Source organism: Nocardia sp. NPDC049526 (assembly GCF_044465765.1).
Lineage (GTDB): Bacteria > Actinomycetota > Actinomycetes > Mycobacteriales > Mycobacteriaceae > Nocardia.
Map to the genome: position 1 here is coordinate 1 of NZ_JBITMA010000026.1, position 57252 is coordinate 57252.

At 65.1% G+C, this 57252-nt stretch carries 53 protein-coding genes, 1 tRNA gene, 1 rRNA gene and 1 pseudogene (1 of these 56 only partly in view); 39 read left to right on the forward strand and 17 right to left on the reverse strand.

Annotated elements, in window-relative coordinates; translation table 11 throughout:
* The 7 genes and pseudogenes from rrf to recN all read left to right on the forward strand — a co-directional run.
* Nucleotides 1-88 (forward strand): 5S ribosomal RNA (rrf, locus tag ACIBW7_RS41190); the annotation flags it as partial.
* Nucleotides 89-907: 819 nt separating this feature from the next.
* Nucleotides 908-1993 (forward strand): annotated as a pseudogene (locus ACIBW7_RS41195) (tetratricopeptide repeat protein); the annotation flags it as partial.
* Between the two features lie 469 nt (nt 1994-2462).
* Nucleotides 2463-3359 carry an HAD-IIA family hydrolase gene (locus ACIBW7_RS41200; RefSeq protein WP_397056257.1) on the forward strand — a complete coding sequence of 299 codons (897 nt, stop codon included), beginning with the start codon at nt 2463-2465 and terminating at the stop codon, nt 3357-3359.
* A gap of 13 nt (nt 3360-3372) precedes the next feature.
* Complete coding sequence (locus ACIBW7_RS41205) at nt 3373-3675, forward strand: hypothetical protein (RefSeq protein ID WP_387298433.1); 303 nt, start codon at nt 3373-3375, stop codon at nt 3673-3675.
* A gap of 1 nt (nt 3676) precedes the next feature.
* Complete coding sequence (locus tag ACIBW7_RS41210; RefSeq protein ID WP_397056259.1) at nt 3677-4498, forward strand: TlyA family RNA methyltransferase; 822 nt, start codon at nt 3677-3679, stop codon at nt 4496-4498.
* The gene (locus tag ACIBW7_RS41215) at nt 4495-5487 is read left to right on the forward strand and encodes an NAD kinase (RefSeq protein WP_397056261.1); all 993 of its coding nucleotides are present in this window, start codon (nt 4495-4497) and stop codon (nt 5485-5487) included. The genes ACIBW7_RS41210 and ACIBW7_RS41215 overlap by 4 nt, the downstream gene beginning before the upstream one ends.
* Entirely contained in the window at nt 5465-7234 is a 1770-nt protein-coding gene (gene recN / locus ACIBW7_RS41220; RefSeq protein ID WP_397056263.1) for a DNA repair protein RecN, read from the forward strand. Before ACIBW7_RS41215 ends, recN begins: the two co-directional genes overlap by 23 nt.
* A 4-nt stretch (nt 7235-7238) precedes the next feature.
* Here the strand turns inward: recN and ACIBW7_RS41225 are convergent, their stop codons facing one another.
* On the reverse strand, nt 7239-7658 hold the full coding sequence (locus ACIBW7_RS41225) for an SRPBCC family protein (protein WP_329406622.1): 420 nt from the start codon (nt 7656-7658) through the stop codon (nt 7239-7241).
* A 159-nt stretch (nt 7659-7817) separates the two neighbouring features.
* Here ACIBW7_RS41225 and steA point away from each other — a divergent pair, with 159 nt between their 5' ends.
* The 12 genes from steA to der all read left to right on the forward strand — a co-directional run bounded on the left by steA (nt 7818) and on the right by der (nt 21415).
* Nucleotides 7818-9032, forward strand: coding sequence for a putative cytokinetic ring protein SteA (steA, locus tag ACIBW7_RS41230; RefSeq protein WP_397056266.1), 1215 nt, complete (start codon nt 7818-7820; stop codon nt 9030-9032).
* A complete protein-coding gene (locus tag ACIBW7_RS41235; RefSeq protein WP_397056268.1) occupies nt 9029-9976 on the forward strand; it encodes a copper transporter in 948 nt (315 codons plus the stop codon). The genes steA and ACIBW7_RS41235 overlap by 4 nt, the downstream gene beginning before the upstream one ends.
* A 118-nt stretch (nt 9977-10094) precedes the next feature.
* Nucleotides 10095-11816, forward strand: coding sequence for a CTP synthase (locus ACIBW7_RS41240; RefSeq protein WP_397056270.1), 1722 nt, complete (start codon nt 10095-10097; stop codon nt 11814-11816).
* Nucleotides 11817-12476: an NUDIX domain-containing protein gene (locus tag ACIBW7_RS41245; protein ID WP_397056272.1), complete on the forward strand. Its 660-nt coding sequence runs from the start codon at nt 11817-11819 to the stop codon at nt 12474-12476. It abuts the gene before it with no gap.
* Between the two features lie 12 nt (nt 12477-12488).
* Entirely contained in the window at nt 12489-13439 is a 951-nt protein-coding gene (xerD, locus tag ACIBW7_RS41250; RefSeq protein WP_397056274.1) for a site-specific tyrosine recombinase XerD, read from the forward strand.
* 105 nt (nt 13440-13544) lie between these two features.
* Nucleotides 13545-14009, forward strand: a complete 465-nt coding sequence (locus ACIBW7_RS41255) for a cupin domain-containing protein (RefSeq protein WP_397056276.1) — start codon at nt 13545-13547, stop codon at nt 14007-14009.
* Nucleotides 14010-14235: 226 nt separating this feature from the next.
* Entirely contained in the window at nt 14236-15180 is a 945-nt protein-coding gene (locus ACIBW7_RS41260) for a ParA family protein (protein ID WP_397056378.1), read from the forward strand.
* Nucleotides 15181-15365: 185 nt separating this feature from the next.
* Complete coding sequence (locus tag ACIBW7_RS41265) at nt 15366-16169, forward strand: segregation and condensation protein A (RefSeq protein ID WP_397056380.1); 804 nt, start codon at nt 15366-15368, stop codon at nt 16167-16169.
* 809 nt (nt 16170-16978) lie between these two features.
* Nucleotides 16979-17626 carry an SMC-Scp complex subunit ScpB gene (gene scpB, locus ACIBW7_RS41270; protein ID WP_397056382.1) on the forward strand — a complete coding sequence of 216 codons (648 nt, stop codon included), beginning with the start codon at nt 16979-16981 and terminating at the stop codon, nt 17624-17626.
* A gap of 687 nt (nt 17627-18313) precedes the next feature.
* Complete coding sequence (locus tag ACIBW7_RS41275; RefSeq protein ID WP_397056278.1) at nt 18314-19192, forward strand: pseudouridine synthase; 879 nt, start codon at nt 18314-18316, stop codon at nt 19190-19192.
* A gap of 32 nt (nt 19193-19224) precedes the next feature.
* The gene (gene cmk, locus ACIBW7_RS41280) at nt 19225-19935 is read left to right on the forward strand and encodes a (d)CMP kinase (protein WP_397056280.1); all 711 of its coding nucleotides are present in this window, start codon (nt 19225-19227) and stop codon (nt 19933-19935) included.
* Nucleotides 19936-19999: 64 nt separating this feature from the next.
* Nucleotides 20000-21415, forward strand: a complete 1416-nt coding sequence (der, locus tag ACIBW7_RS41285) for a ribosome biogenesis GTPase Der (protein ID WP_397056282.1) — start codon at nt 20000-20002, stop codon at nt 21413-21415.
* A gap of 54 nt (nt 21416-21469) precedes the next feature.
* Here the strand turns inward: der and ACIBW7_RS41290 are convergent, their stop codons facing one another.
* A complete protein-coding gene (locus ACIBW7_RS41290; RefSeq protein WP_397056284.1) occupies nt 21470-22294 on the reverse strand; it encodes an SDR family oxidoreductase in 825 nt (274 codons plus the stop codon).
* A gap of 84 nt (nt 22295-22378) precedes the next feature.
* Here ACIBW7_RS41290 and ACIBW7_RS41295 point away from each other — a divergent pair, with 84 nt between their 5' ends.
* The 3 genes from ACIBW7_RS41295 to ACIBW7_RS41305 all read left to right on the forward strand — a co-directional run bounded on the left by ACIBW7_RS41295 (nt 22379) and on the right by ACIBW7_RS41305 (nt 24719).
* A complete protein-coding gene (locus tag ACIBW7_RS41295) occupies nt 22379-23329 on the forward strand; it encodes an Lrp/AsnC family transcriptional regulator (protein ID WP_397056286.1) in 951 nt (316 codons plus the stop codon).
* Nucleotides 23330-23406: 77 nt separating this feature from the next.
* Nucleotides 23407-23700, forward strand: a complete 294-nt coding sequence (locus ACIBW7_RS41300) for an ArsR/SmtB family transcription factor (protein ID WP_397056288.1) — start codon at nt 23407-23409, stop codon at nt 23698-23700.
* 17 nt (nt 23701-23717) lie between these two features.
* Complete coding sequence (locus tag ACIBW7_RS41305) at nt 23718-24719, forward strand: LLM class flavin-dependent oxidoreductase (protein WP_397056290.1); 1002 nt, start codon at nt 23718-23720, stop codon at nt 24717-24719.
* Here the strand turns inward: ACIBW7_RS41305 and ACIBW7_RS41310 are convergent.
* On the reverse strand, nt 24716-25243 hold the full coding sequence (locus ACIBW7_RS41310) for a hypothetical protein (protein ID WP_397056295.1): 528 nt from the start codon (nt 25241-25243) through the stop codon (nt 24716-24718). The two genes, ACIBW7_RS41305 and ACIBW7_RS41310, sit on opposite strands and share 4 nt — an antisense overlap.
* Nucleotides 25244-25365: 122 nt before the next feature.
* Here ACIBW7_RS41310 and ACIBW7_RS41315 point away from each other — a divergent pair, with 122 nt between their 5' ends.
* Nucleotides 25366-26118, forward strand: a complete 753-nt coding sequence (locus ACIBW7_RS41315) for an acyl-[acyl-carrier-protein] thioesterase (protein ID WP_397056297.1) — start codon at nt 25366-25368, stop codon at nt 26116-26118.
* A 92-nt stretch (nt 26119-26210) separates the two neighbouring features.
* Nucleotides 26211-26284: transfer RNA gene (locus ACIBW7_RS41320), tRNA-Pro, on the forward strand.
* Here ACIBW7_RS41320 and ACIBW7_RS41325 read toward each other — a convergent pair.
* The 4 genes from ACIBW7_RS41325 to ACIBW7_RS41340 all read right to left on the reverse strand — a co-directional run bounded on the left by ACIBW7_RS41325 (nt 26266) and on the right by ACIBW7_RS41340 (nt 32051).
* Nucleotides 26266-27375, reverse strand: coding sequence for a tyrosine-type recombinase/integrase (locus tag ACIBW7_RS41325; protein WP_397056299.1), 1110 nt, complete (start codon nt 27373-27375; stop codon nt 26266-26268). The genes ACIBW7_RS41320 and ACIBW7_RS41325 overlap by 19 nt on opposite strands.
* A 176-nt stretch (nt 27376-27551) precedes the next feature.
* The gene (locus ACIBW7_RS41330) at nt 27552-30539 is read right to left on the reverse strand and encodes a tetratricopeptide repeat protein (RefSeq protein WP_397056301.1); all 2988 of its coding nucleotides are present in this window, start codon (nt 30537-30539) and stop codon (nt 27552-27554) included.
* A 167-nt stretch (nt 30540-30706) separates the two neighbouring features.
* Nucleotides 30707-31180, reverse strand: a complete 474-nt coding sequence (locus ACIBW7_RS41335) for a hypothetical protein (RefSeq protein WP_397056303.1) — start codon at nt 31178-31180, stop codon at nt 30707-30709.
* 208 nt (nt 31181-31388) lie between these two features.
* A complete protein-coding gene (locus ACIBW7_RS41340; protein WP_397056305.1) occupies nt 31389-32051 on the reverse strand; it encodes an HAD family hydrolase in 663 nt (220 codons plus the stop codon).
* An 876-nt stretch (nt 32052-32927) separates the two neighbouring features.
* On the opposite strand from ACIBW7_RS41340, the gene ACIBW7_RS41345 reads away from it, so the two are divergent.
* The 4 genes from ACIBW7_RS41345 to ACIBW7_RS41360 all read left to right on the forward strand — a co-directional run bounded on the left by ACIBW7_RS41345 (nt 32928) and on the right by ACIBW7_RS41360 (nt 37095).
* Nucleotides 32928-34334: a PIN-like domain-containing protein gene (locus ACIBW7_RS41345; protein WP_397056307.1), complete on the forward strand. Its 1407-nt coding sequence runs from the start codon at nt 32928-32930 to the stop codon at nt 34332-34334.
* A 352-nt stretch (nt 34335-34686) separates the two neighbouring features.
* On the forward strand, nt 34687-35727 hold the full coding sequence (locus ACIBW7_RS41350; protein WP_397056309.1) for a hypothetical protein: 1041 nt from the start codon (nt 34687-34689) through the stop codon (nt 35725-35727).
* Between the two features lie 64 nt (nt 35728-35791).
* A complete protein-coding gene (locus ACIBW7_RS41355; RefSeq protein ID WP_397056311.1) occupies nt 35792-36304 on the forward strand; it encodes a transposase in 513 nt (170 codons plus the stop codon).
* A 110-nt stretch (nt 36305-36414) separates the two neighbouring features.
* Nucleotides 36415-37095 carry a GNAT family N-acetyltransferase gene (locus ACIBW7_RS41360; protein WP_397056313.1) on the forward strand — a complete coding sequence of 227 codons (681 nt, stop codon included), beginning with the start codon at nt 36415-36417 and terminating at the stop codon, nt 37093-37095.
* A gap of 90 nt (nt 37096-37185) precedes the next feature.
* Here the strand turns inward: ACIBW7_RS41360 and ACIBW7_RS41365 are convergent, their stop codons facing one another.
* Both ACIBW7_RS41365 and ACIBW7_RS41370 read right to left on the reverse strand, forming a co-directional pair.
* Complete coding sequence (locus ACIBW7_RS41365; RefSeq protein WP_397056384.1) at nt 37186-38406, reverse strand: acyl-CoA dehydrogenase family protein; 1221 nt, start codon at nt 38404-38406, stop codon at nt 37186-37188.
* A gap of 19 nt (nt 38407-38425) precedes the next feature.
* Nucleotides 38426-38608 (reverse strand): hypothetical protein, encoded by a 183-nt coding sequence (locus tag ACIBW7_RS41370; RefSeq protein ID WP_397056315.1) that lies wholly within the window; start codon nt 38606-38608, stop codon nt 38426-38428.
* A gap of 414 nt (nt 38609-39022) precedes the next feature.
* Here ACIBW7_RS41370 and ACIBW7_RS41375 point away from each other — a divergent pair, with 414 nt between their 5' ends.
* From ACIBW7_RS41375 to ACIBW7_RS41390, 4 genes are all read left to right on the forward strand, one after another.
* Nucleotides 39023-39211, forward strand: coding sequence for a ferredoxin (locus ACIBW7_RS41375; protein ID WP_397056317.1), 189 nt, complete (start codon nt 39023-39025; stop codon nt 39209-39211).
* A 46-nt stretch (nt 39212-39257) separates the two neighbouring features.
* Complete coding sequence (locus tag ACIBW7_RS41380) at nt 39258-39689, forward strand: nuclear transport factor 2 family protein (RefSeq protein ID WP_397056319.1); 432 nt, start codon at nt 39258-39260, stop codon at nt 39687-39689.
* A gap of 173 nt (nt 39690-39862) precedes the next feature.
* A complete protein-coding gene (locus ACIBW7_RS41385; RefSeq protein WP_397056321.1) occupies nt 39863-40471 on the forward strand; it encodes a TetR family transcriptional regulator in 609 nt (202 codons plus the stop codon).
* A 43-nt stretch (nt 40472-40514) separates the two neighbouring features.
* Nucleotides 40515-41159, forward strand: coding sequence for a TetR family transcriptional regulator (locus tag ACIBW7_RS41390; protein WP_397056323.1), 645 nt, complete (start codon nt 40515-40517; stop codon nt 41157-41159).
* Here the strand turns inward: ACIBW7_RS41390 and ACIBW7_RS41395 are convergent.
* Nucleotides 41123-42199 carry an XdhC family protein gene (locus ACIBW7_RS41395; RefSeq protein WP_397056325.1) on the reverse strand — a complete coding sequence of 359 codons (1077 nt, stop codon included), beginning with the start codon at nt 42197-42199 and terminating at the stop codon, nt 41123-41125. The two genes, ACIBW7_RS41390 and ACIBW7_RS41395, sit on opposite strands and share 37 nt — an antisense overlap.
* 352 nt (nt 42200-42551) lie before the next feature.
* Between ACIBW7_RS41395 and ACIBW7_RS41400 the strand changes: the two genes are divergently transcribed.
* From ACIBW7_RS41400 to ACIBW7_RS41425, 6 genes are read left to right on the forward strand one after another with little or no spacing between them, the layout of a single operon-like run.
* Nucleotides 42552-44897 carry a xanthine dehydrogenase family protein molybdopterin-binding subunit gene (locus ACIBW7_RS41400; protein WP_397056327.1) on the forward strand — a complete coding sequence of 782 codons (2346 nt, stop codon included), beginning with the start codon at nt 42552-42554 and terminating at the stop codon, nt 44895-44897.
* A complete protein-coding gene (locus tag ACIBW7_RS41405) occupies nt 44894-45769 on the forward strand; it encodes an FAD binding domain-containing protein (protein ID WP_397056329.1) in 876 nt (291 codons plus the stop codon). Before ACIBW7_RS41400 ends, ACIBW7_RS41405 begins: the two co-directional genes overlap by 4 nt.
* On the forward strand, nt 45762-46253 hold the full coding sequence (locus ACIBW7_RS41410; protein WP_397056331.1) for a (2Fe-2S)-binding protein: 492 nt from the start codon (nt 45762-45764) through the stop codon (nt 46251-46253). The genes ACIBW7_RS41405 and ACIBW7_RS41410 overlap by 8 nt, the downstream gene beginning before the upstream one ends.
* On the forward strand, nt 46250-46930 hold the full coding sequence (locus tag ACIBW7_RS41415; protein ID WP_397056333.1) for an SRPBCC family protein: 681 nt from the start codon (nt 46250-46252) through the stop codon (nt 46928-46930). The genes ACIBW7_RS41410 and ACIBW7_RS41415 overlap by 4 nt, the downstream gene beginning before the upstream one ends.
* Before the next feature lie 5 nt (nt 46931-46935).
* Nucleotides 46936-47772, forward strand: a complete 837-nt coding sequence (locus ACIBW7_RS41420) for a mycofactocin-coupled SDR family oxidoreductase (protein ID WP_397056335.1) — start codon at nt 46936-46938, stop codon at nt 47770-47772.
* Nucleotides 47773-47827: 55 nt separating this feature from the next.
* The gene (locus tag ACIBW7_RS41425; RefSeq protein ID WP_397056337.1) at nt 47828-48646 is read left to right on the forward strand and encodes an NAD(P)-dependent oxidoreductase; all 819 of its coding nucleotides are present in this window, start codon (nt 47828-47830) and stop codon (nt 48644-48646) included.
* 66 nt (nt 48647-48712) lie between these two features.
* Here ACIBW7_RS41425 and ACIBW7_RS41430 read toward each other — a convergent pair whose 3' ends face one another.
* Together ACIBW7_RS41430 and ACIBW7_RS41435 are read right to left on the reverse strand one after the other, a co-directional pair.
* Nucleotides 48713-49195, reverse strand: a complete 483-nt coding sequence (locus ACIBW7_RS41430; protein ID WP_397056386.1) for a hypothetical protein — start codon at nt 49193-49195, stop codon at nt 48713-48715.
* Nucleotides 49196-49813: 618 nt separating this feature from the next.
* On the reverse strand, nt 49814-51706 hold the full coding sequence (locus ACIBW7_RS41435) for a hypothetical protein (protein ID WP_397056339.1): 1893 nt from the start codon (nt 51704-51706) through the stop codon (nt 49814-49816).
* Nucleotides 51707-51874: 168 nt separating this feature from the next.
* Here ACIBW7_RS41435 and ACIBW7_RS41440 point away from each other — a divergent pair, with 168 nt between their 5' ends.
* Nucleotides 51875-52294, forward strand: coding sequence for a MarR family transcriptional regulator (locus ACIBW7_RS41440; RefSeq protein ID WP_397056341.1), 420 nt, complete (start codon nt 51875-51877; stop codon nt 52292-52294).
* Between the two features lie 60 nt (nt 52295-52354).
* Here ACIBW7_RS41440 and ACIBW7_RS41445 read toward each other — a convergent pair whose 3' ends face one another.
* From ACIBW7_RS41445 to ACIBW7_RS41465, 5 genes are all read right to left on the reverse strand, one after another.
* On the reverse strand, nt 52355-53167 hold the full coding sequence (locus ACIBW7_RS41445; RefSeq protein ID WP_397056343.1) for an SDR family NAD(P)-dependent oxidoreductase: 813 nt from the start codon (nt 53165-53167) through the stop codon (nt 52355-52357).
* Between the two features lie 260 nt (nt 53168-53427).
* Nucleotides 53428-54906 carry an aldehyde dehydrogenase family protein gene (locus ACIBW7_RS41450; protein WP_397056345.1) on the reverse strand — a complete coding sequence of 493 codons (1479 nt, stop codon included), beginning with the start codon at nt 54904-54906 and terminating at the stop codon, nt 53428-53430.
* A gap of 2 nt (nt 54907-54908) precedes the next feature.
* Complete coding sequence (locus ACIBW7_RS41455; RefSeq protein WP_397056347.1) at nt 54909-55745, reverse strand: carboxymuconolactone decarboxylase family protein; 837 nt, start codon at nt 55743-55745, stop codon at nt 54909-54911.
* A 69-nt stretch (nt 55746-55814) separates the two neighbouring features.
* Nucleotides 55815-56636, reverse strand: a complete 822-nt coding sequence (locus ACIBW7_RS41460; RefSeq protein ID WP_397056349.1) for a mycofactocin-coupled SDR family oxidoreductase — start codon at nt 56634-56636, stop codon at nt 55815-55817.
* 11 nt (nt 56637-56647) lie between these two features.
* Nucleotides 56648-57252 carry the 3' portion of a mycofactocin-coupled SDR family oxidoreductase gene (locus ACIBW7_RS41465; protein ID WP_327099078.1) on the reverse strand. It continues 229 nt past the right edge of the window, so only the last 605 of its 834 coding nucleotides appear in the window; its start codon lies beyond the right edge, outside the window; its stop codon occupies nt 56648-56650.

A 57252-nucleotide genomic window follows, 5' to 3' on the forward strand; every position in this document is an offset into this window, starting at 1 on the left:
CGGTCCCATTCCGAACCCGGAAGCTAAGGCCACCAGCGCCGATGGTACTGCACTCGACAGGGTGTGGGAGAGTAGGACACCGCCGGAACATCCTTCACGATAGGGGACCCAGAACTGGGTCCCCTATCGTCGTTTTTGCACCTATATCTATGCCGTGTTCGGGCCCGACCGCCGACACGTGATTGAATTCAGGGGTTCGACAACCTCTGGCGGAACCTAGAAAGGGGCCACCGTGTCGGAACAGAACGACGGCCGGAAGTCTTTCCGGCAGGACGGTCCCGACCGCGAGCGAGACGGCGACTCTCGCGGCTCTTCCGACCGAGGTGATTCCGGTGAACGGCGCGGCTTCAAACGCAGCGACTCGACCCGGGGTGGCTCGAACGATCGCGGCGACTTCAACCGCCGCAACGATTCCAATGATCGCAGCTCCGGCGACCGCGGTGGTTTCAAGCGCAGCGGATCCGGCGAGCGTGGCGACTCCGGTAACCGTGGCGGCTACAACCGCGGTGCCGATGATCGCGGAGGTTTCAATCGCGGCGGCGGCCGTGGCGGTTTCGAGCGCGGCGACTCCGGCCAGCGCGGTGATTCCGGTGAGCGCGGTGATTCCGGTGAGCGCGGTTTCAACCGAGGTGGTTCGGGTGAGCGTGGCGGATTCAAGCGCTCCGGTGATTCTGCCGACCGCGGTGGTTTCAACCGAGGCGGCTCGGGCGAACGTGGCGGTTTCAACCGCAGTGGCGATTCGGGCCGACGTGGCGATGCAGGCGAGCGTGGCGGTTTCAGCCGAGGTGGCTCCGGCGATCGCGGCCGTTTCGATCGGGGCGATTCCGGCGATCGCGGCGGTTTCAACCGTGGTGGTGACTCCGGTGAGCGCCGTGGCTTCAAACGCGGCGGCGATTCCGGACAGCGCAGTGATTCCGGCGATCGAAGTGGCTTCGGCCGCAGTGGTTCTGGTGACCGTGGCGGTTCCAGCCGTGGTTCTGGCGATCGTGGTGGTTTCAGCCGCGGCGGTTCGAGCGATCGCGGTGGTTTCAACCGTGGTGACTCGGGGGATCGCCGTGGTGGCAGCGGTGAGCGCGGTGGTTTCAAGCGTGGTGGCGACTCGAGACAGCGCGGCGACGTGAACGAAGGCACCGGGTACAAGCGGCGCGATGACGCCGAACAGCGTGGTGGTTTCAACCGTGGCGGTGACTCCGGTGGTCGCGGTGACTCCGGTCAGCGCGGCGGCTGGACCCGTGGCGACGACACACAGGATCGCCGTCGTGGTGGCGAGGGTGCACGTGCCGGGGGCGGTTCGGCTGATCGACGCGCGGCGCGTCCTGAAGAGCCGGATCTGCCCGATGACGTCCAGGCCGCCGACCTCGAAACCGAGGTGCGTCGCGACCTGTTGAGCCTGGACAAGAGCAATGCCGAAACGGTCGCCCGGCATCTCGTGATGGCCGCCAGACTCATCGACGACGATCCGCGTCTCGCTTTGGCTCATGCACGGGCCGCCCGCCAACGCGCCGGCCGCATTGCCGTGGTCCGCGAAACCGCGGGCGTCACCGCGTATCACGCGGGCGAGTGGGCCGAGGCCCTCTCCGAATTGCGCACGGCCCGCCGGATGTCCGGCGGTTCCGGTCTGCTCGCGGTCATGGCCGACTGCGAACGCGGCCTCGGCCGCCCCGAACGCGCCATCGAACTGGGCCGCAGCGACGAGGCCCGCGCCCTGCGCGGTGACGAGGCCACCGAACTCCGCATTGTGGTCGCCGGCGCCCGCATGGACCTCGGCCAGTACGACCAGGCCGTGGTCACGCTGCAAACCTCGGAACTCGACCCCTCCCGCACCGGCTCCGCCGCCGCCCGCCTCTTCTACGCTTATGCCGACGCCCTGGTCGCGGCGGGCCGCACGGCCGAGGGACTCACCTGGTTCCTCAACGCCGCCTCCGCCGACCTCGATGGTGAAACCGACGCCGAGGAACGCGCCGAGGAACTAACCGGCGACGCCGAGCTCTAGCGGCTCGGACCCGACACCGAAGAGTCCGTCGACTCAGGCCACACGTGCAGGGGCGGTCCGCCAGCCTGTCAACAGGGCACGGGATGCGGGCGCAGGGCCCCGGGGCATGTCGGAAACGGCGGCACAGTCTCGCGTGGGCCTATCCAGCGAAGGCGTGGGTTCTGAGATTGTGCACGGGGCCCGCCCAGTGTCTGCCGGTTCTGGTCTGCTCGTCGTAGCGGCTGACCACGAACGCGGTCTCGGTCGCCCCGAACGTCGTCAATCGAAGTCGGCTGCGAGTCGCGGGAAACACGGTGGGCGGTGTCGCGCAACGCGCTGGCCGTGCGAGGTTGCACGTCGCGCTGGCAAATTCGAGGGTGCGCTCGAAATGGGCTTGCGGCATACCGTCGGTCGACGCCGTCATTTTCCTGTCGGCGGACTGGCGTAGGGTTCGGGAAGGTGTCGGTCGGTTACATGGAGTGAGAGTGGTGTGAAGCGGCTACGAGAGCGGTATCAAGCCCTGCTGCTGGATCTGGACGGCACGCTGTATCGCGGGCCGGAGGTGATCGAGGGCGCGCCGGAGGCGTTGGCGGATTCCGTTGCGGCACAGCGGCTTGTGTATGTCACGAATAATGCGAGTCGCGGTCCGGATGTGGTCGCGCGGCATTTGGCCGAACTCGGGTTCGCGGCGAAAACCGATGACGTCGTAACCAGTGCGCAGGCGGCGGCGCGGTTGTTGGCCGAGCGGCTCGATTCCGGGGCAACGGTGTTGATCGTTGGCACCGATGACCTGGCCAAGGCGGTCGAGGCGGTCGGGCTGCGTTCGATCCGGCGCTTCAACGGCGCGGCGCCGGATGCTGTCGTACAAGGACATTCACCCGAAACCGCATGGCCGGATCTGGCCGAGGCAGCCTATGCGCTGAGCGCCGACGCACTGTGGGTTGCCGCCAATACCGATAAGACGCTGCCGAACGAGCGTGGCCTCGCGCCCGGCAACGGCGCCATGGTCGCCGCATTGCGTGCCGCCTCCGGAAGAGAGCCGGTTGTAGCGGGCAAACCCTATGCGCCACTACTGGAGGACGCCCTGGTGCGCGCCGGAACGCGCAGCGCGCTGGTCGTGGGCGACCGCCTGGACACCGACATCGAGGGCGCCAACCGCGTCGGCCTCGAATCGCTGTTGGTCCTGACCGGCGTGAGCACGCTCGAGGAATTACGCGACGCCCCGGCGGACCTGATCCCGACCTACGTCTCGGAGTCATTGGATGCACTGAATCATCCGCCGGTCGAGGACGAGGCGACCGACCTCGCCGACGACTTGGCGGAACGCTTGCGCAGTAACCCGGGACGAGCCGTAAGGGTGCGGGCGTCCGGTTCGGAAATCCGATAGCGTTGACCCCACGATGACTACTCCGATGCCACGCCCCAACGGACCCGGCTCGAACGGACCGCGCCCCGGGCCACCGCTGCCCGGCCAGCATCTGCCGGGTGCACAGGGACGCCCGGAGCCTGCTGACCCCGAGCGGATCCGCGCCGAGATCGACGGTCTGCTCGCCGAACTCGACGCGCGTCCGGCCTGGGCCGGACTGGCGGCGCCCCCGCCGACGGCCTCCGATTCCGGCGCCGATATCACCCGGCGCGCCCGCATCCTGGAACAGGCACATGAGGTGCTCGTACAGGCACTGGCCACGGTGGACAAGATCTGAGGTGGCCAGGCGCGCGCGGGTGGACGCCGAACTGGTTCGCCGCGGATTGGCGCGATCGCGTGAACATGCGGTCGAGCTGATCGGTGCGGGCCGCGTCCTGATTGCTGGAACGGTCGCTGTGAAGCCGGCGACTGCCGTGGAGACCGGCACGCCGTTGGTCGTGCGCGAGGAGCCCGACGAGGTGTCGTGGGCGTCGCGCGGTGCGCACAAGCTGCTCGGCGCGCTCGAAGCATTCGAACCCCTGGGCTTGACCGTCGGCGGGAAGCGCTGCCTGGATGCCGGTGCGTCGACCGGTGGCTTCACCGACGTACTGCTCTCCAGGCAGGCGCGTGAGGTCGTCGCCGTCGATGTCGGCTACGGCCAGCTGATCTGGCGGCTGCAGAACGACGATCGGGTGCGAGTCTTCGATCGCACCAATGTTCGCGCCATCACCCCCGAATCCATCGGCGGCACCGTCGAACTGGTTGTCGGCGATCTGTCGTTCATCTCACTGAATCTGGTGCTGCCCGCCCTCGCGGCCTGCTCCGCGCCGGGTGCCGATCTGTTGCCTATGGTCAAACCCCAGTTCGAGGTGGGCAAGGAGCGAGTAGGCTCCGGCGGTGTGGTGCGTGATCCCGCATTGCGCGCGGAAGTGGTGCGCGATGTCGCGGCGGCGGCCGCCGAATTGGGCTTGCGCACCGTCGGGGTGGTGGCCAGCCCGCTGCCCGGCCCATCGGGCAATGTCGAATACTTTGTGTGGCTGCGTAAAGACGGGCAGTTCGAGTACGACGGCGAGCAGGTCGCGGCCCTCGTCGAACGTGCGGTTGAGGAGGGTCCACAGTGAACGCGCTGACGCCGGCCGAATCCAGAGAGATTTTGCTGGTTTCGCATCCGGGCCGGGCGGAGATCATCGAAACCGCTCATCGTGTCGCGAAGATTTTCGCGGACGCGGGTATCGGGCTGCGCGTGCTGGCGGACGAGGCGGACAGCACCCGATTCGACTGTGAACCCGACACCCTGGGCGGGACGGCCGTCGCGGAACCGGGCGGATATCCGGCGCGCGTGGTCGAGCATTGCCCGGACGCGGCGGTCGGCTGCGAGATGGTGCTTTCGCTCGGTGGTGACGGCACCTTCCTGCGCGCGGCCGAACTGGCCAGGCCAGCTGGGGTGCCGGTGCTCGGAATCAACCTGGGCCGCATCGGTTTTCTCACCGAGGCCGAGGCTGAACACCTCGATGAGGCATTGGCGAGCGTGGTCCGCGGTGATTACCGACTCGAGCATCGGATGACCATCGATGTGAACGTCCGGGTGGACGACGAGATCGTCGAAACCGGTTGGGCGCTCAATGAAGCCAGCATCGAGAACGCCTCGCGCATGGGTGTGCTGGAGGTGGTCCTGGAGGTCGACGGGCGGCCGGTTTCGCAATTCGGCTGCGATGGCATCCTCATCTCCACACCGACCGGATCGACCGCCTACGCGTTCTCCGCGGGCGGCCCGGTGGTGTGGCCGGAACTCGAAGCGCTGCTGGTGATTCCGAGCAATGCGCACGCCCTGTTCGCGCGGCCGCTGGTGACCAGTCCGGAGTCCAGGATCGCGGTCGAATCCGTTGCGGCGGGCCATGATGCGATAGTTTTCCTGGATGGCAGGCGCACCCTGGCATTGCCGAAGGGCGGCCGGCTCGAGGCGGTCCGCGGCGCAGAACCGGTGCGGTGGGTGCGGTTGGATTCCGCACCGTTCGCGGACCGGATGGTGCGCAAATTCCAATTGCCCGTGACAGGCTGGCGTGGCCGACGGCGAACGGAGATCACACGTGCTGACAGAGATCAGGATTGACGGGCTTGGCGTCATATCCACGGCCACCGCGCAATTCCATGAGGGTCTGACGGTTCTGACCGGTGAGACCGGCGCCGGTAAGACCATGGTGGTGACCAGCCTGCACCTGCTCAGCGGGGCGCGGGCCGATGCGGGCCGGGTCCGGTTGGGTGCGGACCGGGCCGTGGTCGAGGGCCGGTTCACCGTCGACGAGGTGAATACCACCGCGCAGAAGCAAGTGCAGGAAGTCCTGGAATCGGCTGCGGCCGAACGCGATGACGACGGCAGCATCATCGCGATCCGCACCGTCGGCAGTGACGGGCGCTCCCGCGCGCACCTGGGTGGGCGCGGCGTACCCGCCTCTGTCCTTGCCGATTTCACCGCGCCGTTGCTGACCGTGCACGGTCAGAACGACCAACTGCGCCTGCAGCGTCCGGATCAGCAGCTGTCCGCACTGGATCAGTTCGCCGCCGATACGGTCGGTTCGCTGCTGCGCAAGTACCAGGTGCAGCGGCGATCCTGGCTCGATGCCCGCAACGAGCTGCTCGAACGTACCGCCCGCAGTAGGGAACTCGCGCTGGAGGCCGACCGGCTGAAGCATTCGCTGTCCGAAATCGATGCCATCGCACCGGAACCCGGTGAGGACGAGCGCATCGTGGACGAGGTGCGCAGGCTCAGCGATCTGGATTCGCTGCGTGAGGCCGCCGCCATCGCGCACGATGCCTTGGCTGGTCCCGCCGATTCGCCCGAGGACGGTTCGGGCGCACTGGAATTGCTCGGTGCCGCGCGGGCCCGCATCGAATCGGCCCACGATCCGGCGCTGACCGCGCTCGGGCCGCGGCTCGGTGAGGCCATCGCGGTGGTCGTCGATCTCACCACCGAGCTCAGTGGCTATCTGTCGGATTTGCCTTCGGACCCGGGCGCTTTGGATTCGCTGCTCACTCGGCAGGCCGAATTGAAATCGCTGACGCGCAAGTACGCACCGGATGTCGACGGGGTCATCGCGTGGGCGGATGAGGCGCGCACGCGTCTGGGCTCGCTCGATGTCTCCGAAGATGCGTTGGCCGCGCTGGCGGCGGAGGTGGATATCGCCGCGGACCGCGTTCGGGAAGCGGCACGCAAATTGACTGCGGCGCGCACCAAGTCGGCGGGCAAGCTCGCCTCGGCGGTGAGCGCAGAACTCGGTGGGCTTGCGATGGGCAAGGCGAAGCTCGAGGTCGTGGTGCGGCCGGTGCCGGCAAGCCCGCAGGATTCCGCGCCGCTGGCGGTGGACGGACAGGAATTGCATGCGGGTTCGACCGGTGTCGACGAGGTGGAATTCCGGCTGTCCGCGCATTCCGGCGCGCAGTCGTTGCCGTTGAGCAAGAGCGCATCGGGTGGTGAGCTGTCGCGCGTGATGCTGGCTCTCGAAGTGGTGCTCGCCAGTTCGGATCACGGCGCGACCATGGTGTTCGACGAGGTCGATGCCGGTGTCGGCGGCCGGGCCGCGGTCGAGATCGGCCGCCGACTGGCTCGGCTCGCGCGCACCCATCAGGTGATTGTGGTGACCCACTTGCCGCAGGTCGCGGCATTCGCCGACACCCATCTGGTGGTGGACAAGTCCGATGACGGCAAGGGCAAGGTGAACAGCGGCGTCCGGGCACTGACCAAGGATGAGCGCGTCATCGAATTGGCTCGCATGCTGGCCGGTCTCGATGACACCGAAACCGGCCGAGCCCACGCCGAAGAATTGCTCGCAACCGCCCGCGCCGAACGCGCCCTCGCCTGACGATTCAGCGCAGGGCTTTTTGGGCGCCCTTGATGAACTGGTTGATGAGGTTCTTCAGGCCGAATTCCAGGACCTTCGCCGGGACGGGAAGGCTGGGCTCGGACTCCATCGTGTAGGAGACCAGGGTGCCGTTATCGGCGTCGGTAAAGGTGATGGTGCCGACGTGCCGCTTCACCGGCGCACCCTTGATGATCTTGTATTCCATGAGCTCGCCGGGGACCAGCTTGGTGGTCTCCTCCACGATGCCGACGCCGGCCTTGCCGATGAAGTACTGCGCGCCGACGCCCGTCGGGGTGGGCGAGCCGGGGGTCTTCAGGGTGAAGTCGACCGGGATGTACGGGTTGATGCCATCCCGCTCGGTGAAGAACTTGTAGACGACATCGCGCGGTGCCGCGATCACGGCGTCGACGGTACTGCTGACCATGGTGACTCCTATTCGGGATATCTGTGACCCGCAGCATACGGGTACTTGTTGGCGCGCTATCGGCGCGGCGTGGTGTTCGTGTTATCACAGTGACGAATGTGACAGGTGATTCGGCGCGCCTCCACCAATGGTTGAGGGTTTGCGGCCAGGATCGGCCCCATGAAGATGTTGGCGTTGTTGTCGAAGAGCACCGAAGCGCTGCCCGGGCTGACCGGGACAGCTCGGGTTGACCGCAACACCAGGCGTCTGCTGAAGCGGGTCGGGCCCGGTGATGTCGTAATACTCGATGAGATGGATCTGGATCGGCTCACCGCCGATCGGTTGGTCGAGGCGGGTGTGGTCGCGGTGGTGAACACTTCGCCATCGATCTCGGGCCGCTACCCCAATCTGGGGCCGGAAGTGCTGGCCGCCAACGGGATTCTGCTGCTGGACACCGTGAGTTCGGATGCCTTCCGGATCAAGGACGGCACCAAGGTCCGCATCGATGAGGGCGTCGTCTACTCCGACAAACTGGTCAAGAAGGAGCCCGAGGTCCTGGTCACGGGTATCGAGCTGACCGAATCCGATATCGCCGAGCGAATGATCGAGGCGCGCAACGGTCTCGCCGATCATCTGGAGGCCTTCGCGGGCAACACCATCGAATTCATTCGCACGGAGAGTGCGCTGCTCATCGACGGTATCGGGGTGCCGGAGCTCGAGCTGAACATGAAGAATCGGCATGTGGTCGTGGTGGCAGACGGCCCGGAGCACGCCGACGATCTCAAGCGACTGAAGCCCTTCATCAAGGAGTACGCGCCGATCATGGTCGGCGTCGGCCGCGGTGCGGACACCTTGATGAAGCAGGGCTACCGCCCCGATCTGATCGTCGGCGACCCGGACGAAATCACCACCGCCACCTTGAAATCCGGTGCCGAGATGATCCTGCCCGCCGATACCGACGGCCACGCCAAGGGACTGGAACGCATCCAGGATCTCGGCATCGGCGCGACGACCTTCCCGTCGTCCGGCGCGGCTTCCGACCTGGCCCTGCTACTGGCTCACCACCACGGTGCGTCGCTCATCGTGACCGCCGGCGCCGCCGCCTCGCTGGACGATTTCTTCGACCGCGGCCGCCGCGACAGCAATCCGGCGACCTTCCTCACCCGCCTGAAAATCGGCACCAAACTCGTGGATGCCAAAGCGGTCGGCACGCTCTACCGCAACCGGGCGTCCGGTACGGCCATCGCGATGGTCGTACTCGCCGCCCTGGTCGCGGTGATCGTGGCCATGCTCGCCTCGAATATGGGGACCGAGGCGCTGGATTGGGCCGCTGATATCTGGAACCGCTTCACGCTGTGGGCCGAGGGCCTAGCCGGTGCGGGAGGGAATCGATGATTTCGATTCGGCAGCACGCGGTTTCGATCGTCGCGATCTTCCTGGCCCTCGCCGTCGGCGTGGTGCTCGGGTCGCAGACAGTGGCGGCGGACCTGCTGTCCGGATTGCGCGCGGATAAAACCGATCTGCGCAAACAGCTCGACGTGGCCACCGATCAGAACCGGCGGTTCGGCGACGAAATGAATGCCGCGGACCGGTTCATCGCCGGATCGGCGGGGCGGATCCTCGGCGGCACGCTCACCGACCGCAGCGTCGTGGTGTTCACGACCCCCGATGCCGAACCCGCCGATGTCGAGGCCGTCGCGAAGGATCTGGAAACCTCGGGCGCCACCGTGACCGGCCGCATCGCACTCAACGACGCCTTCCTCGACGCCGCCGAGGGCGACCGGATGCGCACCGCGGTCACCAATGTCATCCCGGCGGGCGCGCAGCTGCGCACCGGCCAGGTGGATCAGGGCAGTATGGCGGGCGATCTGCTCGGCCTGGTGCTGCTGCTCGATCCCGCGAGCGCGCAACCGCGCAGCACCCCGCAGGAGTTGAGCCTGGTGCTGGAGACGTTGCGCGGCGGCGGTTTTCTCGCCTACGGCGACACCCCGACGCAGGCCGCGAACCTCGCCGTCGTCGTCACCGGCGATGGCACGAAGTCCAGTGAGAACAGTCAGGGCAGCAATCTCGCCCGATTCGCCGGTGCCCTGCGTGGCCGGGGTGCCGGGGCGGTGCTGGCGGGGCGATCCGGCGCCGCCGACAATCCGGGCCCGATCGCGATCATTCGTTCCGACGCCGCGCTCGCCACCGCCGTCACCACCGTCGACAATCTCGACCGTGATATCGGCCGCGTCACCACCGTGCTCGGCCTGAGCGAGCAGCTCAACGGCGGCGCAGGCCGATACGGAACCGGCACCAAGGCGACCTCCCTCACACTCGTCGCACTGCCCGCGAGCTGATCCATCCGCCCCTCGATGCCTCGTGCTGCGAACATGGCGTCGATCGATCGCAGCGACTCGGTGGCAAACGTGCGCGGCGTGTGATCAGACCAGCAATTTCGTGTTACCGTGAAGACCCGTGGGTCATACACGGAATCAGGCGCGAACGGCCACGAAGCACATCTTCGTCAGCGGTGGTGTCGCCTCCTCATTGGGTAAGGGTCTTACCGCCTCCAGCCTCGGTCAGCTGCTGACCGCGCGCGGACTGCGGGTGACCATGCAGAAACTCGACCCGTACTTGAACGTCGATCCGGGCACCATGAATCCGTTCCAGCACGGAGAAGTGTTCGTCACCGAGGACGGCGCGGAGACCGATCTCGACGTCGGCCACTACGAGCGGTTCCTCGATCGGGACCTGTCCCGGGACGCGAATGTGACTACCGGGCAAATCTATTCGTCGGTGATCGCCAAGGAGCGTCGCGGCGAATACCTCGGTGACACGGTGCAGGTTATCCCGCACATCACCGACGAGATCAAGAGCCGCATTCTGGCGATGCAGGGGCCGGATCTGCAGGGGCAGGTGCCCGATGTGGTGATCACCGAAATCGGTGGCACCGTCGGCGATATCGAATCGCAGCCCTTCCTCGAGGCCGCGCGCCAGATCCGCCACGATGTGGGCCGGGACAATGTTTTCTTCCTGCACGTATCGCTGGTGCCCTACCTCGCGCCATCGGGTGAGCTCAAGACCAAGCCGACCCAGCATTCGGTGGCCGCGCTGCGCAATATCGGTATCCAGCCCGACGCGCTGATCCTGCGTTGCGATCGCGAGGTGCCGCAGGCGCTCAAGAGCAAGATCGCGCTGATGTGCGACGTCGATGTGGATGCGTGCATCTCCACGCCGGACGCGCCGTCGATCTACGACATTCCCAAGGTGCTGCACCGTGAAGGCCTTGACGCCTATGTGGTGCGCAGGCTCGGGCTGCCGTTCCGGGATGTGGACTGGACGGTGTGGGGCGATCTGCTGGATCGGGTGCACCAGCCGCGGGAGACCGTCGAGGTCGCACTTGTCGGCAAGTATGTCGATCTGCCCGATGCGTATCTGTCGGTGACCGAGGCGTTGCGCGCGGGCGGATTCGCTTCGCGGGCCAAGGTGAATATCCGCTGGGTGCAGTCGGATGAGTGCGAGACCCCGGCGGGTGCGCAGGCCGCGCTGCGCGATGTGGACGCGGTGCTGATTCCGGGCGGGTTCGGTATCCGTGGCATCGAGGGTAAAGTCGGCGCCATCAAATACGCGCGGACCCGGGGGCTTCCGCTGCTCGGTCTGTGTCTGGGCCTGCAGTGTGTGGTCATCGAGGCCGCGCGTTCGGTCGGATTGGCCGAAGCCAATTCGGCCGAATTCGAGCCGGACACACCGCATCCGGTGATTTCGACCATGGCCGATCAGAAGGAGATCGTGGCCGGTGAGGCCGATCTCGGCGGCACCATGCGCCTCGGCGCTTACCCGGCGACGCTGCAGAAGGGTTCGGTGGTCGCACAGGCCTACGGCACCGACCAGGTCTCCGAGCGGCACCGGCATCGCTACGAGGTGAACAACGCCTACCGGGACAAGATCGCCACCAGCGGTTTGAAATTCAGCGGTACCTCCCCCGACGGGCATCTGGTCGAATTCGTCGAGCTGCCCGCGGATAAGCATCCGTTCTTCGTGGCCACCCAGGCGCATCCGGAGCTCAAGAGCCGCCCGACTCGCCCGCATCCACTGTTCGCGGCGCTGATCGCGGCGGCGCTGAAATATAAACTGGCCGAGCGGCTTCCGGTCGATATCCCGGACGAAGAGTTCGCGAACGCAGATCAGGCATCGTAGATGAGTGAGCACGGGGGAGCCCAGCCGGGCAGCCACGACTTCGAGACCGTGGCGAGCAAGACCATGTACAGCGGTGCCATCCTCGCCTTGCGGCTCGACCAGGTGGCGATGCCGGGCGGACGCGTCGTCGAGCGCGAGGTGATCGAACATCATGCGGCGGTTGCGGTTGCGGCCATCGATGATGCCGACAATGTGGTGCTGATAAGGCAGTATCGGCATCCGATCGGTCGGCGGCTGCTCGAGCTGCCCGCCGGATTGCTCGATGTGCCCGGCGAGGATCCGCTGGCAGCGGCCAAGCGCGAATTGGCCGAGGAGACCGGACTGGCCGCCAGGGAATGGTCGGTTTTGGTCGATGTCGCGCTGTCGCCCGGATTCACCGATGAGGCGCTGCGGGTGTATGCCGCGCGGGGTCTGTACGAAACCGATCGGCCGGAGCCGGAATTGGAGGAGGCGGACCTGGAATTGGTCCGCCTGCCGGTGGAGGAGGCCGTGCGGGACGCATTGGCCGGTGAGATCGTCAATGCCACGGCCGTCGCCGGTCTGCTCGCGCTCGCGGCCGCCAGGGCGGGTGGGGTGCAGTTGCGTCCGGCCGACGCGCCGTGGCCGGGGCAGCCCACCGCATTCCTGCGCCGCAAGGCGCAGCGGCAGTCCGAAGACTGACGGGTCCGGGCGGTGCTCGCGCGGGAGGTCGACGCCTACCTCGATCATCTTGCGGTCGAGCGCGGCGCCGCCCGCAACACGCTCGGTGCGTACCGTCGCGATCTCGACCGGTATCGGGATTTCCTGATCGGGCGCGGGATTACGGCGCTCGAGCAGGTTTCCGAATCCGATGTCGCGGAGTTCACGATGGTGCTGCGAGCGGGCGGGGAGACGCACCCGCCGCTGGCCGCGAGTTCGGTCGCTCGTGCGCTGATCGCGGTGCGCGGGCTGCATCGCTTCGCCGCGTCGGAGGGTATGACGAGTACCGATGTCGCACATGCGGTCAAGCCGCCGACCCCGGGGCGGCGGTTGCCGAAAGCGCTGCCTTACGAACAGGTGCTGCGGCTGCTGGAGGCGGCTGGCGGCGGGCCGATCGATGATGCGAATGGATCCGGAAACGATGGCGGGCCGCGCGGATTGCGCGATCGGGCGCTGCTCGAGCTGCTGTATTCGACCGGGGCGCGGATTTCGGAGATGGTCGGGCTCGATGTGGACGATCTCGATACCGAAGAACGCGCTGTTATGTTGCACGGCAAGGGCGGCAAGCAGCGCATGGTTCCGATCGGCAGGCCCGCGCTGGCGGCTGTCGACGCCTATCTGGTGCTGGGACGGCCGGTGCTCGCCGCGAATGGGAAAGGCATTGCGGGCGCGCTGTTTCTGAATGCCCGCGGTGGTCGGTTGTCGCGGCAGAGTGCCTGGCAGGTTTTGCAGACCGCCGCCGAGCGGGCGGGCATCGGGGCTACCGTTTCGCCGCATACGCTGCGCCATTCCTTCGCAACGCATTTGCTCGACGGGGGTGCGGATGTGCGTGTGGTCCAGGAACTTCTGGGGCATGCGTCGGTGACGACCACTCAGATCTACACCTTGGTCACTGTGAACACGCTTCGTGAGGTTTGGGCAACCGCTCACCCCCGCGCACGCTGACCCACTGGACTCCGGCGACCGCTGCGGAAGAATTGGGACCGCGGTCCGGTTGTGTCGGTATGTTGGGATCGAGTGGTCTCGGCATACCGACGTGAGGTGAGTTGGATGGCAAAGGCTTTCATCGTTCAGGAGCACGATGTCGAGGCGGTGGCGCTGCCCGGTGGCGGATCGTTCCGGTTACTCGAGGATAGCGAGAATACCGATGGGCTGTTCGGAGCGAACCGGCTCGTCCTGCAGGCGGGCGCGGATGGGACCAGACCGCACCATCACACGAAGTCCACGGAAATCTTCTACATCCTGGACGGGACCATGGAATTCCTCGTCGACGGCGAACGGCATGCGATCGCGAAGGGTGGTCTGGTGGTGGTTCCGCCGGGTACTGTCCATGCCTTCGGGGCGTCCGGCGACGGTCCCGCCGAGTTCTTCGCGGTACTCACACCGGGTATCGTCCGGTTCGAGTACTTCCGGCAGCTCGGTCGTATCGCTCGGGGTGAGGCGGATTGGGAGAGCATGGATGAGCTCCACGATCGGTTCGACGTCCATTTCGACGGCGGACCGAATTGGCGTTAGGGGAGTGGACGCCTGCGCAGGTAAACGCGGGTGTCGCGTGTCCGAGCGTGGGTCTTGCGCCGTCAAGCGGTAGCGTCTATCGAGAGCTGGACCGTACGAAAGCGAGGTCGGGCCTGATCGGCCTCGCTACGCTCGGGCAGATGATGCCGGAGTCGGACGAAGGCAACGGGCAGGAACCTATAAGGAGCAGCGGATCGTGACGACAGCCGGTGCGGCAGAGCCGCCGATGAGTGCTGGGGCACAGCCGCTTACGGGTCCCCGGACGGGTCCGTACTCGGCAGCCGCGGCGGAAACGCTGTGGGGCGACGGCGCCGAACCCGTCCCCGACGATGCGACGCTCGGCCCGACCGGCCGCCCGCTGCGTGTCGTGCCCGACCCGCCGCCGGTCGAAAACCACGGTGATGCGCTGATCGTCGCGATGTGCAATCAGAAGGGTGGCGTCGGCAAGACCACCTCGACCATCAATCTGGGCGCCGCGCTCGCGGAGTTCGGTCGGCGGGTGCTGCTGGTCGACCTGGATCCGCAGGGTGCGCTGTCGGCGGGATTGGGTGTGGCCCACCACGATCTCGATCTGACTGTGCACAACCTGCTCATCGGATCCAAGGTCTCGATCGACGATGTCCTGATGGAGACCCGCGTCGAGAATCTGGACCTGCTGCCGAGCAATATTGATCTGTCGGCCGCGGAAATCCAGCTGGTCAACGAGGTCGGCCGGGAGCAGACACTGGGCCGCGCACTGGAATCGGTGCGCGATCGCTACGACTACATCCTCATCGACTGCCAGCCGTCGCTCGGCCTGCTCACGGTGAATGCGCTGGCCTGTTCCGATGGCGTGATCATTCCGATGGAGTGCGAATACTTTTCGCTGCGTGGACTCGCCCTGCTCAACGACACCGTGGAGAAGGTGCGGGACCGCTTGAACCAGCGCCTGAGCCTGTACGGCATCGTTGTGACCATGTTCGACGCACGGCTACTACATTCGCGTCAGGTCATGGCGCGCGTCGTCGAAGTGTTCGGCGACCTGGTGTACGACACGGCGATCGCGCGCACCGTACGTTTTCCGGACGCCAGCGTCGCGGGTGAACCCATCACCACGTGGGCACCGAAATCGAGTGGGGCCGAAGCATATCGGGCGATGGCGCGGGAAGTCATCCACCGGTCCGGCCGGTGATCGGCGGTACCGAACCGGCGCCATCGACTAACACGGATACGCTCGGCTCGGAGTCTGATGAGTTCGTCGATCGGGACTCCGACGCCGGGCGTGCCGCGTCGGCTGCGAACGACTCCGCCGCGGATGATCCGCCCGGTAGATCTGGCGGCGAGAGTGAGCCGACGGCGCAGACTTCCGGGTTCCAGCTGCGGCTGAGCAACTTCCAAGGGCCGTTCGATCTGCTGCTGAATCTGATCAGTTCGCGCAAACTCGATGTCACCGAGGTCGCGTTGCATCAGGTGACCGACGAATTCATCGCCTACACAAAGGCTTTGACCGCCAGCATCGGGCAGCAGGCGTTGCGTGCGGACAAGATCCTGGATCAGACCACCGAATTCCTTGTCGTCGCGGCGACATTGCTGGATCTCAAGGCGGCGCGACTGCTGCCGTCGGGTGAGGTGACCGACACCGAGGATCTCGAACTGCTCGAGGCACGCGATCTGCTCTTCGCCCGGCTGCTGCAGTACCGCGCGTTCAAACAGGTCGCCGAACTGCTCGGGGAACTGGAGGCGGTCGCGTTGCGGCGGTACCCGCGCGCGGTCGGGCTGGAGGAGCGCTACGCCGACCTGCTGCCCGAGGTTACGCTGGGAGTTGACGTAAACCAGTTCGCCGCGATCGCCGCGACGGCCTTCCGGCCTCGCCCGGCGCCGCGGGTTGGACTCGACCACCTGCACCAGCACGCCTTCTCGGTCGCCGAACAGGCCGCGCTCGTGCTCGAACAGCTCAAACTGCGCGGACCGGGCGGCTGGACGACCTTCGGTGAACTGGTCGCCGACTGTGATCTGCCGATCCAGATCGTCGCCCGCTTCCTGGCACTGCTCGAGCTGTACCGGGGCAAGACGATCGAGTTCGACCAGCCCGACCCGCTCGGCCCGCTCTCGATCAGCTGGACCGGCGACCCCAAGGACGAGACCGCCGACACCGTGACCATCGAGGAGGACTACGGGTGAGTGAGCGCACCGACGACGCGACACCCCTCGAGCACAACGGCATCGAGCATGACACCGGGGTCGTGGGCGAGCAGGTCGACGGTAGTGACGGTGCAGTGATCGCGCGGAGCGGCGAGGCATCGGGCGCGAGTGCGGCGGAATCGGGCGACGCGGCGGCATCGCCGAGTGACGAGCGCATCGAAGATGCCGCGGATGCGAGCGTGCCCGGCTCCGACGGCAGTGCGGCGCTGAGTTCGAGCGCCGGTGTGGCGGTGGGCGCGAGTGCCGCAGAATCGAGCGTCGACAAGGCGGCGTCGAGTGGGCGCGATGAGTTCATCGAAGATGCCGCGGATGCGAGCGTGCCCGGCTCCGACGGCAGTGCGGCGAATTCGAGCGGTGGCGATGCCAAGGATGCGCCGACCTCGAGCGACCCGGGAGCGGCGGCTGTAAGCAGTCGAATTGTCGATCCGGATTCCTCGAGCGCGGTCGAGCCGAGCCACAGCGAGCAGGCATCGGGCGGAGTAGAAGGCGCCGCGGGGCGCACCGATATGCCGCCGACGAGCGGCGGGGGCGAGGAGCCAGCAGCTTCGGCAGGTGCGACGGATGCCGTAAGCAGTCCAATCGTCGACGCGGCTTCCTCGGGCACGGCCGAGCCGAGCGTCAGCGAGCAGGTAGCGCCGAGCACCGAGGATGGCGACGGTGTCGCTGGAGGACCGAGTGAGACGCGGCCGGGGAGTGGCAGGGACGAGGCCCCAGCTTCTGCGAGTGCGACGAAGACCGCACGTGCGACGAAGAACAAAAAAGATGCCGGCGCCGGTTCCGATGACGAAGTGGCGGAGTTCACGCTCGAACCGCTGGATGACGATGAATTCCGGTCGGCGTTGGAGGCGATGCTGCTCATTGTGGACGCTCCGGCCCCGGTAGAACTGCTGGCCGACGCGTTGCAGGACAAACCGGCGCGGGTGGAGCGGGCGCTGCACGAAATGGCCGCGGAACTGTCCGCGCGGGCCAGTGGCATCGATCTGCGTTTCGTGGGTGACGGGTGGCGCTTCTATACTCGCAGCGAGTACGCGCCGTATGTGGAACGGATGCTGCTCGACGGTGCCCGGTCGAAATTGACCAGGGCCGCTTTGGAAACATTGGCGGTGGTGGCATACCGCCAACCGGTGACCCGGACCAGGGTCAGCGCGGTGCGCGGCGTGAACGTCGACGGTGTGATGCGAACCCTGCTGGCTCGCGGATTGATCGCCGAGGCCGGGGTCGACCCGGAAACGAACGGCACGCAGTACTGCACGACCGAACTGTTCCTGGAGCGGATCGGACTCGCATCGCTGTCCGATCTGCCGCCACTGGCGCCCCTGCTGCCGGGTGTCGACCTGATCGACGAGATCAACGAGAGCTTGGACACGGACCCCCGTTACACCAGGTTGAAGAAATCCGCCGAGACCGATTTGGATCTCGGTACCGAAGAAGACTGACAGGACAACATGAATACGCCCGCTCGCCGAGATGGCACACCGGATCGTAGGAACAGAAGCGACCAGCCCGGAAGGGGCGGCGCAGGCCGAAACGCACGCGACGCGCGTTCGGCACAACGGGGAGGTACGCAAAGGGGAAGTACGCCGCGCGGGGCCGGATGGGGAGGCTCCGAGCGCGGCTCCTCACAAGGTGGTTACCGGGGGAATGAACAGAGCGGCGGCGATCGCGGGGGCTACCGCGGTTCCGCGCAGGGCGACCGCGGCTACCGCGATTCGTCGCACGGCGAGGGTGGCTATCGCGGATCGTCGCGTGGCTCGGACTACCGTGGCTCGTCGCAGGGCGATCAGCGTGGCTCCGCGCGTGGCGGCGGTTATCGCGGCGCCGCGCAGGGCGGCAGCGGATACGGTTCGTCCCAGGGCGGCTCCGATCGACGTGGCACGTCGCAGGGCGGCGGCTACCGCGGCTCGGCACAGGGGGACAGCCGCTATCGCGGTTCTTCCCAGGGCGACAGCGGTTATCGCGGCTCGTCGCAGGGCGGGGGTTCCGATCAGCGTGGTTCGCGTGGCGACGCCTATCGTGGTGCCGCACAAGGCGGTTCGGGCCCGCGTGCCGCCGGTTCGCGCGGTTACACACCGGGAAGCTCTGCGCAGCAAGGCAATCCGTCCCCTCGCCCGGCTTCGGCCGCGATGTCCGCGCCGGTTGGCAAGAAGCCCAAGACTCCGAAGCCACAGAAGAAGGTTGTCGCCGCTCCGCTGCTGAGCAATGCCAAGCCAGCCAAGCGTCAGCATGTCGAGCAGCCCGCCGAGGGCGGCCACGAGAAGTTGCCGTGGGGCGAGGGCGAGCGGCTGCAGAAGGTGCTGGCCAAGGCCGGTGTCGCCTCGCGCCGCGCGGCCGAGGAGATGATCGCGCAGGGCCGGGTTGAGGTCGACGGCGCGATCGTCACCGAGCAGGGCTTGCGCATCGATCCGCAGCACGCGGTGGTTCGCGTCGACGGCACTCGCGTGATGGTGCGTGAGGAACTCGTCCACATCGCGCTGAACAAGCCGAAGGGCTGGCAGTCCACCATGTCCGACGATCTCGGCCGCCCCTGCGTCGGCGATATCGTCGCCGAGCGCATCGCGGCAGGTCAGCGCTTGTTCCACGTCGGCAGGCTGGATGCCGATACCGAGGGGCTGCTGCTGCTCACCAACGACGGCGACCTCGCGCACCGGCTCATGCACCCGTCCTTCCAGGTGGAGAAGACCTATTTGGCGACGGTCAACGGTGAAGTTCACAAGGGGATCGGCAAGCGCCTCAGGGACGGCGTCGAACTCGAGGACGGTCCGGCCAAGGTGGACAAGTTCCAGGTGCTGGAGATCAACGAGGGACGTTCGCTGGTCAAGATCGTGTTGCACGAAGGGCGCAAGCACATCGTGCGCCGGTTGCTCGACGCGGTCGGTCATCCGGTGACGCGGTTGGTGCGCACCAATATCGGTCCGGTCGCACTCGGCGACCAACGGCCCGGCACGCTGCGCGTGATCGGCCGCGATGAAGTCGGCAAACTTTACGAGGCGGTGTCGTTGTGAACGGTGTAGAGATTCCCGTGGAGGTCCCTGCGATGGTTGAAGGCACCACGCCGCTGGTCGTTGCCATGGACGGGCCTTCGGGCACGGGCAAGTCCAGTGTGTCGCGGCGACTGGCCACCCGGCTCGATGCCAGCTACCTCGACACCGGCGCGATGTACCGCGTCGCGACGCTGCGGGTGCTGCGCGCCGGTGTCGAGTTGACCGATTCGGCAGCGATCGGTGCCGCGGTGAAGGAACTGCCGCTGACCATCGGTACCGATCCCAGCCGTGAGCTGATCCTGCTCGACGGTGAGGACGTCTCCTCGGAGATCCGCGGCAATGCCGTCACAAAGGCGGTGTCCGCGGTGTCCGCTGTGGCCGAGGTACGCGAGCTGCTCGTCGCGCTGCAGCGTGAAATCGCTTCCGCCGCACAGCGAATCGTGGTCGAGGGGCGCGATATCGGCACCGTCGTGCTGCCGGATGCCGACGCCAAGATCTATCTCACCGCTTCCGCCGAGGCCCGCGCGCAGCGGCGCAACCAGCAGAACATCGCCGAAGGCCGCGGCGACGACTACGAGGGCGTACTCGCCGACGTGCAGCGTCGCGACACCCTCGACTCCACTCGCACGGTGTCCCCACTGCGCCCGGCCGAGGACGCGGTGCAGGTCGACACCAGCGAACTGAATATGGATGAGGTCATCGACGAGTTGTATCGCGTTGTGGTGCGGCAGGTTTCGATCGGCCGGACAGGCAGGACATTGTGAGCGAGCGAACCAAAGACACAGCAGTGTCATTCGTGACGGAGCCGAGCGCCGGCGAGGCGCAGTCATGACTGAAGACGTTCTCGCTGGAGATGGCGTCTGGAGCGACGAATCCGATTGGGAAGTAGCCGATCTCGATAGTGAGTTCGGCGAGGACGAACATCTCGCGATGCCGACGGTGGCGGTCGTCGGCCGCCCGAATGTCGGCAAATCGACCTTGGTGAACCGGATCCTCGGCCGTCGTGAAGCCGTCGTCGAGGACATTCCCGGCGTGACCCGCGACCGTATCTCCTATGAGGCGAACTGGGCGGGTCGCCGTTTCCTGGTGCAGGACACCGGTGGCTGGGAGCCCGATGCCAAGGGGCTGCAGCAGTCGGTCGCCCGCCAGGCCGAACTGGCCATGGAAACCGCCGACGCAATCCTGCTGGTGGTCGACGCCGTCGTCGGTGCAACGGCCACGGACGAGGCCGCGGTGAAGAAGCTGCGCCGCTCCAAGATTCCGGTGATCCTGGTCGCCAACAAGGTCGACGACGAACGCGTCGAGGCCGAGGCCGCCGCGCTGTGGTCACTCGGTCTCGGCGAGCCGCGCATGGTCAGCGCCGCGCACGGCCGCGGCACCGGTGACCTGCTCGACGATGTCCTGGAAGTCCTCCCGGAAACTCCGCGTGAGGGCACCGGCGGTACCGGCCCGCGCCGGGTGTCGCTGGTCGGCAAGCCCAACGTCGGCAAGTCCAGCCTGCTCAACAAGCTTTCCGGTGATGAGCGTTCGGTCGTGCACGATGTCGCGGGCACGACCGTCGACCCGGTCGATTCGCTGGTCGAATTGGGCGGCAAGATCTGGAAATTCGTCGATACCGCCGGTCTGCGTCGCAAGGTCTCCCATGCCAGCGGCATGGAGTTCTATGCGTCGCTGCGCACCAAGGCGGCGCTGGAGGCCTCCGAGGTCGCGATCATGCTGATCGACGCCTCCGAGCCGATCACCGAACAGGACCTGCGGGTGATCAGCATGGTCGCGGACTCCGGTCGCGCGCTCGTGCTGGCCTTCAACAAGTGGGATCTGGTCGACGAGGACCGTCGCCTGCAGCTCGACAAGGAAGTCGATCGGGACCTGGTCCGCGTGCCGTGGGCGCAGCGTGTCAATATCTCCGCACATACCGGCCGCGCCGTCCAAAAGCTCGTTCCCGCAATGGAAACCGCACTGGAATCCTGGGATAAGCGCATCCCGACCGGTCGGCTGAACAACTGGCTCAAGGAAGTCATCGCGGCGACACCGCCGCCGATGCGTGGTGGCCGGTTGCCGCGCGTCCTGTTCGCCACGCAGGCAACGACCCGGCCGCCGACCTTCGTGCTCTTCACGACGGGGTTCTTGGAGGCGGGCTATCGCCGGTTCCTGGAGCGCCGACTGCGTGAGGAGTTCGGCTTCGATGGTTCTCCGGTTCGTATTTCGGTACGTGTGCGTGAGAAGCGGGAACGCCGGAAGTAGGCCCTTCGGAACGGACGTCGTTGCTGAGCAACGGCGTCCGTTCCCAATATGCCGTCAGCGGAAGTCGGCGAGGTGGTCCGATACCCACTCGGCGAGGGAACGTGCCGGGCGACCGGTGATATCGGCGACGGTCGAGGTGATTTCGGGGCGGGGCGCGGCGAGCATCTTGGTGTAGCCGTCGAGGAGGACGTCGACGAAGGAGTCGGGAAAGGTGTCGTCGTCGAGTAGGCGCTGTCTGGCCTGGTCGCGGGTGAGTTCGGCCCAGCGCAAGGGACGCTCGAGTACTTCGCCGATGATCCTGATCTGCTCCGCCTGGGTGCGTACCTCCGGTCCGGTCAGCGTGTAGGTGGCTCCGGCATGGGCGTTTTCGGTGAGTGTCCGGGCCGCGACGGCCGCGATATCGGCCTCGTGGATCAGGCTCATCGGCAGCTCGCCGTGGCTGCCGTGCACGATATCGCCGGTTCGAATCTCATCGGCCCACCAGAGGGTATTGACGGCGAAGGTGCTCGGGCGGAGCACCACCGATTCGATTCCGCAGCCGTGCACCAGCTTCTCCTGGTCCTCGAAGCTGAGGTCCGGGATGCCGCTGGTACCGAGGAATACGATGCGCCGGGCGCGCTCGGCGATGAGATCGAGTGCCTTGGGCAGTTGTGCGCCGGTGTGCAGCGGCCACAGCACGAAGACCGCGTCGATGTCGTCGAGGCAGGTGAGCAGCGTTTCGGGTTCGGACAGTTCGATGCGTACGACCTGCACGTCGGGCGGAAAATCGGCGGTCGTTGGGTTACGGGTGCCCGCGCGCACGGTGTGACCGGCTGCGCGCAGTTGGGGGACGAGTTGGCTGCCGACGTTTCCGGTAGCGACGAGGACGAGAATGTTCACGCCTCGATCCTGGCGGTGGGGGAGTGAAATAAACCAGGTTAAGGTCTGATATTGCTGGAAACCGTCAGATTTGGAGGATTCATGATGGATGCCGTCGAGAGGGGGATCATTCATGCTCTGCAGATCGACGGTAGGGCACCTTTCCGGACGATCGCCGAAGTTCTCGACGTCTCCGAGAACACCGTGGCACGTCGGTATCGTCAGCTGCGAAATACGCATGGGCTCAGGGTGATCGGACTGGTGAACGGTCAGCGACTCGGTTATGTCCAATGGACGATCCGGTTGCGCTGCACTCCCGACGCTGCCGGTTCCGTCGCGAAAGCCCTTGCGGCACGCGACGATACGTCATTCGTATATCTCCTCTCTGCTGGCACCGAGGTTTCCTGCACGGTGCAGACCCGCAGTATCGAAGAGCAGGAAGCGCTACTGCTGCACAAACTTCCACGCACCAGCCGAATCGTCGCCATGTCCGCGCACTTGCTGCTGCGCGGATTCGTGCTGCCCGACGGCTGGCAAGGTTCAGCCGCGCTGACACCCGAACAGGTCGACCATCTGAGGGCCGCTCCCGTCGACCCCGAAGACGGACCCCTTCATCTCGACGAAGGCGACAAGTCCCTACTGCGCGCCCTCAACCATGACGGCCGCACCTCCTACTCCGACCTCACCACCGCCACCCAGTGGTCCGAAACCAAGGTGCGCCGCCGGATGGAAGCCGTGCGCCGCAACGGAATCCTGCACTTCCAGCTCGACATCCCTTCTGCTGCACTGGGATTCGGCACCGAGGCCCGGCTCTGGATCGCCACACAACCGGCCGCCACCGTCACCGTCGGCGAGGCGCTGGCCCGCCACCGCGAAGTCTCCTTCGCCGCTGTCACTACCGGCGCTACCAATCTGGTCGCGGCGATCAACTGCCGCGACCCTCGAGATCTCGGTCGCTACCTCACCGAGCGCATCGCCGAACTTCCCGGGATCGCCACGCTCGAAACCGCTCCGATCATTCGTACCGTCAAACGTGCAGGTTCTCTGCTCCTCTGACGTGTGCTGCGTCACGATGCCGAGCCGTGGCATCCGGCGTAAGTTCGTTAATTAGCGAAATACCGAAGGAGGTGGATGTGCTCGACGAGTGCAAGGCGTTGGCGAATGAGACCCGCTTGCGCATCCTGGCGTGGCTCAAGGATCCGGACGCGAACTTCCCAGCGCGGGGCGATGACACCGGCGAGCTGGGGGTGTGTGTCGGTCTCATCCAGCAGAAGGCGGGGACCTCGGCCTCGACCATATCGGCACACCTCGCGATCCTGCAGCGCGCCGGCTTCCTCAGTGCCACCCGTCGTGGCCAGTGGACCTATTACCGCCGCGACGAAGTCCGCATCCGGGCCTTTACCGAACAACTCCACCGCGTTCTCTGAGCTACGAAGGAAGTCTTATGCCTACCGCACTGTCGATCCTCGACTTGGCGTCGGTCGCACCCGGCAGCACCGCCCGCGACAGCTTCGAAAACAGCGTCGCGCTGGCCAGGGCCGCCGAGCGCAGCGGCTATCGACGCGTCTGGTACGCCGAACACCACAACATGCGCTCGATCGCGTCCAGCGCCACCAGTGTGCTCATCGGTCACGTCGCCGCGCAGACCGAGACCATTCGGCTCGGCGCGGGCGGCATCATGCTGCCCAACCACTCGCCGCTGGTGATCGCGGAGCAGTTCGGCACCCTGGAGACGCTGTTCCCAGGACGAATCGACCTGGGGCTCGGCCGCGCTCCGGGCAGTGACCAGAAGACCATGTTCGCGCTGCGCCGCAATCCGGCCTCGGCGGATTCCTTTCCGCAGGACGTGCTGGAGCTGCAGGGCTATCTATCGGGCAATTCACGGGTGCCCGGGGTGCAGGCCGTGCCGCGGGCGGAAGGCATTGTGCCGCTTTACATTCTGGGTTCGTCACTGTTCGGTGCGCAGCTCGCCGCGCAGCTCGGCCTGCCGTACGCCTTCGCATCCCACTTCGCGCCGGACGCGCTGCACCAGGCGGTCGCCGTCTACCGCGACAGTTTCCGGCCGTCGGAGCAACTCGCCGAGCCGTATGTGATGGCCGGTGTCAACGTGTTCGCGGCCGAAGACCACGATGCGGCAGTGGCGCAGAAGACGATCTCCTACCGTGCTCGCGCGCGAGCCATGATTCGGCGTGGCGCGGCGGGCGCCGACTTCACCGACGAGGAGATCGATGCGTTCCTCACCTCGCCGAACGGCAGCCAGCTCAGCGCGATGACCCGATACACCGCTGTCGGCACACCCGCCGAAGTCCGTTCGTACCTGGCGGATTTCGCGGGCTCCATCGATGCGGACGAACTCATCGTCGCCCACCACGCCACGGAAATCGATGACCGAATCCGGTCCGTCGAACTCACCGGCGGTCTCATCACCGAGCCGGTCGCTCGCTAACTCAATGAGCCGCCCATGATCAGATTCGCGGTGATGGTGCCATCGGCTTCCTTATTGCCGTAGACGACGACCGCGGCGCCGATCGCCACATCCGACACGCTACTGCCGGTGAGGACGAGCACCTGGGTATCGGTGTTGACACGAACGTTGGTCTTGGCACCCAATATCCCTTCCACCGCAAGCGTTTTGCCGTCGTTGGCAGTGACCTTGCCGATGGTCAGCCCGCGATTGACATGGACCGCATTCGCCGGGACGGCGGTGGCCGCCGCTGAACCGCCGGTTGCCGAATCTCGGGCCGGTGCCGAACCGAAGGACGCGACGAAGAGGTAGACCACCAACGACAGCAGGACCGCGAAGCTGGTTCCGATGAGCATCCCGAGGTCGGGATAGTGCCGCCCGCGCTTCGACGGAAGCGTGATAGCGGTGAGAATCACCGGGTCGATGGCCAGCTCCGCGCCGCCGCTGGACTCCTTGCTCGGGAGGCCCTTGGGCTGGTTCGACCACGGTGTGGCCGGGGGACTCATAGCTTCAACGTTATTTAACCGAGTGCGAATACCTATCACCATTGGCGGGAGCACTTTCTGCCGTTGACACGCTGAGCGGGTCGGGGTCCTGCAGAAGGGGCAGGACCTGGCATTATCCGTGCATGGTCATTCCCAGCGTGCTGCCGGAACGCCCTACCGTCGGATCCCCGTTCGAGACCGGCTGGCCGGTCCGCCTCGCCGATACGGACCGGGACCGGCGTCTGCGCCTCGACGCCATTGCCCGCTACCTGCAGGACATCGGCTTCGAACACCTCGAAGCAGTCGAGGACGGTGACATCCACCGCGGCTGGGTGGTCCGCCGCACCGTCATCGACGTCCTCAAGCCCATCGAATTCGGCGAGCACGTCACCCTGCGCCGCTGGTGCTCGGCCCTGTCGAACCGCTGGTGCAATATGCGCGTGCAGATCTGCGGCAGCAAGGGCGGTCTAGTCGAAACCGAAGGATTCCTCATCCATTTCGGCACCGAATCCGGCGTCCCCGCCCGTATGAGCGACCGCTTCATGGCGCCAATGCTCGCCAGCACCACCGAACACCGGCTGCGCTGGAAAGCCGCACTCACCGACCCCCTACCCACCGGCCCCGACGTCCAGGAATTGCTCTTCCCATTGCGCGTCGTCGATATCGACTGGCTCGACCACGTCAACAACGCGGTCTACCTCAGTGCCTTGGAAGAACTCCTCGCCACCCACACCGATCTCACCTCCGGCCCGCACCGCACCGTCATCGAATACACCAAACCGCTGACAGCAGGCGAGCAGGTCCGCGTAATCGGCCGCCGCACCGGCAGCACCCTCGACGCCTGGTTCGCCGTAGCCGACGACCTCCGAGCCGCCGCCCGCATCACCCCACGCTGACTCCCGCCCCACCCGCCACACCGATAACCAGGCGATTCGGCGTCTGGGCGCCCCCTGAGGTAATCTTTCCGAGCGCCCGAACACAGGCGCAACGGGCTGTGGCGCAGCTTGGTAGCGCACCTGACTGGGGGTCAGGTGGTCGCAGGTTCAAATCCTGTCAGCCCGACAGGCAGAAATCCCCTCCGACCTGGGTCGGAGGGGATTTGCAGTTAGTTGACCGCTCGCAGTTGGGGACCATTTGGGGACCGTTGTGGCGCTCGTAGGTGTAGCGAGAGCAGATTGCCGTCGTTTTGGAGCGCCTCGGTGTCCGGATGGAGGGTACCGCTGGGTGATCCGGGGATCGGTGTGTCCAGCGATCTGCTGGAGTCGATGCAGGGGTACGCCAGCGTCGGCGAACCATGTGAGCCCGGTGTGCCGAAGCCCGTGCCGACGCAGGTGCTCGTAGCCGACTTTCGCCACGACCTTGTCCCAGTGAGTTGCCTTGTGCAGCACTCCGGTTTGGATTCGTCCACCGCGGGGGCCGACGAAAAGCCGTGCGTCGGGATCCCGGTTGGCGGCTTGAATCCGTTGGAGCACCAAGGGGCGAATATCCTCGATGATCGGAATCCTGCGGGAGCGTTTGCCTTTCGTTCCTTTGTCTTTCAGTCCGCCTGGTCCGGGTGAGGTCTGGCGGCGTAATCGCCAAATCCATTGGTCGGTGTCGATATCGCGGAGACGGCATCCGGAGACTTCCCCGATCCGTGTCGCCGTGCAGGCCGTGAAGACGACGACATCACCCCAGCCCTGGTAGTTGTCCCACGACGCGGCGACCAGCGCGTCCGCCAGCCTGGTCAGTGCCGCCCAATCGGGCAGCGCGAGCGATCGCGGGTCGTCGAGTTCGTCCTCGTACCGCTCGTATTGCCGCTGCCAGCCGCTGACCTCGGCGCTGAGGGCCTGGATGAACAAGACCGCCACGTGGTGCTTGGTTGCGGCGCAAGATGGATCGGTTTGTTTCTCGCCGTCGGCTACGCACTCGGCGCCAGTCTGGTCGTGGTATTCGCCGCATATGGGAATTCTGGGTGCATCCGTCGAAGTCGGGACTCCCGGCGAACGATGGTGGTTGTGTGGGGAGGTAATCCCGGCTACGCGTCGGCGAAGTGTAGGCGTCGCAAAGCGATCGATTCCCAGACCCGATTGCGGTGAATCGCCCCTGGCCCCAAGGGATACTGGGTGGTGGGAGGCGGTTACAAGCGCCGGAGTCGGCACGGTCGTAGCCATCGTTATCGCCTAACTCCAGCGCGATCTTGAGCAGAGGGGTTCGTCAAACGGCTCGGCGCTGCGGCCCATCCGCTGGGCGCGACCGACGTCGAGGTCCGCCTCGATGCCGCGGCCGGTGTTGCCGACGAAGCCGATGAACTGCGTCGGCAGCAGTCCTATCGCCTGCGATATCGGCGTCAGCCTGACCGTGGCACATAGCCAGGTGAAGGCCGCCGACCACGGCACAGCAGAAATCTCCTGAACCAGCGCCTGCCCTCGACACGCATCTCAGCCCTTTCGCCGCGTAGCAGTTCCCGAAGCGCCGCGAGATTATCGCGGACAACCAGGGTGTCGGGGTGGTCGAGGCCGAGGATGCGTTCGGTGTCGGTGAGGGTCTGCTCGAATAGTGGGACGGCCTCATCGAGGCGGCCGGCCACACGGTATGCGAGGGCGAGGTTGTTGCGGGAGCTCAGGGTGTTGGGGTGGTCGTCGCCGAGGATGCGTTCTCGGTTGGTGAGGGTCTGCTCGAATAGTGGGATGGCCTCTTCGAGGCGGCCCGCCGCGTGATATACGCGGATGAGGTTGTTGCGGGAGCTCAGGGTGTTGGGGTGGTCGTCGCCGAGGATGCGTTCTCGGTTGGTGAGGGTCTGCTCGAATAGTGGGATGGCCTCATCGAAGCGACCCGCCGCGTGGTAGGCGCTGGCGAGGTTGTTGCAGGAGCTCAGGGTGTTGGGGTGGTCGTCGCCGAGGATGCGTTCTCGGTTGGTGAGGGTCTGCTCGAATAGTGCGATGGCCTCATCGAGGCGGCCCGCCGCGTGGTAGGCGCTGGCGAGGTTGTGGCGGGAGCCCAGTGTGTTGGGGTGGTCGTCGCCGAGGATGCGTTCTCGGTTGGTGAGGGTCTGCTCGTGTAGTGCGATGGCCTCATCGAGGCGACCCGCCGCGTGGTAGGCGCTGGCGAGGTTGTCGCGGGAGGTCAGTGTGTTGAGCTGATCGTCGCCGAGGATGCGTTCTCGGTTGGTGAGGGTCTGCTCGTGTAGTGCGATGGCCTCATCGAGGCGACCGGCCAAGTAGTAGGCGAGGGCGAGGTTGTTGCGGGAGGTCAGTGTGTCGGGATGGTCGTCGCCGAGGATGCGTTCTCGGTTGGTGAGGGTCTGCTCGTGTAGTGCGATGGCCTCATCGAGGCGGCCAGCCGACTCGTAGGCGGTGGCGAGGTTGTTGCGGTAGTTCAGGGTGTTGGGGTGGTCGGGGCCGAGGATGCGTTCGGTGTCGGTGAGGGTTTGCTCGTGTAGTGCGATGGCCTCATCGAAGCGACCCGCCGCGTGGTAGGCGCTGGCGAGGTTGTTGCAGGAGTCCAAGGTGTCGGGGTGGTCGTCGCCGAGGATGCGTTCTCGGTCGGTGAGGGTCTGCTCGTGTAGTGCGATGGCCTCATCGAGGTGGCCAGCCTCGTGGTGGGTGATGGCGAGGTTGTTGCGGGAGTCCAGGGTGTGGGGGTGGTCAGAGCCGAGGATGCGTTCGGTGTCGGTGAGGGTCTGCTCGTGTAATGCGATGGCCTCATCGAGGCGGCCAGCCGACTCGTAGGCGGTGGCGAGGTTGTTGCGGGAGCCTAGGGTGCCAAGGTGGTCGGGGCCGAGGATGCGTTCGGTGTCGGTGAGGGTCTGCTCGTGTAGTGCGATGGCCTCATCGAGGCGGCCAGCCGAGTGGTAGGCGCTGGCGAGGCTGTTGCGGGAGCCCAGTGTGTCGGGGTGGTCGTCGCCGAGGATGCGTTCTCGATTGGTGAGGGTCTGCTCGTGTAGTGCGATGGCCTCATCGAGGCGACCCGCCGCGTGGTAGGCGCTGGCGAGGTTGCCGTGGGAGGTCAGTGTTTCGGGGTGGTCTGTGCCGAGAATGCTTGCGTTGTGGGCGATGGCTTGGTGGAGGTATTCGATGGCGCGGATGGACGAACCTTGGTCGAGCAGGGACAGTGCGGTGATGTTGAGGACATCGGCGACCGTGGTGTTTGGGACGTCGTGTTTGGTATGGCCGATGAGCGCGTCTATATGGGGTAGGAGGGTTCGCCAGGCGGTGGGGTTGTCTCTGTCAGGGAGGGCGTCATGCAGTGCGGTAGTGGCGTGGGCGTGGGCGTGTCGGATGGCGTCGGGGTCGCGGTGGGGGTCGGTGGGATCGGGGGTGCGGGCGACGGCTTGGACGAGTCTGTGGATCGAGATGCTCGCGGTGGTCGAGTCGGGGGTGATCAGGCTGTAAGCGGTGAGTACACCGAGCGCAGAGTCAAGATGCCGCGGATCGGCCAGTTTCCGGTACAGGGTGGCAGGGATTGCGTCGGGCCCGTACCAGGCCAGGGCGCGGAGCAGATCCACCGCATGTGGTTCAGCGGCTGCTACGCGGTCGAGGGTCACCCGCCATACTCGCGCGATGGTGCGATCGGGTGCGGTGCCCACTGCCGCTCGGTCGTACATGTCGGCGGGGTAGTCGGTGAGCAGCCGCAGATACGTCTGTGGCGTGATGACCGGGTTCTGCGCAAGATACGCCCCGGCCTGCTCGATGGCCAAAGGCAGATACCCTAGCTCGGAGCACAACTCCGCGGAACCGTCATTGTCTCGAGGCCCTGCCGCAGTGAGGATGCCGGTAAGCAGCTGTACAGATTCGTCCGGTTCCAGTGTGTCCAGGCGTACGACCGCGGTATCTGTCTGCCAGCCGGTGGACAGGCGGCTGGTAATCACAATGCGTCCGCTGCCAGCGCGGGCCAGCACCGTGGCGATGTCGGCGGGGTTGTTGACATTGTCGAGGACTAGCAGCCAACCGGCGTGAGTCGCCAACCACTGCACGCCACGCTCGGCCAACTGTTCGACCGCCAGTACTTGCGCCAGCGCGGGTTGCAGGTCCGCAGCGAACTTCGCCAAACCTTGTTCGACGTCGGCGGCTGTGTCAGCGGTGATCCACCGGATCGGAATATGACCGTGGGCGCGGGTCGCGGCCCAATGCGCGACCAAGGTGCTCTTCCCAATTCCACCTAGGCCGTGCACCGCCCGCACCACAACCGAACCAGCACCGGTTGTGATCGTGTCGAGTTTGTCGAGTTCGTGGTCACGCCCGATGAACCTGCTCGGCCGCATGGGCAGATTGTCCACCCCAGGTGGGGCGTCGACCTCGGCGATCGGCCGCCATGCCTCCGGCGGCAGCTGCACCACTTGAGAATGGTCACCGGTCACTACCGTCCCAGCGAAATCCCCGCCCCCAGTACCAATCGCAATCGAACGCTCACCCGCAGCCTCCACCGCGCCAGTCGCCTCGAAACCCGCTGCCCTGGCAGCGGGTTTCGAGACGTCGGATCGCTTGCGTCCGAATCCGAACCATCTCACGCCGACATAGGCCCATGATTGTCGCCTGTGGAGATATCACCGCCAGGGTTACCGTCGATCGCGACCGATCGCTCACCCGACGCAGTCACCGACCCCGGCGCGGGTTCGACCGCTCCACTCGGGCCCTGCTGCCCACCCGACGGCGGCTGCTCCGGTGGCGCTGGCGTTGGCGGGGCGAGCGTTCTGGTGTCGCCAGTACTGATCGAGCCTGCGGGGTTGCCGTGCACGGCAACACTCCGCGCGCCGGAGGCGGTGACCGAATCCTGCGACCTCTGTCCCGACGTACCGGACTGGCGCTGGTACAGCCACAACGACGCCCCGATACCGGCCATGGTCAACACCGCCACTACCACCCACAACCACCACGGCCCGCCCCCGGTCGCCAGATTCACTACGACCGCCAACCCGGTACTTATCACCGCCGCCGCTACGACAGGCGCCACCACTCGCACCCACGAAACCGAAGCCATCCCGCCTCCCCACTATTCCTCGCGAAATTATTCCTCGCGAAATCCATTACGAAAACAACGAACTCACACCCAGAACCTACGACTCGACTGGGATAGCCGACCACGGGGTCGGTTCCTGCTTCGAAGTAGGTGGCCATCATCGAGTGTGCACCCGCAGCGTCTACCAGTACTTGGTGTACACGCCACTGCGCACACTGAAGTGTGACGACTACAACTGGACGGGATTATTCTCGGCGCCAACGATCCCTGGAAGCTCGTTTAGGTCGCTGATCTGCCAGTCAGACAGTTCGGCGACCTCTTGCTTGGCTCGGTGGATCCAGCCCCATGGGCCGCGCCGGACGTAGGCGGTTCGCATCCCCGCTTGCTTGGCCGGAGCCACATCGTTGTCGATTCGATCGCCGACATAGATGATTTCTGAGGCCGGATGCCCTGCGGCCTCGATCACTTTGCCGAAGAACTCCAGTGCGGGCTTCTGAATGCCCCAATCGTCGGACGTAGCGATGAAATCGGTTGGCAAGTCGAGTCCTCGCAGAAGCCCACCGGCCCGCACTGTCTGGTTGCCAACAACGCCTACCCAGATCCCCATCTCGCGAAGCTTGGTCAGCGCAGGCCGAACGTCGGGGTAGAGGTCGTCCTCGCCGAACCATTCGGGCTGGCCCGCGTCCGCACGGGCCTGGCGCTCGCGGTCGAGGTCGAACCCAGGCCGGAATACCTGGAAGGTCTGGCGGTAGTCGAGACCTGTTGCGATGACGGCTCCGAAAACCGCAGCGAACGTATGCCGTGGCACCCCGAGCCAGTCGGCCCACGTGCCGTACTCGCGAGTCTCATCGACCAGCGTTTCACCAACGTCGAAGACCACCGCAGAAATCACGGGTCCAACCGTACCCGACTGGGCCGACCCTTCCGTTGTGGTCCATCACCCGCTCTGGTGCCGCAGCGTCGACACCTGAATTGGCTGCCGCACTGAGCGCGTCCTGACGCGCGAACACGCCGCCGTAGGCGGCGCAGCTCTAGACGCAACGTCCGCACTTGACGCAACCACGCACCCAACCCCCTTTTTGTGGTCACTTCTTTTGTGGTCTCCCACCCCATTTTCCTTCACTGAATCTACTTGCTTTGTCTTGTATTTGGCTCTCGCTCTGCCCGGTCCACACTCTCTATGAACAGCGAAGCCATAGAGAGTGTGGACCGGGCAGAGCGAGAGCCCTGCACCGAAGGTGCGGGTCTGACCAATTTCTGAACGCGGGTGCCGGGACTATGCCGGGACTCAACAGGTACCGGCATAGTCCCGGCAGCGTCCCGTCATTTCAGAAGTCCCGCCGCGCCAGTCGTGCTCCTCGACGAACAGGCCGTTACGGGCGAAGGGAAGCACGCCTTAGCTGCCTCTCTTCGGCGTGGTCTTCTTTAGCGGGGGTCTTGGAGTGGGCTTACACACGTGGCATTGATCTTTGGTCGGTTGTGCGGCAACTGGCCTGCTTCTACCGGGTTTGCTTGGCCGAATGCGTGCTGGCAGCTTCGCGATCGACGACAGAGCGCTCCGTACGCTGCTCCGAAGACTGTCTGTGGCCTGGAAGACCGGACAGTTCAGCGGGCTGTGTCGGATGCCTGCACGTACGTCAGTCGAGGCGGGCTGAAAGAGCGGGTCGGTGGGTCCGCCGATGGCGTTTCGTAAGAGGGGTTTTCAGCCGAACTGCCCGCGATGACACTTCGGCCTCATGGGGAAGGTGAGAGCGTGTAACGTTCAAGCGTGACCGAATCGACACGCCGATTTGTTGACGAGTTCCCTACTTGGTCTGACGGGGAGAAGCCCGACGAGGCCCGGTTCTTCGCTGAAGCCTTAATCGTTGTTGACGCAAATGTGCTTCTACGTCTGTATCAAATATCGGCAGACACGCGCGCTGAGATTCTTGACACCTTCGAGAAACTGAAAGACGACATTTGGATCCCGCATCAAGTTGTCCTCGAATTCAGCAGGAATCGAAAACAAGCCGTCTATGATCACAGAAAAACTTTCGCTAACCTGAAAACAGCTCTGCGGCAGTCCGAGGCCGATGCTATTGCATGCCTGGAAAGTGCAGTCACGCAATTTCTGAAGTTTCGTGAGCGTCACAGCTCGACACGAGAGTGGGACCCCGCCGTCCTCGGAGTCGATATGGATAGCATCCGTAAAAAATTGACCGGAATTTTGGAAGATTTTCATATTGAACTGCAGCAATTGAGATCCGAGATAAAGTTCGATACAGGCGACTTGCCTTCGGACTTCATTCTTGAACAGCTGGACGAGTTGCTGACCGGTCGGGTGGGTGCCCCATACTCCTCATACGCTATGGAGCAGCATGTAAATCATGCTATACGATTCCGATTCCCCAATCGTATACCTCCAGGCTATGCAGACGTAGGAGACAAACCTACAGAACTCGGGCAAGCGGGCGACTATATTGTGTGGCGGCAATTGATCGACCACATGAAGGATAATGTCGACCATCGTGGCTGTGTCGTATTCGTTACCGAGGATCATAAGTATGATTGGTGGGAGCTCGACAAGTCGGGCGACATACTCGAGCCGAGGTATGAGTTGGTGAACGAGATGCGCGACGAGGCTGGTGTTGACGTACTGATGGTTTCGCTCAAGCAGTTCCTGGCGGGAGCCAAAAAGCACCTGCAATACCAAATATCAGACGAAGCAATTTCAGAGGCGGACGATCGAGCGGGTGCGGTTGAAGCGTATGTTGATTCGCTTGTAACCCCGGCGCTGAATTCGGATTCAGAGGCGCTTAGTATTATTAAATTTCATCAGAACAATCCGGCATTCAAGGTCGATGTGGCAGGACTGCCGCTGGCTCAGCTACTCCGAAATAGTGCGGCAGTTAAACTGGATGCCGCACGGTTGCCGCTGGTTGAGATACTCCGAAATAATCCGGCGTTCAAGATTGACACTTCGAAGCTCGGGCTTGTACAGATCTGGGCGAATAGCCCGGAGTACAAGGCCACCCTGAACGCATTTGCTGACATTGCAGCTTCAGCTTTGGCGGATGCGAGGGACGCCGAACGGCGTGCGTTGGATGCTGACGAAGATGACGCCTTCGACAGCGTGCGATCGGAATTCAACGAGAACGAACCAGACGAATCTGACGACGCAGACGGCTCAAGTTGACCCCGTGCTCGACTGCGTGCCTCTGCTAGGTGTGCCGTCTGATGAGGTTGGTGCCACGGAGGCCCGCCCTTGCCGACGTCGACGTGACGCTCAGGCGCGGCAGGCATCCGAGCATGTGGTCCGCAGGTGGCCGGTGACGGGCTGAGTGATCGCCGCGCCGGCGTCGGCCAGTTGACGACTCGTTCCAGCACATGTCGGCAAACACAGCGTCTCCGCTGATCGTCCCGGACGGTATCAGCGGGACTCGTCAGCTTCGCCCGCACGACTCAGGGATGTCGCGACGCGAATCCCGCTCTGGCGCAGGCGGAAAAACGTTCGCTGGCCTGCCTTGGCCCGCGTAGCGTGCAGGTTTATGTCCGAGGTCGAATCAACCCAGCGTGCAACAGCCGCCGCCGAGATGCTTAACGCGTTCTCCAACCAACTCGTCGACGAGTTGGACGTCACCGGCGGCGGCGGATTCCCCTGGTGGAATGGGTACAGCGACTGGAAGACCCTCGCCCTGATCGCCGACTACCTGATCCAGTCCGTCGCAGGGGCCGGAGATGCGCTCAACGCGGCCTCCTTTACCGCCAGCGAGCACAGGCAAGCGGTGCTCGAGGATGATGCCGCCTCGCAGGCTGCAATACGCAACGCCGTCGGAATCACCCCGCAGCAACGGATGGATTCGTATTTTGCTCTGGCACACGACCGGACGCGGGTTCTGCGCGCCGACCTCGCCGCCGAACATTGCTTCTTTCACATGGGCCGAGTCCTCGACCGCGTGGCCGCGGCGCTGGTCATTATCGGCGGGTTCGCCGTCAAAGACGTGGTGAAGACCGACTGGACGCAAATCGAAACCCTGGCCGCTGACCTGTCGGCGAGCTCTGCGAAGCAATGCTTCGCTCCGCTCGGCAGTCTCGGCCGCCAGTGGCAGCTAGATTTGATCGGCCCCGTCCTCAATCCCGAGAAGTTCGGGCCCGAGGACTGGGTGGTGTGGATGCGGGAGACCCGAAACTCGATGACCCATCGCGCACCCAGCACACAACTACGGGTACTCACTGAAGACGGCTCGCTGATGCGACCGTTCTACAGGCAGCCGAAGTGGAGCGAACTACAGACGATGGTGTATCCGACCCACAGCGAGAAACGTGATCTGACCAGCGCGTTCTTGTTCAAATGCAGCCAGGATGTCTTGGACGGTCTGGTCTGCTCTCTGGCCGCGATCGTTACCGAGCTGGCGCAGAGTATGAAGGCGTGCTGGGCACGACGGAAAGCCACGCCGGGTGAGATCATCCAGCACGGATCCCAGTGGAGATCCGTCCAGCCTACAGCGATCGCCGAACGCTTCCCCGGGTACGGGCATGCGCGGTGCCACCCCTCACTTGTTGGTGAAAGCTGTTGTCCGCGTTGGTAGATGGGTGAGGTCTCAGGTAGGTGGTTTAACGACCAAGAAAAACCGGAGACCTACCGGAGACCTCGTGAACAGCGTAACGGTGGCGGGGCGAGCGGACCTGACCGATGCTCAGTGGGCGCGGTTGGAACCGTTGCTGCCCCGGAACAAGAAGGTGGGCCGCCCACCGCAGTGGACGAAACGGCAGATCATCGACGGGATCCGGTGGCGGACCCGGGTTGGTTGCCCATGGCGCGACATTCCACCGCAGTACGGGTCCTGGTCGGCGGTCTACGGGTTGTTCCGCCGCTGGCAGCGTCGTGGCGTGTGGCTGGTGATCGTGAAGTTGTTGCAGGTGATCAGCTCACGCGGACACCGCCTCATCGCATTCGGGGACGCCATGCAAACCCCGATCCAGATCAGCCACCCGCACCTGACCGCAGCACCCGATGACGACCCCGCCCAATCGGTGAACACCGCCAAATGGCTCCTTGACGAACTCACTGCCCCCTACACCCTGGGGTTCGGACTCCACTTCGCCGACGTGCAACTCGGATCCGTCACCGACATCGACGGCGTGAGCACCTGGCGACCGCAATGAAACCCCGCCCCACCTCAGCCGTCCACACGGCTCACTCAACTGCTCGGCGAGGTGCGGCAACCGATCACGGCACAACACACCAGACCTACCACCGCGACAAGGAGACTCCCGTGCCCTCAGCATCCCCACCAACCACAGACCCCTACCTAGGACAGCGGCAGCAGGTGATGATCCGCCGTGCCCGAGGCCGCGCCGAACTGCTGAAGTTCCGGCAGTGGCATGAGCTGGCGGGCAACACCGGCGCTCGCGCTGCCGCACTGCACCCTGCCGACCTCAACGACGCCGGATTGCTCTCGGCCGCGTTGAACGGTGGCCCCCTGCCGTCGGAACACAGTGCTCTCAGGCGTGGTGGTGTCGTTGCCCTGGCAGCAGCACGAACGATGGCGCTGGTCGCGGTGGCAGACGGGCGCATCATCGGCGGCCTGATCGCCGGACCACCGATTCCGCTGGCACTTCAATTAGCTGCGCACAGTCCACACGCAGTCGTTCAGGTTGCGTTGAACACCATCATGATTCGCGCCGTCGCGGTGGTACCCCAACACCGCGGTTACGGGATTGGCCGCGCTCTACTACGGGAGGCCGTCGGAACCGCACGCCGCGCCCGCGTGCCGATCATCTTCGGACAGTTCGACACCGCCACAGCCGGCCGGGACGAGTTCTATCGACGTTGCGGAATGATAGTGACCAAGCCCGGCGCGGCCTTAGCCTTGATCAATACGCGGCCGAACGCCGGGGTCGCCGACGCGTGCCACCGAATCCGATCCGGTGCCCGCGTCGCCAACTCGCGGTGACTTCCGACGATGTCGACAATTGCGTCGTGGTTTTCGCCGAAAACCTACGCTTAACAGGCCAAGCCGCGACAGCGGTTGATCGCGTAAATCTCAGTGGCCACGGGGGACCTGATCGAATGGGATGTCTCGGTCGGCGGCGTATTCGCGGGGCATGCCCAGTACGCGTTCACTGATGATGTTGCGGGCCATTTCGGTGCTGCCGCCGCCCAGGCTCGCGGCGTTGCGAAACAGATAATGTATGCCTGTCTGCCCGTTGCCGGGAGCGTCCGGCTCGCCGATCACCGCGGCGGTGCCGGCGATCCGCAACGCGGAATCTGTTTGCAGCCAGGTGGTTTCGGCGCTGAACAGGCGCACGATCGAGCCAGCGGCCGGGGGCAGTGCGCCCGCAGCGACCGCACTGGAGATGTGTGCGATCAGTTGATTGCGGACGAGGCTCATCGCTCGCGCCGCCCCGATGTCCTCCCGCACGCGGGCGTCGTCGAGGCACCCGGTGGTGCGGGCCAGGTCGATGAGTGCGTTGGCTTCGCCTCCGAGGTGGGGCTGTTCACCGCTGATGTAGGGGGAGGTGCCGCCCACCGCCGCACGTTCGTGCTGTAGCAGTCGGGAAGTGGCTGCCCAACCTGCGCCGACCTCGCCGATTACCGCGTCGGCGGGCAGTCGGACATCGTCGAAGAATTCTTCGCAGAACTCGGTCGATCCGGTGACCTGCTTGATCCGCCGGATTGTCAGGCCGGGGGCGGTGGTGGGCACGAGGAACAGCGTGAGCCCGTTGTGCTTGGGTACCTTCCAATTGGTGCGTGCCAGGCACAGTCCGTAGTCGGCGGCATAGGCACCCGAGCTCCAGATCTTGGTGCCGTTGAGAATCCACTCGTCGCCGTCGCGGTAGGCCCGTGTGGTCAAACCAGCAAGATCGGACCCGCCCCGAGGTTCGGACAAGAACTGTACGAGGAGTTCTTCTCCGCGCAGCACCGCCGGAATGTGGGTGCGTTTCTGCGCCTCCGTGCCCAGCTCCAGCAAGGTCGCCGCGCAGATGGCCAGGGTCGGAACATTCAGCGCCAGCGGCATCTCGTAGCCCAGCGACTCCTCGGTGAACGCCTGCTGATGGGCGCGTGTGAGACCCTGGCCGCCATACTCTTTCGGGAAGCAGATGCCGGCGAAGTCGCCGTCGAAGAGAATTCTTTGCAGGGTGCGGTGGCGGGCCCACACAGCTTCGTCGAAGAGGCCGAGCGAGGAGTCCGTGGTGCGCGGCAGGTACTGCTTCAACCAGCGGCGGGCGCGGTCTCGGAAGCTGTCGACGGATTCGAGTTCGATGGTCATGCGGCGCTCCCAGTCAGTAGGTCGGTGGTGTTCTCGTCACGCCCGTCACGTCTGCCGGCATGAGCAGCTGGACCGGGCCATCCGCGGTGCGGGCGGCCCGGGTGCGCAGCACGGCCGATTCCTTGGCGACCAGCGCCAATTCTGCTAGCGGTCGACCCGAAACCGAGCCGCCACCGAGGGTTTCGGGGACCAGCATGGCCGTCCAGCCGAGCTCCGCTCGGCGACGTCACCGCTCACGGTCGAATCCGGTTGCGGTGTCGCTGATTTCGCGAGGCACATCGCGAGGCATGGTGCGTCGGAGGAAATCACGGGTGGTCGAGTGGAACGGCGCCTGCGCGTAGGCCGGATCGACGGTCACAGTGGATGGTCTTTCTGAGGAGGACTCGGTGCGACGACAGCTACCCGGTTGACGTTCTTCTCATACGAGAATAACATATTCTTCTATCGAGAGTATTGTTCTCTCAGATTTCGGAAGTGGCCGTCCTGTGTAGAGGGCGAAGCCCGTAGACACTGAGAGCCGCAGCGCATATGGGAGCGACGACGCGGCGTGTCGATCTTCGCCCTGGCACGGCCGAGTTGAGTTGTTCGATGTAGTGAAGGGAAGCGCCAGATGAAGGTCTTCGTCGACTCGGATCGTTGCCGTGGTCACGGCGTCTGCGTCGGTCTTTGCCCGCAGGTGTTCGTCCTCAACGACGACGGCTATGCCCAGGTCCAGATGTCCGACATACCGGACGACTTCAGCGAGGCGGTCGTATCCGCTGTACAGGCCTGCCCCGAACATGCGATCGAAGCGAGCTGAGTCGAGGTCTCGACATCCCTATCCCCATTACTGATCAGGAACGCAGATGACCACCGCGACAGACCTGCTCGCCGACCGGATCGCGGTCGTCGACACAGTGACCGCCTATTCCACCGCCCTCGACAATCGCGACTGGCCGCTGTTCGAGAGCCTGTTCACGCCAGACGCTGTCTGGGACTATTCGGCGGCCGACCAGCGGTGCACCGGCCCCGCCGAGATCCTCGCACGGGTTCGGCCGGGGATCGAAAGGCTCGATGCGACACAACATTTCGTCACCAACCACGTCGTGACGATCGCCGGAGACGAGGCCGCCCACAGCTGCTACTACCTGGCCCAGCACATTCGCGGCGGTGAACGCTTCCTCGCGGCCGGTCGCTACCGGGATCTGCTGCGTCGCACGGAGTCCGGCTGGCGGATCGCGTCGCGGCTGTTGTTGAACACCTGGACCGACGGCAATCCCAGCGTCGTGTTGCAGTGAGTTCCCTGAGTGGACCCATCGGGTAGGCAGGGCCGGAGTGTGATCGCAGCGGGCGTGCCCGCCGCACGCCAGCTCGACATGGCCGCCGCCGAATGGTGCGAACGCGCCTGCCGCGGCAATCGAGCCTGCGTGGGCCGACGCTGTGAAACGAACTGTTTCGTTACGATGGTCGTGTGGCATATGACTCCGCGGCAACCAGGGAAAGGATTCTCGCTGCCGCTACGACAGAGTTCGCCGAATACGGCATCGCCGGCGCGCGAGTGGATCGTATCGCGGCCAATGCCAAGGCCAACAAGCGTGCGATCTACGACTACTTCGGCGACAAGAAGGCATTGTTCGCGGTAGTCCTGGAACGGTCGATGGTGGAACTGGCTCGAGCGGTACCGCTCGATGAGTCCGACCTGGGCAACTACGCTGCCCGGTTGTTCGACTACCACCAGGCGCACCCGCGTGCACTGCGTTTGGTGATGTGGGAGGCGCTCGAAATGGGGGATGGTCTCGTTCCCGACGAACCGGCGCGCACCGAACACTATGCGGACAAGGTTCGGGCCGCCCAGGTTGCGATGGGTTCAGAGGAACGTGATCCCAGGACGCTGGTCTTTCTGATTCTCGCCATGGTCGACTGGAGTCTGGCTCTGCCACAGTTGCGGCGCATGCTGTTCGGGCCTGACTACCCGGCGGACCGCCTGCGCCCAGCCATCGCCGAGGCGGCCCGCGTCCTCACCGACCATTTTGCCGCCGGGGATGACCGATCAGGTGCGAGCGACGCGCTGACCGCGTGATCCACCCGCTGCTGTCCGACTGCCCAGTGATAGCCTCGCGGTCATGTCCACCCGCAGGCGAGGCGCGAAGGACTCGGCGACGCGGCACACTCTTCTGGACGCTACTGCCCGGGTCATGACCGAGGAGGGTTACGCGGCCGCGACGACCCGTCGGGTGGCCGCCGAGGCGGGTGTCAAGCCGGCGTTGGTGCACTACTACTTCCCGACCATGGAGGATTTGTTTCTCGCGGTCTTCAGCGAAGGAACCGAGGCCAACTTCGAACGCCAAATGCAAGCGCTGACATCGGACCGGCCGCTGCATGCCCTGTGGGAGCTGTCCCGGGATCCGCGCGGCAACGCGCTGATGCAGGAGTTCATCGCGCTGGCCAACCATCGCAAGCCGATTCGTACCGAGCTGATGGCTTATGCTCGGCGGTACCGGGAAATCCAGGTCACCGCTTTCACATTCATCCTGCGGGAGCGTCGGATCGCCCCCGAGCAGATCACCCCGGTGACGCTGTCGATGCTGCTCTCCGGCCTGCCGCGAATCATGGTGACGGAAGCCAACTTCGGATTCAGCATGGGCCATGACGAGATGCTCGCTCTGGTCGAACACTACCTTGACATCTTGGAGCCACCGGCGGTCGCCGCCGATCAGGTCGACGCTTCCGATCAGGCCGACGACGGCTGTGCATCCGACACGGCGTGAATAGGCCGGTTCGTCGCGGACAACGACCGGGTCGACCCACCACGCCGCACGGCGACGATCTCCGCGGCGATCGCCACCGCGATCTCCTCGGGAGTCCGTCCGCCCAGTTCCAAGCCGATCGGTGAGTGCAGACGACGCAGCTCGAACTCAGTGAGACCTGCTGCTCGCAAACGGGAACGGCGATCTGCATCGGCGCGGCGTGAGCCCATCGCACCGACGTAACCGATCGGTAGCCGCAAAGCCAGCTGCAAGACCGGAATATCGAACTTCGGATCGTGGGTCAGCACGCATACTGCTGTCCGCGAATCAACCTGGGCGCGGCCGAGATACCGATGCGGCCAGTCCACTACCACCTCGTCGGCGTCGGGGAACCGCTCCTTCGTGGTGAACACCGATCGAGCATCGCAAACGGTGACACGGTAACCCAGCAATCGCCCGATCTGACATAGCGCGGCACTGAAATCGGTTGCCCCGCAGACGATCAGACGTGGTTGCGAGCCGAACGACTGGATGAATACCGTGCGTTGGTCATCGTCGCATCCGATTACCTGTACGCCGGATGCGGCGGCGTCGAGCATCCCCAAAGCCTGCTGTACCACCGTCGGTTCGAACTTCGCACCGGCAGTTTCTCGTAGTCCGATGGCGCTGATCTCGCCGGTTCTCAGATCGCGGACCAGAGCTATCGGATGCTCGGCACGCACGACGGCTTCGATGGCCGGGTACTCCTGCGGGGTGACTCGATGGACGAAAACCTGCACCTCGCCACCGCAGGTGAGTCCGACCGCGAAGGCGTCGGAATCGCTGTAGCCGAACGTCTCCCACGCCGGCATGCCCGATCGCAGAACCTGCCCGCAGAGGTCGTAAACGGCCGCTTCCACACAGCCACCCGAGATGCTGCCCATGACGGCACCCTCATCGTTCACGGCCATGGTCGCGCCGGGCAGCCGTGGCGCGCTTCCGGTTACGTCGACAGCCGTGGCGACCGCGTACGAGGCTTGCTGCGCATGCCATCGCAGTAGCTGTGCCGACAATTCGCGCATGATCAACCTCTCGAGCTGTATCGCGAGAATATCATTCTCAAATCCGACATACATACATATTGACAGGCATTCGAGCCCGATGCTAGACAGTTGTACAGCACGATATCGGTACCGGACGGCGCGCCCGCCGGACCGTCGCAAATGACGGATTCCGGTCGCCCGATTCGGTCGACCAGCACAACCGTCATCCGCGAGCAAGCAGTGATAGAGCTGCGAAAACAGCTGTCCACATCGAAGTCGCACGATGCCATCCGGCGCACATGGAGGCCCAAATGCACGAACCGAGGAATCGGGGGCAGTCGAGCACTAGGTGTTGGTCGATCGCACGGCACACCGAGGAAAAGGGTGAGCAGTGAGTGCCGCACAAACGAGGGCTGATACCTATGCCGGTACGCGTGTCTCCCGGATCGAGGATCTGCGGCTGCTGACCGGCGCCGGATCATTCGTCGATGATGTGTCGCGGCCGGGCATGCTGCACGCCTGCTTTGTGCGCAGCCCGTTGCCCCGCGCCCGGATCGCCGGAATTGATACCGCGGAAGCCGTTGCGCTCGACGGGGTTTACGCCGTCTTTCTGGCGGCGGACCTCAATCTCGGCGTGCACGATCAGTCGTACCGGATCGATGGGGCGCACGTGCCGACGTCGAATTGGCCGCCGCTGGCCGAGGACGAGGTGCGGTTCGTCGGGGATCCGGTCGCGCTGGTTGTCGCCTCCGACCGATATATCGCCGAGGACGCGGCGGAGTTGGTCGTCGTCGACTACGAGCCGTTGCCCGCCGTGGTCGACTACACGACGGCGGAAGGTTCGCAGGCCCTCGTCCACGCCCGTTTTCCGCGGAACATCGCGGGACAGCTGGCCGGTCGGCCGGCCGAAGAGGTGGCGCCGCTGTTCGATGCCGCACCGAATGTGGTGCGGCAAACCATCTTTCAGCAGGCCTATACGCCAGTGCCGATGGAGACCCGCGGAGTGGTCGCGGAGTGGTCGGCATCGGCCGGTGAGATGACGATCTGGACCTCGACCCAGGCGCCGCACGAGGTGCGCGGATTCTGCGCCCGGCTACTCGGTGTCGACGAGCATCGGGTGCGAGTCATTGTGCGCGACACCGGAGGTGGCTTCGGTCAGAAGGTGGTGGTTCAGCGGGAGGACATCTGTGTCATGCTGGCGGCGACGAAAGTGCCGGTTGCGCTGAAGTGGATCGAGGACCGGCAGGAACACCTGATCTCGGCGGGGCTCGCACGCCAGGACCATGGCGAGGCTCGCATGGCCTTCGGCCGGGACGGCACGATTCTGGCCGCCTCTCTCGACTACGTGCAGAACGTCGGGGCGTATCCTGTGCCGTCGCCGATGACGGCCGCCGCGGTTGTCGGGATGCTGTTCCCCGGGCCGTATCGGGTGCCCGCTGCGACGTTCACCATGAAGATGCTGTACTCCAACACTGTTGGGCGAGTGGCCTATCGCGGGCCGTGGCAGTTCGAATCGATGGCGCGGGAGGTGTTGCTCGACACCGCTGCACGGCGGTTGGGCATCGACCCGGCTGAGTTGCGCCGCCGGAACATGTTGCGCCGCGAGGACTTGCCGCTGCTGAACCCGAACGGCATGCGGTACAGCGACATCACGCCGCTGGAGACGTTCGAGCAGGCGCTCGGGATACTCGACTATCCGGCCTTCCGCCGTGAGCAGGAACTGGCCCGCGCGCACCGCCGCTTCCTCGGCGTCGGCACATGCACATATGTGGAGCCGACCGCAGCGTCGACCCCGTACCACGGTACCGAAGGCGCGACGATCCGCATCGAGCCCTCGGGCAAGGTCAACGTATATCTCGCCGGTGGATCCTCGGGAAACAGCCTGGAGACCACCGCGATTCAGCTGACCGCCGATGCGCTCGGTGTGGACATCGCCGATGTCCACACCATCCAGGGCGATACGGCTGTGACACCGTTCGGCGCCGGCACCGGCGGCAGCCGTTCCGGTTCGATGGTGGCAGGGGCGATCGCCGAGACAGCATCGGTACTGCGGGAACGAATTCTGGCCATCGCAGCCCATCGCTTGGGTGTGGCGGTCGACGAGGTGGAGTTCACGCACGGGCGGGCCACGGTGCGCGGGGCGCCCGATGCCGATTTGTCGTTGCCCGAGATCTGCGCGATTGCCTACTTTCAGACTGATGCGCTGCCGCCGGGCGTGCCTGCGGGATTGGAATGTAGCGGGCGCTATCGCGCACAGAGCCCGATGATCTGGGCCAACGCGACCCACCTGTGCACGTGCGAGGTCGATATCGAGACCGGCGAGGTCACACTGTTGCGCTACATCGTCAGCGAGGACTGCGGCCCCATGATCAACCCCAGTGTGGTGGAGGGACAGATCTACGGCGGCACGGTGCAGGGCATCGGTGGCGCGCTCTACGAGAATCTCGCCTACGACGAGATCGGAAATCCGGTCGCGACCACTTTCATGGATTACTTGATTCCGACGGCCACGGAGGTGCCCGTCATCGAGCTCGGTCACATCGAAACACCGGGACCGGGGCCCGGCGGCTACAAGGGGGTCGGGGAGGGCGGCGCGATCGGCTCTTCTCCGGCCGTGGTCAACGCGGTCGCCGATGCGCTGACCCCGTTCGGCGTGGAAATCTCCCGGCTGCCGCTGACTCCCGCTGCGATCCTCGCGCTGATCGATGCGGCCGATGCCCGGGCGGTGACGGCGTGAAGCCGGCAGCATTCGAGTACCACGCCCCGGCCACTGCGCAGGAGGCGGTCGAACTCTTGGCCGAACTCGGCGACGGAGCCAAGGCGATCGCCGGTGGGCAGAGCCTGATGCCGATGCTCATCCTGCGCCTCGCGGTCTTCGACCACCTCGTCGACTTGCGCCGCCTGGAGGAATTGCGTGGCATCGACAGTCGCGATGATTCGGTGTGGATCGGTGCCGGGACAACGCATTCCGCGGTCGGCAAGTCCCCGGAAGTCCGCGGATCCGTCCCGCTGTTGTCGCGCGCTACCCCGCTGATCGGCCATTTCCAGATCCGCAACCGTGGCACCATCGGTGGATCGATCGCCCATGCCGATGCGGCGGCCGAATATCCGGCGGTGGCGCTGACACTCGATGCGGAGCTCGAAGCGCTGTCACCGCGCGGACGGCGGACGATCGCCGTAGCCGAGTTCTTCACCGGGATGTGGAGCACCGGGCTCGCCGAAGACGAACTGCTGACCGGCATCGTGTTTCCGGTACGGCAGGGGCGGTGCGGTTTCGCGATCGAGGAATTCGCCCGTCGCAGTGGCGATTTCGCTATCGCGGGCGCCACGGTCTCGGTGCGCCTGGATGCGGATTCGCGCATCGACCGGTGCGCCATCGGATTGTTCGGGCTCGGACCGACGGCGGTACGAGCGGGTGCAGCCGAAGTCGAGCTGATCGGGCGGGCCGCAAGCGAGGTGGACCCCGGGGACGTAGGACATACCGCAGTGTCGGGGCTGGGTTCGGTGCCATCCGATCTGCATGGATCGGCCGGTTATCGCCGCCGCGTCGGTGCGGCCATGGTGGCGCGTGCGTGGCGGCGCGCGGTCGAGGAGGCTAGTGATGACTGACGTCGAAATTCAGGCACGCGTCAACGGGATTACACGACGCAAGGTGGTGCCGCCGCGGCGTACCCTCGCCGATTTTCTGCGGATCGACTGCGGGTTGACCGGCACCCACCTCGGCTGCGAGCACGGAGTTTGCGGGGCCTGCACGGTACTGCTGGATGGGGACGCGGTGCGGGCCTGTCTGGTATTCGCTGTACAGGCCGACGGGGCCGAGGTCACGACCGTGGAGGGGATGGCCGCGGCCGACGGTGGGCTGTCGCCCGTGCAAGCCGCGATGCGGGAGCACCACGGCCTGCAATGTGGTTTCTGCACACCGGGTTTCGTCGTAACCGCCACCGCATTTCTGCGCGATAACCCGCACCCTACGGACGAGGAGATTCGCGCGGCCATATCCGGAAACCTGTGCCGCTGCACGGGATACCAGGGAATCATCAAGGCCGTCCGGGCGGCGGCGGAAAAGAGCAGCATTGTGAAGGACCCCGCATGAAGCTCGAGAACACCTTCAGCATCCCCGTCCCGGTGTCGGACGCGTGGAATGTGCTGCTCGACATCGAGCGGATCGCGCCCTGTGTGCCCGGGGCCATGCTCACGGGTAAGGACGGCGACGGCTATACCGGCAAGATCAAAGTCAAACTCGGCCCCGTCGGTCTGACCTACACCGGCGTCATCAAGCTCCGATCGACCGACGAGGCAACCAAGGTCGCCGTACTCGAGGGTGGCGGGCGAGAAGCTCGTGGCAACGGCACCGCACAGGCTGTCATCACATGTCGACTGGTGGAAACCGATGGTGCTACCGACGTTGTCGTAGACACCGACCTGGCTATCACCGGCAAGCCCGCGCAGTTCGGTCGCGGCACCCTGGCCGAGGTGGCCGGCACGCTCATCGGCCAGTTCGCCGCGAACCTCGCACAGGAGATCACCGCCGCCAAGGGCTCGGCTTCGGCGGAAGTCGTTGCACTGAAATCCGATTCGGAAGACGACGGCAATGCGGTCGACACCGAGGTGATGGGTTCGGCTGCCGCACCGCGCGTAGTGGCCGAACCCATCGACCTGCTCGAAGCGGCCGGCATGGCCCGCCTGAAGCGTTTCGGTCCACCGGCGGCAGCACTGCTGCTGGCGCTGAGCATTGTGCTGTTGCTGCGGCGACGCCAACATGAAAGGTAAGACAGATGGCTGGAAGAGTTGAGGGCAAGGTCGCTTTCATCACCGGTGCCGCCCGCGGGCAGGGTCGTGCCCACGCGGTGCGCCTCGCTCAGGAGGGCGCCGACATCATCTGCGTGGACGTCTGTAAGCAGCTCGATGGCGTCAAGATTCCGATGTCGACGCCGGCGGACCTGGCCGAGACTGTCGACCAGGTGAAGGCGCTCGGCCGACGTATCATCGCCGCCGAGGTGGACGTGCGCGACTACGACGCGATGAAAGCGGTCGTCGACGAGGGCGTCGCGCAGTTCGGACGGCTCGACATCGTGGTGGCGAACGCAGGCCTGGGCAGCGAAGGCAAGCGGCTCGATCGGATGAACGAGAAGGTCTGGCGCGACATGATCGACGTCAACCTGACCGGGGTCTGGCTCACTGCAAAGGCAGGCATCCCGCATCTCGTCGCGGGTGGTCGCGGCGGTTCCATCGTGATCACCAGCTCCAGCGGTGGTCTGCGCGCGCACCCGAACATCGGGCACTACATCGCCGCCAAACACGGCGTCATCGGCGTGATGCGAACGCTGGCAATAGAGCTGGGCGACAAGAGTATTCGCGTCAATGCGATCTGCCCGACCCAGGTCAGCACACCGTTGCTGCTCAACGACGAGACCTTCCGGATGTTTCGGCCCGACCTGGAGAACCCGACCAAGGAGGACTTCGCTCCGGCATCGCAGACCATGCACGTGCTGCCGACCCCTTGGGTCGACGCCGAAGACATCGCCAACGCGGCACTGTTCCTGGTCTCGGACGAGGCCAGGTTCATCACCGGTGTGGCCCTGCCGGTCGACGCCGGCATGCTGCTGAAGTAATCCGCGACCGCACGGCGCATCGCGAGAATCTCGAATTCACCTGAAGGGACTGACCATGCGCATAGGTTTTATCGGACTCGGCAGCCAGGGCGGCCCCATGGCACGCCGCATCATCGAGGCAGGCTACCGGACCACGCTGTGGGCGCGCAGACCAGAGACGCTGGCGGCATTCGCGGACACCGGCGCGACGGTGGCGGAGTCTCCCGCCGAACTCGCCGCGGCCAGCGATCTGGTGTGCGTGTGTGTGGTCGGCGACGCTGATGTGGTCGAGGTCGCAGACGGTGTAGCGGGGGTATTGGCCGGATTGGCGAGTGGCGGCGTACTCGCGATACATAGCACCGTACATCCCGACACCTGCCGTGAGTTGGCGAAAAAAGCTGCTGCCCAGGGTATTTCGGTGGTTGATGCACCCGTGAGCGGGGGCGGGCAGGCCGCCGCCGAGCGCAGATTGCTGGTGATGGCCGGCGGCGAGACCGAGGTGGTCGAGCGTTGTCGACCAGTGTTCGACACCTACGCTGGGCATGTCGTCCATCTTGGTGACTTGGGCGCTGGACAGGTCGCCAAGCTGCTCAACAATCTGCTCTTCACGGCGAACCTAGCCACCGCGGCCACGACGTTCGACCTCGGACGCGGACTCGGTGTCGACCCCACGCGGCTCGGTGAGGTCATCGCCCATGGCAGCGGAAACAGCGTTGCGCTGAGCACGATCGCGCCACTGGGCGGAAGCCTTCAGCAGCTGGCAATCTATGCCGCCGAACTGCTGCGCAAGGACGTCGGATTGGTGACCGATCTCGCTGTGCGAGCCGAAGCACCGAACGGCGTGGTACTCACGACGGCCGAGACCACGCTTGCTCTGATGGACAAGCTCCGCTGAGAGATAACGGATTCATCCGCGTGCGGTACGTCCTCCTCGGCACCGGGGCTGGTTCCGGCAGTCCGGCTACCGTGCGGCCGGAACGAGATCGCCGAAACCATCGCCTCCGGGATTGAGGGCACAGCTGCGAAATCGCTCGGTCGGCTCGGCCGTATCCACCGCGGCGGCGACGGCCGAGAGGGCGCGTAGCTTGAACGCCCGCGCGGCCATGCTGAGCCGGTGCTGGACGGGGGCGACCCGACGGTCGATCTCGCTGGGACACCCATCACCCCAGAGGGTCACTTCATCGATCAGCATATGGTCGAAGACATCGAGCATCCCGTCGCGGACTCGGGCATCCGCGGCATATAGCTCGGCATCGATGGCAATGGTCTGCGGCAGTGGGCTTCGCACCCTCGACCCCAATGCCTGGTCGAGGCCGACGACCTGCACACCGAGAATGTCGAGCGGCCGGGTGTCCGTGTGATCCGCGATCATCGCGGTGACATCCCATCCAGCCATTACTCGATCGAAGAGCCAGCCGCCGGCATGTCGGACGACTTCGGCAATTCCTGGCGCGACCACCACCAGCTGATATCGCTGACGATGGTTGCGGGCCTCTGCTGCCGCGCGGGCGAGCGGGTGCACTCGCCTGGCTTTGTGGGAAGTGAGATCAACGGGTCGAGCAGCCATCGGTGTTTCCATCTCGTCGAGCAAAGCGGTGATCGTCACGGCCCTGATGCCGTGCCGATTCAGGAGCGGCGTCGTCCCGCACCGTTTCATCGACGGTCTTCGGAAGCGACATCGCTCGGTAGCCGATCGGGGGAGTGCGATATCCGATTACATGTGTTCGGTCGACAGTACGGCAAATGCTGAATTCGTCAGGCATTCGATATGTGTCGCCATCCGTTCGGATTTATCGGACAGCTATCGAAAGGGTGTGCCATCGGATCTCGGGACTCTACGTTCGATCGCTACAGATACACCGTAAGTAGATTTGCCAACTGTGACAAGGGACTCACCGAAGCTTTGTCGGCGGAGTTTCACACCTGCGTGCTGCGCGCTGCTTTTCGAAGGCGCAACCAATCTGACGATTGCGAATCGCAACCGCCGGCTGTAATTCGCCCGATATTGATATCTCCGGCGGCGGAATATACGTCCGTCGCCGGAGATTCGTTCGGGCTTCGGCTATGCCCCGTTGGCCGGCTGAGTGTAGGTCGTCCCATCGATAGTGGTTGTCATAGTGCCCGTTGTTTGGAAGTTGTTTTCCAGCACTGCCGGTGACAGGGTGAATCCGCCGGGTTCACTGGTGACCTTGGTTCCCTGCTGTTTGCCGGACACCTTCAGATTCTCGTGCCAGGTGATCGCGGAGATCTGGGCGTCGGTCCCGCGTTCCACGCTCTCGGTGCCGTTGATCGTGGCGTCGGGGTCGTTGTGGAAATCGGTGTAGGTGACGTCGATCTTCGAGATCAGTGCCTTCGACGAGTCCTCGGTGATCACCACCTTCGCCTGGCCGCCCTTCTCGCCATCGAGCGTGTAGGTCCCGCCGGGCAGGTGCGGGAATGCGGGTAGCGTGTCGCCGGGGTGGTACGGCAAACCCCACACCACATCCGGTGCCGACGCCACAGTGGGCGGTGGGGTCGGCCGGAGCCCGTCGAAACGGGTGATCATCACCCGGCTGTGGCGCCCGCCCGGCTCGTTGGATGTCGGGCACGGCAGCGGGTTGCCGCCACCACAGGCCGGTGTTGTCACCAGGTTCTCCGCCCATACCGCTGCGGTGCTGTCGGCCAGCCAGGCGGGGTCGGCGGCGGCATTCCAGTTCGGTTCGGCAGGGGTGTCGATGTGCATACTGCGTCCGGTGTCGGCGTCGACCAGATATGGCAGGAAGAACCGGCGCTGCCCGTTGTTGCGAATGCCGGAGATGTGTCCGGTGGTCGGCAGCTGGTCGGTGAGCGGCGGAATACCCCGCAGACCGGAGATGAAGTCCAGTCGGCCGGAACCGATCACCTGCTCGGACAGGAGGTACCTGCCGTCGGGCGACCCGGAGTTCGGGTCGGTGTACATCGCGTGCCGGGTGAGTGGCCTCGACTTTCCGGTGGCGTTGTCGGTCGCCCACAGGTCGACGCTGCCGGACTCGTAGCTCTCGATGCCGAGGGCGGATGTGCCGTCGGCGGTCCAGCCCCGGAACTCGCCGATCATTCCGGCGGGGTTGAACTTCAGCTGGTTGCCATCGACCATGTACGGCTGGAACTTGGGATCCGGGTTGTCCATGGTCCGCACGTCGTCGATGTCGTAGCGGCCGTTCGCCTGATCGAATCTCAGTGTGCCCGCGAATGCATACTCTGCGAGTACTTCCTTCGACGGTGGTATGTAGCTGAATCCGATGTGCTTGTCGTCCGGATTCAGGCGCGGTTCCCGCAGCGTGCCGGGTTTGCCGGTGCCATCGTCCCAATACAGCGGATAGGCATGCAGTTGCGCCGGTGTGCATTCGTCGTCGGAGAACTCGTATTGGCCGCAGTCGATGATGGCCGAGCCTGCCAGGGCGCGCTTGCCGTCATGAAAACTGTTGATCGCATACGTGAAATTGTTGTTGTCGCTCCAACTCGCCGGGTAGGACACACCGCAGGTCAGGCACTTCCAGCCGTCCCCGGTGGGGAACGTCTCGCCGTCGGTGCGCACCAGCAGCATCTGCGGGCCGTTGAAACTGCTGGCGGGCCCTGATGCCGGTGCGCCGGCGAGGACCGCGCCCACCAGCGCGTAATCACTCGACGGATAGTAGGTACCCACCGCGCCCAGCGCCCCCCAGGCGGGGCTGACGCAGCCGGTGTTGTGCGGATTGACCGCCTCCGTGCACGAGCCCGCATCGGTGGACGGTGCCGTCGGGGGCACCGGTAACTCCCTCACGTCGGCCTTGATATGCAGCTGATCGGATGGATCCACGGTCACCACGCTTGCGGCCGATGGTTCCGACCACGCCGGTTGCCCGGACAGACTTGCCAGCACCACCGACAGCACGACGACAGTGGCGCGCCACCGTTGTCGGATCGGGCGGGGCCGACGAACGTGAGTCACATAGCCCATATAGCACCTACCTACGGTAATGCTTGTCACCTACTTGGTAACGCAGTTATCGGGGCACCATAGTCGAACATCCGAGGTGTTGATGCGATTTCGAAAATAGTATCGGCACCGATGCATATCCGATAATATATCGGCACCAATGGATATCCGGTGCCGTATGCTGCTCCCATGGACGGGAGACGGCTGCACCGACTGGGTAGATATCTGATCGAGCTCGCGCGCCAGGCCGGTCTCGAATCCGCTGACGAACTTCCCCCGGAGGGGGAGATCGCCGTGCTGGCCGATGTGATCGACAATCCGGGCAGTTCGGTCGGCGAGATCACCGAACGGATCGGATTCTCCCAGGGCCATGTCTCCGACTGTGTCGCGCGGCTGGTCGACGATGCGCTGCTGGCCACCGACATCGACCCGGCCGACCGGCGGCGCACCCTTGTCTATCCAACCGATGTCCTGTTCAAGGCCATCGCACGACGAACCGCCCCGCGTATCGACGATGCCTTGGTGGCCGCACTGGGCGACCCGGGCGCGGCTCGCCGGGCGAAGGAACTGCTTACCGAGCTCGCCGATGTGCTGCTGGCGGATCGATGATCGCGCCATCGTTGCACATCGGCGTCGGACGCCTACGGGTGAAGCGACGCGTGGAAGGGGCTAACCGACGGCCGCAGCGATCAGCTCGTCCGACCGCTGGCGCAGCGCTGCACGGACCGCCGGATCGTAGGCTTGGTCGTCGGCACGGGATTCGGCTTTGCCGTTGAAGTACGTGCCAGTGGGAACATCGTCGTCGACCAGGTGCAACACGGCATCCCCGCCCTCTTCGACGGTGCTCAGCGGTGATCCGCCGAACTCGGCCACCATCGACGTGTCCATGTAGGTGGCCGGATGCACGGCCGTGACCGAAACGCCGGACGAGCGCAGTTCCTCGGCTAAATCGAAGGTGAACATGATTTCGGCGAGCTTGGCACGCCGATAGGCCGCAATCCCGTCGTAGTCGCGTTCGAAATTGAGGTCGTCGAGGTCGAGTGCCTGTTGCCCGATCGAGGCGACATTGACCACTCGCGACGGCGCCGAGGCGATGAGCAGCGGCTGCAGTTGCCGAGTGAGGCGATACACCGCCAGGTAATTGACCGCGAAACGCAATTCGACGCCATCGGCGCTGACCTGTCGCGGTGCACCCGGTGCGCCGAATCCCAGGCCGGCGTTGTTGATCAGCACGTCGAGGCGGTCGGTCCGGCGCCGAACCTGCTCGGCCAACTGGTCCACTTCTCGTAGCGAGGCCAGATCCGCAAGCAGGACCTCCGGTTCCCGCCCGCCGCCCGCCAGGATCTCCTCGCGTACCTGCTCCGCCCGATCCTTGTCGCGACCGTGCACGAGGATCCGCGCTCCGGACCGCCCCAAACGTGCGGCCAGATGCCGCCCGAGACCATCGGTAGAACCGGTGATCAGAACGGTTTGTCCAGTCATGTCGACTCCTTGCTCGGCAGTGGTGTCCGCCAGCGACGCATGCTCGGTGGAAGCGTTCGGGTGTTCTGAACCGTTCGGCGATCAGCCTCGAACCGGAACACAACGAACTAGATGGTTCGGATACGAACGTACTCGCAGCGAGGTGTTTGTCAAACGTCTGGATTGGCTCGACTGCCGGGGTATCCGGACGAGCGTCGCGCGGGTCCAGTGAACCGTTCGGTCACCGGACCCGCGTCGTCGGTATTCCGCTGATGTCGTACTCAGTTCATCCCGATCCGGATGTTTTTCACCTGCAGGAATTCGTACAGGCCATCGAGGCCGCCGGTGCGGCCGTAGCCGCTCTGCTTGTAGCCGCCGTAAGGTCCCTGTGGCGAGATGTCGCTGATCTGGTTGATCCAGACCGAACCTGCCTCCAACCGCCGTGCAACCCGGTGGGCCCGGGTGAGGTTGGTGGTCTGGATGAAGGCGTTCAACCCGTACGGCGAATCGTTGGCGATCCGGATCGCCTCCGCCTCGTCGGCGAACTTGATCACCGACACAACCGGGCCGAAGGTCTCGATCTGCGCCAGCGCCGAGGAGTTGTCGACGTTGCCGAACACCGTGGGCTGGATGTAGTAGCCCTCGGCCAGATCGCCGCCGATTCGTTTGCCGCCGGTGATCAGCTCTCCGGATTTGTCGGTAACCGCCTGGTCGATCGCACCGAGGATCCGCTCGGCGTCCCCCGCGCTGATCACAGGCCCGAACGTGACGGTCGGATCGAATGGATCGCCGATCTTCGCGGCCTCGACAACTGCGACGAACTTCTCCAGGAATGCATCGTAGACGGACTCGTGCACGAGGACGCGGCTCGCGCAGGCGCAGCTCTGCCCCGACTGCACAATCGGCCCCTGGTACGCCGCCAGCTGCGCCGCCGCATCCAGGTTCGCGTCCTCGAAGACAAGGTTGGCCGACTTGCCGCCCAGTTCGGCCACCACCGGCGTCAGATTGACCGCCGCACTCGCCAGGATTTTGCGAGCAGTGTCGCCGCCACCGGTGAAATGGATCTTGCGAATGCCGGGGTGCCGCACGAGGGCGTCGCCTCCCTCGGCCCGCGCGGGCACCACGTTGACCAGCCCGGCAGGCAGCCCGACCTCCGCACACAGCTCACCGAACCGCAGTGCGGCGAAGGGTGCCAGTACCGATGGCTTCAACACGACGGCATTGCCAGCGGCCAGCGCCGGCGCCACACACGATGCGGCCACGACCATGGAGCCGTTCCACGGCGCGATTACACCGACCACACCATAGGGTTCGCGCTCGATCAGGTTGAGGTCGAGGGAGCCGGCCACCGGCGTGCTGAGGCCGTGCGGTTTGTCGACATATCCGGCGAAATGGCGAAGAAAACGTTCGAGCAGCACGGTATTGATGGCCAGCGACACCGGTACCGCGTAGTCCTGCACGTTGAGCCGCGAGAAGTCGGCCATGCCCTGCCCGACCGCGTCCGCCAGATCGATGAGCAGATCTCGGCGGTGGTCGGCGGTGAACGACATCCATTCCCGGTGCGCCTCCCACCCGGAGTCGACCGCTTGGTCCATCTCCGCGGGGCCGGCCAGATGGACGGTCGCATTGGGCCGGCCGGTTGCCGGATAGATGTGCTCGTGGGTACCTCCGGAGGACCGGGTGACCCGGTCCCCGCCGATGACCAACCCACCCAGCAGAGGCCGGTCGGGTTGCGCGAGAGTGTCGGTATTGGTGGACATGGCTACTCCTGTGGCTTCTTTCCGTCTTCCGCGCGCCATTCCTCCAGCACCCGCGGCTTCTGTTCGGCGATCACTTGGTTGAGGTGAGAAGCCTTCGGCCAGCCGGAATAGGCGGCGAAATGCAATGCGAATTCATCCATTTCGGCGAAGGAGAGGTCGCGGCTCTTCAGGGCGGCGTAGACGTGGGACATGATCGGGTAGGGCGCGTCCTGGAATGCCACGCAGGCGACGGTGATCAGGCGCCGCTCTTTCATGCCCAGACCCGGCCGCACCCACATTTCGCCGAAGACGAAGTTGAGAATTCCCGCTCCCTGGTACGGGTTGTCCCGGTCCGGGAAGTAGGGCACGCAGTTGACATCCATGAACGCCTGTTCGCCGCCCGCTAGCCGGGCCTCCGGGTCGCTGGCAGTGATCAGTGGCAGCAGCGGTTCCTGGGGCGGAACCTCCTGTCCGCGTTCACGATTGATACGTTCCCACTGCTGGTCGACGATCATGTTGAACCGTGAGGCCTTGGGCCAGCCAGCGTAGACCGCGAAATGCAGGACCGCTTCGCGTATTTCGGTGATGGTGATGTCACCGCTGTTCAGCGCCGCGTAGACGTGGTCGACGATCGGCTGCTCGGCGTCGGCGTCGGCGACGCAGGACAGGGTGATGAATCGCCGTTCCCGCCGGGTCAGGCCGGGACGGGTCCAGATCTCGGCGAACACGAAGTCGACCAAGCCATTTGCGATGGTCGGGCTCGAATCGTCCGGAGCCGGGAACGTCATTACCCCGGCGAACTCGCGCTTGCCGCGTTCCGAGCGGGCCAGGTCCGCGGTACCTACCGTGTCTGTTGTCATGAATTGGGTGCCTTCTGTGTCGGTGCTCCGGTCGCTGCGGCGATCGCGCTCGCGGGGCGGAGCGGAGTGCTACTTGAGGGTGACGCCGGCGTCGACTTTGAACTCCATGCCGGTGACGTAGCGGGCCTCGTCGGAGACCAGGTACAGCACGGCATTGCTGATGTCGACGGCCTCGACCATCGGGACGGGGAGTGCGTTGCCGAACAGCGGAGCCAGATCTGGCCGCGCTTCGGTGAGCAGCTTGAACAGTGACTCCGGGATCATTCCGGTCGGGACTCCGGTCGGATGCACGGTGTTGACACGAACATTCTGTGCCGCAAGCTCATTGGCGAGGGCCTTGCTCATCCCGACGACGCCGAGCTTCGAGGCGGTGTAAGGAATGTGCAGCGGCGTGCCCTTGAGAGCGGCCGCCGAGCTGATGTTGACGATGCTGCCGCCGCGCTCGACGAGATGCGGGAGCGCTGCGGCGCAGGTGTTCCACGTGCCGATGAGGTTGACATCGACTACGGTCCGCCACTGTTCGGGTGTCGTCGTGTCCCAGGTGCCCGCGGTCAGTACACCGGCATTGGCCACGACGGCGTCCAGGCCGCCCAACTGCGCTACGCCATCCGCGACGGCCGCCGCCAGTGCCGCGGCGTCGCGGATGTCGACAGTCTTGGTGATTGCGCGGCGGTGGTGCTTGTCGACCAGGCGAGCCGTCTCCGCCAGGTCCGTCGGCGCGGACAGTGGGTACTCGATCTCCGGCAGCGGTCCGCAGACATCTATCAGGATCAGTTCGGCGCCCTCTTCGGCCAGCCGGACCGCATGGCTGCGGCCCATGCCGCGAGCTGCGCCGGTGATCAGCACCCGCTTGCCGGCTACGCGTCCGGTGAGTTGCGTACTTTCGGTCATCTCAGCGCTGCTCACAGCTTGTTGCAGAAGCCGGCGTCGACGGGCAGTGCCACGCCGGTGATGTACTTGGCTTCGTCGGAGGCCAGGAAGGCGATCGCCGCGCTGATGTCCTCCGGTTCGAGCATCGCGACCGGCATGGGGTTCATCAGGTGCGGACCCCCGGATTCGGGATGGTTCTGCACCCACTCCATCATCGCCGGATTGATGGCCATCATGGTGTTCACCGCGGTCGGGTGCACGGTGTTGACCCGAATGCTATGCGGTGCAAGAACATTCGCCAGTACCCGCATGATGCCGACAAGGCCGGACTTGGCGGCCGCATAGCCGAGGCCACCACCCTCCATGCCGCCGAGGCCGACCAGACCGGCGGTGGAACTGGTCAAGGTGATGACGCCCCCACGCTGACCGGCGATCAGGTGAGGGATCGCGGCGCGAGTCACATGGAAAACACCGGAGAGATTGACACCGATCACGGCGTTCCACATTTCGAGTTCGGTCTCGATCGGAACCTCGTCGAACGATGTCGGAGCGATCCCGGCGTTGGCGCAAACGATGTCGAGGCGGCCCAATTCGGCGACACCGGAGTCCAAGGCGGCACGTATCTGATGAAAGTCAC

Bases quoted from the DNA above. Each gene is read 5' to 3' on its own strand.
- ACIBW7_RS41205 (WP_387298433.1), top strand. From the start codon at position 3,373: ATGACTACTCCGATGCCACGCCCCAACGGACCCGGCTCGAACGGACCG.
- ACIBW7_RS41225 (WP_329406622.1), bottom strand. From the start codon at position 7,658: ATGGTCAGCAGTACCGTCGACGCCGTGATCGCGGCACCGCGCGATGTC.
- steA (WP_397056266.1), top strand. From the start codon at position 7,818: ATGAAGATGTTGGCGTTGTTGTCGAAGAGCACCGAAGCGCTGCCCGGG.
- ACIBW7_RS41235 (WP_397056268.1), top strand. From the start codon at position 9,029: ATGATTTCGATTCGGCAGCACGCGGTTTCGATCGTCGCGATCTTCCTG.
- ACIBW7_RS41245 (WP_397056272.1), top strand. From the start codon at position 11,817: ATGAGTGAGCACGGGGGAGCCCAGCCGGGCAGCCACGACTTCGAGACC.
- ACIBW7_RS41255 (WP_397056276.1), top strand. From the start codon at position 13,545: ATGGCAAAGGCTTTCATCGTTCAGGAGCACGATGTCGAGGCGGTGGCG.
- ACIBW7_RS41260 (WP_397056378.1), top strand. From the start codon at position 14,236: ATGAGTGCTGGGGCACAGCCGCTTACGGGTCCCCGGACGGGTCCGTAC.
- ACIBW7_RS41275 (WP_397056278.1), top strand. From the start codon at position 18,314: ATGTCCGCGCCGGTTGGCAAGAAGCCCAAGACTCCGAAGCCACAGAAG.
- cmk (WP_397056280.1), top strand. From the start codon at position 19,225: ATGGTTGAAGGCACCACGCCGCTGGTCGTTGCCATGGACGGGCCTTCG.
- der (WP_397056282.1), top strand. From the start codon at position 20,000: ATGACTGAAGACGTTCTCGCTGGAGATGGCGTCTGGAGCGACGAATCC.
- ACIBW7_RS41295 (WP_397056286.1), top strand. From the start codon at position 22,379: ATGGATGCCGTCGAGAGGGGGATCATTCATGCTCTGCAGATCGACGGT.
- ACIBW7_RS41305 (WP_397056290.1), top strand. From the start codon at position 23,718: ATGCCTACCGCACTGTCGATCCTCGACTTGGCGTCGGTCGCACCCGGC.
- ACIBW7_RS41310 (WP_397056295.1), bottom strand. From the start codon at position 25,243: ATGAGTCCCCCGGCCACACCGTGGTCGAACCAGCCCAAGGGCCTCCCG.
- ACIBW7_RS41315 (WP_397056297.1), top strand. From the start codon at position 25,366: ATGGTCATTCCCAGCGTGCTGCCGGAACGCCCTACCGTCGGATCCCCG.
- ACIBW7_RS41325 (WP_397056299.1), bottom strand. From the start codon at position 27,375: ATGGCTACGACCGTGCCGACTCCGGCGCTTGTAACCGCCTCCCACCAC.
- ACIBW7_RS41335 (WP_397056303.1), bottom strand. From the start codon at position 31,180: ATGGCTTCGGTTTCGTGGGTGCGAGTGGTGGCGCCTGTCGTAGCGGCG.
- ACIBW7_RS41350 (WP_397056309.1), top strand. From the start codon at position 34,687: ATGTCCGAGGTCGAATCAACCCAGCGTGCAACAGCCGCCGCCGAGATG.
- ACIBW7_RS41370 (WP_397056315.1), bottom strand. From the start codon at position 38,608: ATGCTGGTCCCCGAAACCCTCGGTGGCGGCTCGGTTTCGGGTCGACCG.
- ACIBW7_RS41375 (WP_397056317.1), top strand. From the start codon at position 39,023: ATGAAGGTCTTCGTCGACTCGGATCGTTGCCGTGGTCACGGCGTCTGC.
- ACIBW7_RS41380 (WP_397056319.1), top strand. From the start codon at position 39,258: ATGACCACCGCGACAGACCTGCTCGCCGACCGGATCGCGGTCGTCGAC.
- ACIBW7_RS41390 (WP_397056323.1), top strand. From the start codon at position 40,515: ATGTCCACCCGCAGGCGAGGCGCGAAGGACTCGGCGACGCGGCACACT.
- ACIBW7_RS41395 (WP_397056325.1), bottom strand. From the start codon at position 42,199: ATGCGCGAATTGTCGGCACAGCTACTGCGATGGCATGCGCAGCAAGCC.
- ACIBW7_RS41410 (WP_397056331.1), top strand. From the start codon at position 45,762: ATGACTGACGTCGAAATTCAGGCACGCGTCAACGGGATTACACGACGC.
- ACIBW7_RS41415 (WP_397056333.1), top strand. From the start codon at position 46,250: ATGAAGCTCGAGAACACCTTCAGCATCCCCGTCCCGGTGTCGGACGCG.
- ACIBW7_RS41420 (WP_397056335.1), top strand. From the start codon at position 46,936: ATGGCTGGAAGAGTTGAGGGCAAGGTCGCTTTCATCACCGGTGCCGCC.
- ACIBW7_RS41425 (WP_397056337.1), top strand. From the start codon at position 47,828: ATGCGCATAGGTTTTATCGGACTCGGCAGCCAGGGCGGCCCCATGGCA.
- ACIBW7_RS41435 (WP_397056339.1), bottom strand. From the start codon at position 51,706: ATGGGCTATGTGACTCACGTTCGTCGGCCCCGCCCGATCCGACAACGG.
- ACIBW7_RS41440 (WP_397056341.1), top strand. From the start codon at position 51,875: ATGGACGGGAGACGGCTGCACCGACTGGGTAGATATCTGATCGAGCTC.
- ACIBW7_RS41445 (WP_397056343.1), bottom strand. From the start codon at position 53,167: ATGACTGGACAAACCGTTCTGATCACCGGTTCTACCGATGGTCTCGGG.
- ACIBW7_RS41450 (WP_397056345.1), bottom strand. From the start codon at position 54,906: ATGTCCACCAATACCGACACTCTCGCGCAACCCGACCGGCCTCTGCTG.
- ACIBW7_RS41455 (WP_397056347.1), bottom strand. From the start codon at position 55,745: ATGACAACAGACACGGTAGGTACCGCGGACCTGGCCCGCTCGGAACGC.
- ACIBW7_RS41460 (WP_397056349.1), bottom strand. From the start codon at position 56,636: ATGACCGAAAGTACGCAACTCACCGGACGCGTAGCCGGCAAGCGGGTG.